Annotated in this window: 52 protein-coding genes and 1 pseudogene (2 of these 53 cut by a window edge); 16 read left to right on the plus strand and 37 right to left on the minus strand. The window is 59.5% G+C overall.

Annotated features, from left to right (window positions below; genetic code table 11):
* The 9 genes from BN3544_RS05195 to BN3544_RS05235 all read right to left on the minus strand — a co-directional run.
* Positions 1–1,079, minus strand: the 5' portion of a protein-coding gene (locus BN3544_RS05195) for a TonB-dependent receptor plug domain-containing protein (protein ID WP_019429594.1). Its footprint begins 1,156 nt before the window's first position; the window shows 1,079 of its 2,235 coding nt (coding positions 1–1,079); it begins with the start codon at positions 1,077–1,079; its stop codon lies beyond the left edge, outside the window.
* 115 nt (positions 1,080–1,194) lie between these two features.
* Positions 1,195–2,646: a DEAD/DEAH box helicase gene (locus BN3544_RS05200; RefSeq protein ID WP_019429593.1), complete on the minus strand. Its 1,452-nt coding sequence runs from the start codon at positions 2,644–2,646 to the stop codon at positions 1,195–1,197.
* A gap of 39 nt (positions 2,647–2,685) precedes the next feature.
* On the minus strand, positions 2,686–3,255 hold the full coding sequence (gene dcd, locus BN3544_RS05205) for a dCTP deaminase (RefSeq protein ID WP_019425458.1): 570 nt from the start codon (positions 3,253–3,255) through the stop codon (positions 2,686–2,688).
* A 102-nt stretch (positions 3,256–3,357) separates the two neighbouring features.
* Positions 3,358–4,467 carry a BMP family ABC transporter substrate-binding protein gene (locus BN3544_RS05210; protein ID WP_019429591.1) on the minus strand — a complete coding sequence of 370 codons (1,110 nt, stop codon included), beginning with the start codon at positions 4,465–4,467 and terminating at the stop codon, positions 3,358–3,360.
* Positions 4,468–4,561: 94 nt separating this feature from the next.
* A complete protein-coding gene (locus BN3544_RS05215) occupies positions 4,562–5,611 on the minus strand; it encodes an adenosine deaminase (RefSeq protein ID WP_026036583.1) in 1,050 nt (349 codons plus the stop codon).
* Positions 5,612–5,895: 284 nt separating this feature from the next.
* Entirely contained in the window at positions 5,896–7,035 is a 1,140-nt protein-coding gene (locus BN3544_RS05220; RefSeq protein WP_019429589.1) for a BMP family ABC transporter substrate-binding protein, read from the minus strand.
* 49 nt (positions 7,036–7,084) lie between these two features.
* Positions 7,085–8,005: an ABC transporter permease gene (locus BN3544_RS05225; protein ID WP_019429588.1), complete on the minus strand. Its 921-nt coding sequence runs from the start codon at positions 8,003–8,005 to the stop codon at positions 7,085–7,087.
* Entirely contained in the window at positions 8,005–9,078 is a 1,074-nt protein-coding gene (locus BN3544_RS05230; protein ID WP_019429587.1) for an ABC transporter permease, read from the minus strand. The genes BN3544_RS05225 and BN3544_RS05230 overlap by 1 nt, the downstream gene beginning before the upstream one ends.
* The gene (locus BN3544_RS05235; protein ID WP_019429586.1) at positions 9,065–10,624 is read right to left on the minus strand and encodes an ABC transporter ATP-binding protein; all 1,560 of its coding nucleotides are present in this window, start codon (positions 10,622–10,624) and stop codon (positions 9,065–9,067) included. Before BN3544_RS05235 ends, BN3544_RS05230 begins: the two co-directional genes overlap by 14 nt.
* Positions 10,625–10,801: 177 nt before the next feature.
* Between BN3544_RS05235 and guaD the strand changes: the two genes are divergently transcribed.
* The gene (guaD, locus tag BN3544_RS05240; protein WP_019429585.1) at positions 10,802–12,157 is read left to right on the plus strand and encodes a guanine deaminase; all 1,356 of its coding nucleotides are present in this window, start codon (positions 10,802–10,804) and stop codon (positions 12,155–12,157) included.
* A gap of 30 nt (positions 12,158–12,187) precedes the next feature.
* Positions 12,188–12,421, plus strand: a complete 234-nt coding sequence (locus BN3544_RS05245; RefSeq protein ID WP_019429584.1) for an oxidoreductase-like domain-containing protein — start codon at positions 12,188–12,190, stop codon at positions 12,419–12,421.
* Here BN3544_RS05245 and BN3544_RS05250 read toward each other — a convergent pair.
* From BN3544_RS05250 to gcl, 8 genes are all read right to left on the minus strand, one after another.
* A complete protein-coding gene (locus tag BN3544_RS05250; protein WP_019429583.1) occupies positions 12,418–12,840 on the minus strand; it encodes an SRPBCC domain-containing protein in 423 nt (140 codons plus the stop codon). The genes BN3544_RS05245 and BN3544_RS05250 overlap by 4 nt on opposite strands.
* Before the next feature lie 42 nt (positions 12,841–12,882).
* On the minus strand, positions 12,883–13,923 hold the full coding sequence (locus tag BN3544_RS05255) for a DMT family transporter (protein ID WP_026036581.1): 1,041 nt from the start codon (positions 13,921–13,923) through the stop codon (positions 12,883–12,885).
* A 10-nt stretch (positions 13,924–13,933) separates the two neighbouring features.
* Entirely contained in the window at positions 13,934–14,272 is a 339-nt protein-coding gene (locus BN3544_RS05260) for a thioredoxin family protein (protein ID WP_026036580.1), read from the minus strand.
* 73 nt (positions 14,273–14,345) lie between these two features.
* Entirely contained in the window at positions 14,346–14,972 is a 627-nt protein-coding gene (locus BN3544_RS05265; RefSeq protein WP_019429580.1) for a Crp/Fnr family transcriptional regulator, read from the minus strand.
* A 265-nt stretch (positions 14,973–15,237) separates the two neighbouring features.
* Positions 15,238–16,584, minus strand: a complete 1,347-nt coding sequence (locus BN3544_RS05270; protein WP_019429579.1) for a glycerate kinase type-2 family protein — start codon at positions 16,582–16,584, stop codon at positions 15,238–15,240.
* Positions 16,581–17,507 (minus strand): 2-hydroxy-3-oxopropionate reductase, encoded by a 927-nt coding sequence (locus tag BN3544_RS05275; protein WP_036074932.1) that lies wholly within the window; start codon positions 17,505–17,507, stop codon positions 16,581–16,583. The genes BN3544_RS05270 and BN3544_RS05275 overlap by 4 nt, the downstream gene beginning before the upstream one ends.
* A gap of 52 nt (positions 17,508–17,559) precedes the next feature.
* Positions 17,560–18,372 (minus strand): hydroxypyruvate isomerase, encoded by an 813-nt coding sequence (hyi, locus tag BN3544_RS05280; RefSeq protein WP_019429577.1) that lies wholly within the window; start codon positions 18,370–18,372, stop codon positions 17,560–17,562.
* 82 nt (positions 18,373–18,454) lie between these two features.
* Entirely contained in the window at positions 18,455–20,245 is a 1,791-nt protein-coding gene (gcl, locus tag BN3544_RS05285; protein ID WP_019429576.1) for a glyoxylate carboligase, read from the minus strand.
* A 124-nt stretch (positions 20,246–20,369) separates the two neighbouring features.
* Here gcl and BN3544_RS05290 point away from each other — a divergent pair, with 124 nt between their 5' ends.
* On the plus strand, positions 20,370–21,278 hold the full coding sequence (locus tag BN3544_RS05290) for a LysR family transcriptional regulator (protein ID WP_019429575.1): 909 nt from the start codon (positions 20,370–20,372) through the stop codon (positions 21,276–21,278).
* Positions 21,279–21,352: 74 nt separating this feature from the next.
* Here the strand turns inward: BN3544_RS05290 and BN3544_RS05295 are convergent, their stop codons facing one another.
* Positions 21,353–22,342 (minus strand): tripartite tricarboxylate transporter substrate-binding protein, encoded by a 990-nt coding sequence (locus tag BN3544_RS05295; RefSeq protein WP_026036578.1) that lies wholly within the window; start codon positions 22,340–22,342, stop codon positions 21,353–21,355.
* An 81-nt stretch (positions 22,343–22,423) separates the two neighbouring features.
* A complete protein-coding gene (locus BN3544_RS05300) occupies positions 22,424–23,488 on the minus strand; it encodes a tartrate dehydrogenase (protein WP_026036577.1) in 1,065 nt (354 codons plus the stop codon).
* 102 nt (positions 23,489–23,590) lie between these two features.
* Between BN3544_RS05300 and BN3544_RS05305 the strand changes: the two genes are divergently transcribed.
* Positions 23,591–24,502: a LysR family transcriptional regulator gene (locus BN3544_RS05305; protein WP_019429572.1), complete on the plus strand. Its 912-nt coding sequence runs from the start codon at positions 23,591–23,593 to the stop codon at positions 24,500–24,502.
* On the opposite strand, the gene BN3544_RS05310 is transcribed toward BN3544_RS05305, so the two are convergent.
* The 9 genes from BN3544_RS05310 to BN3544_RS05350 form a co-directional block, all read right to left on the minus strand.
* Positions 24,483–25,487 carry a transketolase family protein gene (locus tag BN3544_RS05310; RefSeq protein ID WP_019429571.1) on the minus strand — a complete coding sequence of 335 codons (1,005 nt, stop codon included), beginning with the start codon at positions 25,485–25,487 and terminating at the stop codon, positions 24,483–24,485. The genes BN3544_RS05305 and BN3544_RS05310 overlap by 20 nt on opposite strands.
* 11 nt (positions 25,488–25,498) lie before the next feature.
* Positions 25,499–26,332, minus strand: coding sequence for a transketolase (locus tag BN3544_RS05315; RefSeq protein ID WP_019429570.1), 834 nt, complete (start codon positions 26,330–26,332; stop codon positions 25,499–25,501).
* 31 nt (positions 26,333–26,363) lie between these two features.
* A complete protein-coding gene (locus BN3544_RS05320; protein WP_019429569.1) occupies positions 26,364–27,623 on the minus strand; it encodes a TRAP transporter large permease in 1,260 nt (419 codons plus the stop codon).
* Positions 27,624–27,628: 5 nt separating this feature from the next.
* The gene (locus BN3544_RS05325) at positions 27,629–28,162 is read right to left on the minus strand and encodes a TRAP transporter small permease (RefSeq protein WP_019429568.1); all 534 of its coding nucleotides are present in this window, start codon (positions 28,160–28,162) and stop codon (positions 27,629–27,631) included.
* A 125-nt stretch (positions 28,163–28,287) separates the two neighbouring features.
* Positions 28,288–29,277, minus strand: coding sequence for a TRAP transporter substrate-binding protein (locus BN3544_RS05330; protein WP_026036576.1), 990 nt, complete (start codon positions 29,275–29,277; stop codon positions 28,288–28,290).
* Positions 29,278–29,336: 59 nt separating this feature from the next.
* Positions 29,337–30,086 (minus strand): SDR family NAD(P)-dependent oxidoreductase, encoded by a 750-nt coding sequence (locus tag BN3544_RS05335; RefSeq protein WP_019429566.1) that lies wholly within the window; start codon positions 30,084–30,086, stop codon positions 29,337–29,339.
* A 238-nt stretch (positions 30,087–30,324) separates the two neighbouring features.
* Positions 30,325–30,645, minus strand: coding sequence for a putative quinol monooxygenase (locus BN3544_RS05340; protein WP_026036575.1), 321 nt, complete (start codon positions 30,643–30,645; stop codon positions 30,325–30,327).
* A 15-nt stretch (positions 30,646–30,660) separates the two neighbouring features.
* The gene (locus BN3544_RS05345) at positions 30,661–32,010 is read right to left on the minus strand and encodes an NAD(P)H-dependent oxidoreductase (RefSeq protein ID WP_019429564.1); all 1,350 of its coding nucleotides are present in this window, start codon (positions 32,008–32,010) and stop codon (positions 30,661–30,663) included.
* Positions 32,011–32,337: 327 nt separating this feature from the next.
* The gene (locus BN3544_RS05350) at positions 32,338–33,237 is read right to left on the minus strand and encodes a LysR substrate-binding domain-containing protein (RefSeq protein ID WP_026036574.1); all 900 of its coding nucleotides are present in this window, start codon (positions 33,235–33,237) and stop codon (positions 32,338–32,340) included.
* 204 nt (positions 33,238–33,441) lie between these two features.
* Between BN3544_RS05350 and BN3544_RS05355 the strand changes: the two genes are divergently transcribed.
* Complete coding sequence (locus tag BN3544_RS05355) at positions 33,442–34,326, plus strand: LysR substrate-binding domain-containing protein (RefSeq protein ID WP_019429562.1); 885 nt, start codon at positions 33,442–33,444, stop codon at positions 34,324–34,326.
* 203 nt (positions 34,327–34,529) lie between these two features.
* Here BN3544_RS05355 and BN3544_RS05360 read toward each other — a convergent pair whose 3' ends face one another.
* Genes BN3544_RS05360 through acnA form a run of 4 tightly spaced genes read right to left on the minus strand, consistent with a single transcriptional unit; the run spans position 34,530 to position 39,899 of the window.
* On the minus strand, positions 34,530–35,585 hold the full coding sequence (locus tag BN3544_RS05360) for a lactonase family protein (RefSeq protein ID WP_081499369.1): 1,056 nt from the start codon (positions 35,583–35,585) through the stop codon (positions 34,530–34,532).
* Between the two features lie 6 nt (positions 35,586–35,591).
* Complete coding sequence (locus BN3544_RS05365; protein WP_019429560.1) at positions 35,592–36,326, minus strand: ABC transporter substrate-binding protein; 735 nt, start codon at positions 36,324–36,326, stop codon at positions 35,592–35,594.
* Positions 36,323–37,219 (minus strand): GntR family transcriptional regulator, encoded by an 897-nt coding sequence (locus BN3544_RS05370; RefSeq protein ID WP_026036572.1) that lies wholly within the window; start codon positions 37,217–37,219, stop codon positions 36,323–36,325. The genes BN3544_RS05365 and BN3544_RS05370 overlap by 4 nt, the downstream gene beginning before the upstream one ends.
* A 40-nt stretch (positions 37,220–37,259) precedes the next feature.
* Positions 37,260–39,899, minus strand: coding sequence for an aconitate hydratase AcnA (gene acnA / locus BN3544_RS05375; RefSeq protein ID WP_036074929.1), 2,640 nt, complete (start codon positions 39,897–39,899; stop codon positions 37,260–37,262).
* Between the two features lie 74 nt (positions 39,900–39,973).
* On the opposite strand from acnA, the gene BN3544_RS05380 reads away from it, so the two are divergent.
* From BN3544_RS05380 to BN3544_RS05410, 7 genes and pseudogenes are all read left to right on the plus strand, one after another.
* Entirely contained in the window at positions 39,974–40,960 is a 987-nt protein-coding gene (locus tag BN3544_RS05380; RefSeq protein ID WP_026036571.1) for a Bug family tripartite tricarboxylate transporter substrate binding protein, read from the plus strand.
* Positions 40,890–41,954 carry a Bug family tripartite tricarboxylate transporter substrate binding protein gene (locus tag BN3544_RS05385; RefSeq protein WP_231733902.1) on the plus strand — a complete coding sequence of 355 codons (1,065 nt, stop codon included), beginning with the start codon at positions 40,890–40,892 and terminating at the stop codon, positions 41,952–41,954. Before BN3544_RS05380 ends, BN3544_RS05385 begins: the two co-directional genes overlap by 71 nt.
* A gap of 24 nt (positions 41,955–41,978) precedes the next feature.
* Positions 41,979–42,449 carry an acyl-CoA thioesterase gene (locus BN3544_RS05390; RefSeq protein WP_026036569.1) on the plus strand — a complete coding sequence of 157 codons (471 nt, stop codon included), beginning with the start codon at positions 41,979–41,981 and terminating at the stop codon, positions 42,447–42,449.
* A gap of 271 nt (positions 42,450–42,720) precedes the next feature.
* Positions 42,721–44,712 carry a transketolase gene (gene tkt, locus BN3544_RS05395; protein ID WP_019429554.1) on the plus strand — a complete coding sequence of 664 codons (1,992 nt, stop codon included), beginning with the start codon at positions 42,721–42,723 and terminating at the stop codon, positions 44,710–44,712.
* Between the two features lie 109 nt (positions 44,713–44,821).
* Positions 44,822–46,225, plus strand: a complete 1,404-nt coding sequence (locus BN3544_RS05400) for an 8-oxoguanine deaminase (protein ID WP_019429553.1) — start codon at positions 44,822–44,824, stop codon at positions 46,223–46,225.
* Between the two features lie 66 nt (positions 46,226–46,291).
* Positions 46,292–46,630 carry a CidA/LrgA family protein gene (locus tag BN3544_RS05405; RefSeq protein ID WP_019429552.1) on the plus strand — a complete coding sequence of 113 codons (339 nt, stop codon included), beginning with the start codon at positions 46,292–46,294 and terminating at the stop codon, positions 46,628–46,630.
* 4 nt (positions 46,631–46,634) lie between these two features.
* Positions 46,635–47,375 (plus strand): annotated as a pseudogene (locus tag BN3544_RS05410) (LrgB family protein).
* Positions 47,376–47,384: 9 nt separating this feature from the next.
* Here the strand turns inward: BN3544_RS05410 and BN3544_RS05415 are convergent.
* Positions 47,385–48,596, minus strand: a complete 1,212-nt coding sequence (locus BN3544_RS05415; RefSeq protein ID WP_019429549.1) for a urate hydroxylase PuuD — start codon at positions 48,594–48,596, stop codon at positions 47,385–47,387.
* Between the two features lie 179 nt (positions 48,597–48,775).
* Positions 48,776–49,573: a xanthine dehydrogenase accessory protein XdhC gene (gene xdhC, locus BN3544_RS05420; protein ID WP_026036568.1), complete on the minus strand. Its 798-nt coding sequence runs from the start codon at positions 49,571–49,573 to the stop codon at positions 48,776–48,778.
* Positions 49,574–49,680: 107 nt separating this feature from the next.
* On the opposite strand from xdhC, the gene BN3544_RS05425 reads away from it, so the two are divergent.
* Positions 49,681–50,202, plus strand: coding sequence for a hypothetical protein (locus tag BN3544_RS05425; protein WP_019429547.1), 522 nt, complete (start codon positions 49,681–49,683; stop codon positions 50,200–50,202).
* Positions 50,203–50,493: 291 nt separating this feature from the next.
* On the opposite strand, the gene xdhB is transcribed toward BN3544_RS05425, so the two are convergent.
* The 3 genes from xdhB to uraH all read right to left on the minus strand — a co-directional run bounded on the left by xdhB (position 50,494) and on the right by uraH (position 55,001).
* A complete protein-coding gene (gene xdhB, locus BN3544_RS05430) occupies positions 50,494–52,854 on the minus strand; it encodes a xanthine dehydrogenase molybdopterin binding subunit (RefSeq protein ID WP_019429546.1) in 2,361 nt (786 codons plus the stop codon).
* Entirely contained in the window at positions 52,855–54,327 is a 1,473-nt protein-coding gene (gene xdhA / locus BN3544_RS05435) for a xanthine dehydrogenase small subunit (protein ID WP_019429545.1), read from the minus strand.
* A 320-nt stretch (positions 54,328–54,647) separates the two neighbouring features.
* A complete protein-coding gene (uraH, locus tag BN3544_RS05440; RefSeq protein WP_019429544.1) occupies positions 54,648–55,001 on the minus strand; it encodes a hydroxyisourate hydrolase in 354 nt (117 codons plus the stop codon).
* A 169-nt stretch (positions 55,002–55,170) separates the two neighbouring features.
* Between uraH and BN3544_RS05445 the strand changes: the two genes are divergently transcribed.
* The 3 genes in view from BN3544_RS05445 to uraD are tightly spaced (at most 15 nt apart) and all read left to right on the plus strand, a layout consistent with a single transcriptional unit that may run on beyond the window.
* Positions 55,171–55,836 (plus strand): GntR family transcriptional regulator, encoded by a 666-nt coding sequence (locus tag BN3544_RS05445; protein ID WP_026036567.1) that lies wholly within the window; start codon positions 55,171–55,173, stop codon positions 55,834–55,836.
* A 15-nt stretch (positions 55,837–55,851) separates the two neighbouring features.
* A complete protein-coding gene (gene puuE, locus BN3544_RS05450; RefSeq protein WP_019429542.1) occupies positions 55,852–56,802 on the plus strand; it encodes an allantoinase PuuE in 951 nt (316 codons plus the stop codon).
* Between the two features lie 2 nt (positions 56,803–56,804).
* Positions 56,805–57,671 carry the beginning of a 2-oxo-4-hydroxy-4-carboxy-5-ureidoimidazoline decarboxylase gene (uraD, locus tag BN3544_RS05455; protein WP_019429541.1) on the plus strand. The gene runs 909 nt beyond the window's last position, so 867 of the gene's 1,776 nt are visible here — the first part of the coding sequence; it begins with the start codon at positions 56,805–56,807; its stop codon lies beyond the right edge, outside the window.

The following is a 57,671-nucleotide window of genomic DNA, read 5'->3' on the forward strand; positions in this document are numbered from 1 at the left end:
GAATTGGCCAACAGCGCCGTGGTGCTCACGGCAGTCTGGGTGATCTGCTGGTCGTATTTGGACTGCCCTAAACCGAAACGTACTTCCAGACGGTCATCGGCCGACAAGCGCTGGCTCCACTGACCGTTCAAACGGGCGGCGGCGTAGCGGCTTTGGTTGTCGGTCAAGGCGGTGTCGGTGATGGCAGGCGACGTCAACCGCCGGGCATCGATACGGCCTTGGGCTGCGTATTCGGAATAAATCAAAAAAGGCGTCAAGGTCAGGCTTTTGCCCTGCTCGCCTTTCCATTGCAAACGGGCATTGGCGTGCACGCCTTGGCGATGGCCCTCAGATTCAGACATGCGCACCTGATCGACAGGGATAAGAGGAAGCGTCGAGTGGCTCTCGGTCACGCTGTCATCGGCACGTCGGCTGTCCATCGCAGACAGCGTGAACGTCCCGCCCAAGGGCTCGGTTTTGAGGTTGTGCACCCAATTGAGCTGGTTGGAGCCCTGTCCATGCTCTTGGCTGCGGGTGATCTTCAAATCGTCCGGGTTGGCCCTTTGCCCTTCACGCAGCACGATGTTGATCGTGCCTGCAATGGCCCGCGACCCGGTTTCGGCGGTCGGTGCACGCAAAATCTCGATGCGCTCGACCTGCTCTGGCGTCAAAGAATCCACCGAAAAACCCGGCGGCATGCGCTCACCGTCCAGCAAAATTTGTGTGTAGCCGCTGCCCAAGCCCCGCATGCGGATGGCCCCGCCCCGCCCCGGTGCGCCTTGCACCGTCACACCCGGCAAACGTTTGAGAACATCCCCCAAAGTCGCATCGCCTTGTTTCTCAATTTCTTCACGACCAATGACGATTTTGGAGGCCGTAGACTCCCGCCGCACTTCGGTGTCGTTGTTGCGATTGCCGCGAATTTCAACCTGACCGAGATCGGTCACTTCGGGCGTGGTCGATGGGGTTTGCGCCAGGGCAACAGGCACGGCCAGACAAACTGCCGCCGATGCCACAAAGACGCGTGACAGAGGCGTCGCAGGCCCTGTCAGAGGCATGAAAAACGAGGGAAATGAAGGGGTGAAGCTGGTGTCGCGCATGGGCCGATTTTGACAGCCTCAAATGACACCCGTTTGAAGCCCCATGAAAGACCGGGACTGAAACCCGATCAATCAGACAAGCGCTCGCCCGATGGGCATGCCTTGGTCCAGGCTTTTACTCGCCCGACTTGAACAAGGCGGCCACCTTGCGCTTGGGTTTGATGTTGGCCGAAATGGACGAGCGCACGGTTTTGGGGCCGCTGGGCTCCCAGCTCGGCGCAGTTTCTGAAACCGCCGCCTCGTAGGGCTTTTGGAAAAACGGATCGCGGTTGATCGGCGCTGGACGGAAACCCCCACGGCGCTCGTTCGGCGCGTCCAAAGCATCGCGCGGGTCGTGCTCCCGGCGGCGGCCTTCGGGGGCACGCGAACGGGGACGGTCTTCGGCGCGTTCGCCCCACTTTTCAGGCGCAGGACCTGCTGGACGGGTGTCCAACTGCAGGGTTTCCACTTCCAGCTTTTTCTTGATCAGCTTTTCAATGTCGCCCACCAAGCGGGTATCGGACGGACTAACCAGCGTCACTGCCAAGCCTGACGCACCAGCGCGGCCCGTGCGACCAATGCGGTGCACGTAATCTTCGGCGTTGAAAGGCACATCGAAGTTGAACACCGCAGGCACATCCTTGATGTCCAAGCCCCGTGCGGCCACGTCGGTGCACACCAGCAAATCGACTTCGCCTTTTTTGAAGGCTTCCAGAGCTTTCAATCGCTCGTCCTGGCTCTTGTCACCGTGCAAAGCCGCAGTGCGCAGACCTTCACGTTCCAGCGAGCGGGCGAGGCGGCCGCAACCGAGCTTGCTGTTGACAAAAATGAACGCCTGCTTGATGCCCCGGTCGGTCAGCACTTTGCGAATGACGCGGCGCTTGTCATCGTCTTGCGCGGCGTAAAACCGCTGCTCGACGGTGGATGCAGTCTCGTTGGGGCGGGCCACTTCGATGGTGACCGGATTTTGCAGGTAGCTGCCAGCCAGGCGCTTGATTTCGGGCGAGAACGTGGCCGAGAACAGCAAGGTGGTGCGCTGCTTGGGCAAGAAACTCAAAATGCGTTGCAAATCGGGCAAGAAGCCAATGTCCAGCATGCGGTCGGCTTCGTCGAGCACCACATATTCAACTTGGTTCAACACCGCGTTTTTGGCTTCAATGTGGTCCAGCAGACGGCCCGGCGTGGCCACCAGCACCTCAACGCCTTTTTTCAGCTCCAGGGTTTGGGGCTTCATGTCCATGCCGCCAAACACCACAGCGCTGCGCAGCTGGGTGTACTTGGCGTACATCTTGATCTGCTGAGCCACTTGGTCGGCCAGCTCGCGCGTAGGCAGCAAAACCAAAGCACGCACCGGGTGGCGGGCGGGCGATGTGGAGGGGTTTTCGTGTTTGAGCAAGCGCTGCAGCAAAGGCAGCGAAAATGCCGCCGTTTTGCCTGTGCCGGTCTGGGCCGCGCCCATCACGTCCTGGCCCGTCAACACCACTGGAATGGCTTGGGCCTGGATAGGGGTCATGGATTCGTAGCCCATTTCGGCTACGGCTCGTGCCAGCGTGGGCGCCAGCGATAAATTTGAAAAAGAGTCGGTCATTAACCTGCTATTGTCGCATTTTGGCTGGCGCGCCCAAAATCACGTTTTAGGCAAGGTCACGCCCACCTGGCCCTGGTACTTGCCGCCACGGTCTTTGTAGCTGGTTTCACAGACTTCATCGCTCTCGAGAAACAACACTTGGGCGCAGCCCTCGCCTGCATAAATTTTGGCAGGCAGCGGGGTGGTGTTGCTGAACTCCAAGGTCACATAGCCTTCCCACTCGGGCTCAAACGGCGTGACGTTGACGATGATGCCGCAACGGGCATAAGTGCTTTTGCCCAAGCAAATGGTCAGCACATTGCGCGGGATACGGAAGTATTCGACCGTGCGGGCCAAGGCAAAACTGTTGGGCGGGATGATGCAAACATCGCCTTCGATGTCCACAAAGCTGCGTTCATCGAAGTTTTTAGGGTCCACCACTGTGCTGTAAATGTTGGTGAACACTTTGAACTCGGGCGCGCAGCGAATGTCATAGCCGTAGCTGCTGGTGCCATAGCTCACGATTTTCTGACCTGCGGCGTTCTGGCGGATTTGACCGGGCTCGAACGGCTCGATCATGCCGTGCTGCTCGGCCATGCGGCGGATCCATTTGTCGCTCTTGATGCTCATGGTGCGTCCTTTGATGATGGGCTTGATTTTAGTGGCGAACCGGGGGGCCAACCGGGCCATGGTTTGCGCCCACCTACGCCCATGCTCAAGCCCCCATGGGCTTTATCGCGAAACCTTGCCCACCACGCCTTGCACGAGGTAGTTCATGCCCAAAATCTGGGCATCGCTCAGGCTTTGACCGGCAGGCAAAACCACGTTGCCTTCGTTGTCCATGATCGGACCGGCAAAGGGGAACAATTTGCCCGCACCCACGGCCTTTTGTTTGGCGACAATTTCGTCTTGGACTTTTTTCGGCACCTTAGGACCAAAGTCACCGACGCGAATCATGCCGTCCTTGACACCACCCCACACACTGCCCGAAGCCCAAGTGCCTGACATGGCGGCTTTGACCCTGGCCGCGTAGTAATCACCCCACTGGTGCGTCACAGCAATGATCTGCGCATCGGGGCCGATCTTGCGCATGTCGGAGTGGTAGGCCACCGCCATCTTGCCGCGCTCTTGCGCTGCGGCCATCACAGCGGTGGAGCCGGTGTGGAACGCGATCACATCCACCTCTTGGTTGAACAAGGCCATGGCGGCTTCACGCTCTTTGGGTGGATCAAACCAGACATTGAGCCACACCACTTTGACGGTGGCTTTGGGGTTGACCGAACGCATGCCCAAAGTGAACGCGTTGATGCCTTGCAAGACCTCAGGGATCGGGAAACCGGCCACATAACCGGCCACGTTGGTTTGCGTCATGCGCCCAGCCGCGATGCCCGCCAAATAGCGGCCTTCGTAATAGCGGGCGTTGGAGGCCGCCACGTTAGACGCCGTCTTGAAGCCGGTGACCGACTCGAACTTCACATTCGGAAACTCTTTGGCCACCTTGAGCGTGGGTTCCATATAGCCAAAGCTGGGCGTGAAAATGATCTGATTGCCCTGCTGCGCCAGGTCGCGGATCACGCGCTCGGCATCAGCGCCTTCGGGCACATCGGCCACAAAGGTGGTCTTGACCTGATCGCCCAAAGCCTTCTCAACAGCCTTTCGACCCTCGTCGTGTTGCTTGGTCCAGCCCGCCTCGGTGATGGGCGAGACATAGACAAAACCGGCCTTGATGGGCTCGGTGGATTTGGCGGGAGATTTTGCCGAAGTTTGGGCAGGCGTTTGAGCCTGAACGGCGGATAAGAAAAAGCAGGCGGCCACGAGCGTGGCAGCGAGGTTTTTGTACATGGTAGTCCTCTACATGGCCCCGGGGATTGAACAAAACGAAGCCCGCCGGGGCAGCGGGCTTCGAGTTAAGATTTTAGCAATAGCGCCGGCGCATTCAGTCCTGCTCCGAAAACCCTTGAAAGCAGAGTTTGAGTTCATGCATCCAGCGGTGCTTGTCGGCCTCTGGGGCGAAGCTTGCCTCAATGCTATTGGCGGCGAGTTTGTAGGCTTGTTGGGCATTCAGCTGCAAGGCGGCAAAAGTTTGCAGGTAGTTCTCGTTCAAGTAGCCGCCAAAGTAAGCAGGGTCATCCGAGTTGATCGTCACGCACAGGCCCGCCTCCAGCATCTGGCCCAGGTTGTGGTCGGCCAGCTGCTTGAACACGCACAACTTGAGGTTGGACAGCGGGCAAACGGTGAGTGGGGTCTGCTCATCGGCCAGACGTTTCATCAAGGCCGCATCGTGGATGGCTTGCACGCCGTGGTCGATGCGCTCCACTTTCAGAACATCAAGTGCGCTCCAGATGTAGGCGGGTGGCCCTTCCTCACCGGCATGGGCGACGACATGCAGGCCCAGCTCGTGCGCACGCGCAAACACGCGGGCAAACTTCTCGGGCGGGTGGCCCACTTCACTCGAATCGAGACCCACGCCAATAAAGTGCTCACGCCAAGGCAGGGCTTCTTGCAGCGTGGCCAGGGCGTCGTCTTCGGACAAGTGGCGTAAAAAACACAAGATCAAATCGGCGCTGATGTTCAGCTGCGTTTGCGCATCGCGGCAAGCGCGGCTCAGACCGCCAATCACCTTGTCCATGCCCACGCCACGCGCCGTGTGGGTTTGGGGGTCAAAGAACAGTTCGGCACGCACCACATGGTCGGCCTTGGCTTTTTCAAAGTAGGCCCAAGCCATGTCGTAAAAGTCTTGCTCGTGCAGCAGCACACTGGCACCGGCGTAATACAGGTCCAGAAAACTTTGCAAGTTGCTGAAGGCATAAGCGCTGCGCAACGCCTCGACATCGGCGTAGGGCAAGGTCACGCCGTTGCGCTGGGCCAGGGCAAAGATCAGCTCGGGTTCGAGGGAGCCTTCGATGTGGATGTGCAGCTCGGCTTTGGGCATGACCCGCAGCAATTCAGGCAGGCGATGGGGGGCGATGGCGTGGACTTTGAACATGTCAATTTCCCTGTGTGGGTGGTGCACCATGTTAAGCCGGAAATTGGCCCAAAAATGAAGAAGCCGCCTGACTTGCATCAGGCGGCTCAAGTGTCACAGAGGAAAAACGGGAGATGGATTCCCGATCAAGTCGGGAATGACAAGCCCCGTAGATTCCCGATCAAGTCGGGAATGACAAGCCCCGTAGATTCCCGATCAAGTCGGGAATGACAAAGCCCATAGATTCCCGATCGAGTCGGGTATGACAAATCAGCGAAATTCCCGAACAAGTCGGGAATGACGCGTCACTTGCCGGGGATCTTGCCTTCCACGCCCTTGACGTAGAACATCACACCGCCCAAGAACTTGTCGTCAGCGACAGCGTCTTTGGCCAGCACGACTTTGCCAGCTTGGTCGACGATGGGGCCTTTCCAGATGGCAAAGCTGCCGTCCTTCAAGCCCGCCTTGATCTCGTCGATCTTTTTCTTGGTGTCTTCTGGCACGTCAGCGGCCACGCTGACCATGTCGATCGCGCCTTCTTTCACGCCCCACCAGCTTTGGCCGGTGCTCCACTTGCCTTCCAGCGCCTCACCCACGGCCTTGACGTAGTAAGGACCCCAGTTGATCACAGCCGAACCCAGGTGGGCCTTGGGGCCGTAGGCGGTCATGTCGGAATCCCAACCAAAGGCACGCTTGCCCAATTTTTCGGCGGTTTGCAGCACTGCCGACGAGTCGGTGTTTTGCATCAGCACGTCGGCACCGCCATTGATCAGCGATGTAGCGGCTTCTGTTTCTTTCGGTGGGTTGAACCACTCGTTCACCCACACCACTTTGGTCTTGACCTTGGGGTTGACCGACTGGGCACCCAAGGTGAAGCTGTTGATGTTGCGCACCACTTCAGGGATGGCAATCGAGGCGACCACGCCCAAGGTGTTGGTCTTGGTCATCTTGCCAGCGATCACGCCAGCCATGTACGCGCCTTCGTAGGTGCGGCTGTCGTAAGTGCGCATGTTCTCGGCAGTTTTGTAGCCGGTGGCGTGCTCGAACTTGACGTCTTTGGTGTCAGCAGCCACTTTGAGCATGGGCTCCATGTAACCAAAGGTGGTGCCAAAAATCAGCTTGTTGCCTTGGGCCGCCATGTCGCGGATGACGCGCTCGGCATCAGCACTTTCTGGCACTTTTTCGACAAAGCTGGTGACCACTTTGTCGCCGAAAGCTTTTTCGACTTCTTTGCGGCCGTTGTCGTGCGCAAAGGTCCAGCCGCCGTCGCCCACAGGGCCGACATAAGCAAACGCAATCTTAAGGGGCTCTGGCTTGGCGGGCGCTGCAGCGGGGGCTTCGGCCTTGGGCGCTTCTTCTTTTTTGCCACAGCCGACCAGTGCGGCGGCGGCCACAGCGGTCAGGGCCACCATCTTGACGATGGCGCGCTTGGAGATGTCTGTCATGTCAGTTCCTTTTGTTGTTGAACAGGGTTACAGGGGTTGAAAAAAGCAATTATGAACCGGGATAAAAAGGCTTACCCAGCGAGGCAGGCATGTTCACGCGAATCCAAGCAGGGTTGCGCGAGATCAAGGCCAGCACGACGATGGTGGCAATGTAGGGCAGCGCCGTGAGCAACTGGCTGGGCACCTCAACGCCCATGCCCTGCAAATGGAACTGCAGCATCGTCACGCCACCAAACAAATAAGCACCGAGCAAAACCCGTGCCGGACGCCATGTGGCGAAGGTGGTCAGCGCCAGTGCGATCCAACCCTTGCCCGCTACCATGCCCTCGACCCACAGCGGGGTGTAGCTCACCGAGATATAGGCCCCGGCCAGCCCACACAATGCACCCCCTGCCACCACCGCGGCCAAACGAATGCGGCGCACCGGGTAGCCCAAGGCATGGGCCGAAGCGGGCGATTCGCCCACCGCCCGCAGCACCAAACCGGTGCGGCTTCGGTACAAGAACCAAACCAGTGCCAACACCAGCAGCATCGCCACATAAACCAAGGGATGCTGCTTGAACAAGGCAGGTCCGACCAGCGGGATGTCGGCCAAACCGGGAATGGCGTAGTTCGCACGCTCGGGCAATTTTTCTTGCACATAGCCAATGCCCACAAAGGCCGAAAACCCCACACCAAACAAACTCAGGGCCAGCCCCGTAGCGTATTGGTTGGTGCCCAGCCAAATGACCAGCACGCCAAAAATGGCCGCGAGCACCGCGCCCGCGCCCATGCCCGCCGCAAAGCCCAGCCAGTCGTTGCCCGTGTGCACCACGCAAGCAAAGCCCGCAATGGCGGCGCACAGCATCAGGCCTTCGGCGCCCAGATTCACCACTCCGGCTTTTTCATTGATCAGCAAGCCCAAGGCGGCCAAGGCCAATACCGTGCCCGCGTTCAGGGTGGCGGCGATCAGCAATGCATAAGACTCCATCAGACACTTCCCTTCTTCGTTGCCGCCCAGCGCAAACGGTAGGCCACCAAGGTGTCACACGCCAATAGGCAAAACAACAGCAAACCCTGAAACACACCCGTGATCGACTTGGGCAAACCCAGCCGCGACTGTGCCAACTCGCCGCCGATATAAAACATGCTCATCAACACCGCCGACAGCACCATGCCCGCTGGGTGCAAGCGCCCGACAAAGGCCACGATGATGGCGGCAAAACCATAACCCGCAGGCACATACGGCGTGAGCTGTCCGATGGGGCCCGCCACCTCCAGTGCGCCCGCCAAGCCCGCCGCACCGCCCGAAGTCAAGAGCGCGACCCACAGCGCCTTGCGCGAAGAAAAGCCCGCGTAACGCGCCGCATCGGGTGCCAAGCCGCCCACTTGCTGGGCAAAGCCTGCCCGTGTGCGGAACAAAAACACCCACAGCAGCCCCGCCCCCACCAGCGCCAATAACAAGCCCACGCTCACGCGTGAGCCGCTCATCAAGCGCGGGATCTGCGTCACGGCCTCAAAGGTTTTGGACTGCGGAAAGTTGAAACCCGCAGGGTCTTTCCAGGGGCCGTAAACCAGATAACTCAGCACCATGTCGGCCACATAGACCAGCATCAGGCTGACCAAAATTTCGCTGGCATTAAAGCGGTCACGCAGCAGCGCCGTGATGCCCGCCCACAGCATGCCGCCCAGCATGCCCGCCAACAGCACCGCCAACACAATCCAGCGACCCGTGTCTTTGTCGGCCAGCAAGGCCACGCCCCCGGCGCACACCGCACCGATGACAAACTGCCCCTCGGCCCCGATGTTCCACACGTTCGACCTGAAGCACACCGACAAGCCCAGCGCGATTACCAAAAGCGGGGTGGCCTTGACCATCAACTCGCCCATCGCATAGCCGGTTTTGACCGGTTCCCAAAAAAACATCTGCAAACCGCGCACGGGGTCTTTGCCCAGCGCCATGAACAAGGCCACGCCCAGCAACACGGTGAGCACCAGCGCCAGCAAGGGCGAGGCATAAGTCCACAGGCGCGAAGCCTGGGGACGGGGTTCAAGCCGCAGCATGTTGCGCTCCTTGTGGTTGAGACGCGGCAGAGGCGGCCTCGGGCCACAACCCACTCATCCACTCACCAATGCGCTCCACCGTGGCCTCGGTGCGCGCTACAGAGGGCGACAAACGCCCCTTGGCGATCACATGCATTCGGTCTGACAACTCAAACAATTCGTCCAACTCCTCACTCACCACCAACACCGCGCAACCCGCGTCGCGCAACGCCAAAATCTCGGCGCGGATTTGCGCCGCTGCGCCCACGTCCACACCCCAGGTGGGCTGCGACACGATCAACAACTGAGGGGCTGCGCTGATCTCGCGCCCGACAATGAATTTTTGCAAATTGCCGCCCGACAGTGACTGCGCCGGGGCATCTGGCCCGGCCGCCTTGACCTTGAAACGCTCGATGATGCTGCGGGCCTGGTCAGCCAGCGCCCCCATGCGCACCCAGCCGCCTGCACCCAGGGCTTCGCTGCGCGTCAGCAAGAGGTTTTGCGACAAGCTCAGCGATGGCACCGCCCCGCGGCCCAAGCGCTCTTCGGGCACAAAGTGCAGACCCAACTGCCTGCGCGGCACAGGCCCCAAGCCCGCCACCGCCTGGCCCGACAAACACACGCTGTCCGCGGCGCACTGCACGCCCGCACGGGTGTCTTCCCCCGACAAGGCCCACATCAATTCTTTTTGACCATTGCCCGAGACCCCAGCCAGGCCCACCACTTCGCCGGCCCGCACTTGCAAGCTGATGCCCTCCAAGTCCACGCCAAACGGGTCTTGGCGCTTCAGGCTCAGGCCTTTGACCGACAAAACCACTTGGCCCGGTTCACGCGCCACATGCTGCAAAGCCGGTGGCTCGGCACCGATCATCAAGCGGCTCAAGCTGGCGTTGGTTTCTTCGCGCGGGTCGCACACCCCAGTGAGCTTGCCGCCGCGCAGCACAGTGCAAGCGCTGCACAGCGCCCGGATCTCGTGCAGCTTGTGCGAGATGTACAAAATGCTGACGCCCTGGCTGACCAGCTTGTGCAAGACCACGAACAATTTCTCGACCGCCTGCGGCGTCAACACCGAAGTGGGCTCGTCCAAGATCAACAACTTGGGCTCGGTCAACAAGGCGCGGATGATCTCGACCCGCTGCATCTCGCCCACGCTCAAGGTGTGCACCGGGCGGTCGGGCTGCAAGTCCAGGCCATATTCGCTGGCCTTGGCCACGATGCGCTCGGTCACTTCGGCCAAGCTCAGTGATTTGTCCAAGCCCAGCCAGACGTTTTCGGCCACAGTCAGTGTGTCAAACAGGCTGAAGTGCTGGAACACCATGCTGATGCCCAGCTTGCGGGCTTCTTGCGGGTTTCGAATGTTGACCGGCTGGCCGTTGAACACCACCTGACCTTCGTCGGGTTTGACCGAGCCATAAATGATCTTCATCAAAGTGGACTTGCCCGCGCCGTTTTCGCCCAGCACGGCATGGGCTTGGCCGGGCATCACCGTGAGCGACACGTCCTGATTGGCCACCACGCCCGGATAGCGTTTGGTGATGCCTTGCAAAGACAAAAGGGGTGTGGTCATGTCGGGTGCGAATGAGGATCTAAACAGGTCACATGCAAAGCGCGCGCCTAAAGCGTTGGCCCAAGCCTTGCACACAAAGAGATTGCCGCACAATGTACCACCGGGCGATGCCGGTTCTTCCCGGTATTTGCCCCGTATTTGCCACTGCTCTCCTGCAAATTGTTCACCTGCCCGCCCATGCGCCCCGAAAAAACTTTGACCAATCTGCAAGGTTGGCGTGCTGGCCTGCTTTGGTTCACCCAAGCCGAGCAGCCCCAAGCCCGCCACGAAACCGATGGCTTACTCGTCACCGCCCGCGAGGCCGACGGCATCGTTCGCATCCAGGCCCTCGGGCCTTACCGCGAACTGGCGGCGCAATACCCCGATCTGCCCGTAACCCACTGGCCTGGCCTGTGCATCGCGCCCGGCTTTGTCGATCTGCACATCCACTACCCGCAAACCGACGTGATCGGCTCACCCGCCGAGGGCCTGTTGCCCTGGCTGGAGCACTACACCTTTCCGCACGAAAAGCATTTTTCGCAGCCTGCCTACGCCCACGAAGTGACCGCATTTTTCATGGACGAGCTGATGCGCCACGGTGTCACCACCGCCCTGTGCTTTGCCACCGCGCACCCTGAATCGGTCGATGTGTTCATGGCCGAAGCCCAAAAACGCCACCTGCGCATGGTCACTGGCAAGGTGCTGCAAGACCGCCACAGCCCCGACGGCCTGCGCGACACCGACACGGCCTTGAGCCTGCGCCAGACCGAAGACCTGATTCGCCGCTGGCACGGCGTGGACCGCCTGGGCTACGCCATCACGCCGCGCTTTGCGCCCACCAGCACGCCCAAGCAATTGCACGGTGCGGGCGAGATCGCGCAGCAATTCCCCGATGTGTGGATCCAGTCGCATGTGGCCGAAAACCTGGACGAAATCCGCTGGGTGCTCGAACTCTTCCCCGAAGCACGCAGCTACCTCGATGTGTACGACCGCGCAAACCTGCTGCGCCAGCGCTCGGTCTATGCGCACTGCATTTATCTGGACGACACCGACCGCCGCCGCATGGCCGAAGTGGGCGCGACCGCCGCCGTCAGCCCCACCAGCAACCTGTTTTTGGGCAGCGGCTTTTTTAACTACGCCGCCTCCGACGCAGCCGGTCTGCGCTACGGCTTGGCCAGCGATGTGGGTGGCGGCACCAGCTTCAGCCCATTTCACACCATGCACGCGGCCTACACGGTCGCACGGCAAAGTGTGGGGCATCCTGGCATCAGCCTCGCACCTGAACACCTGTGGTGGCAACACACGGCGGGCGCTGCCGCGGCGATGGACCTGAGCGGCCAAGTCGGCAATCTCTTGCCCGGCTGTGAAGCCGACTTCGTGGTGCTGAACCCGAAAGCCACGCCGCTGCTGGCGCGGCGCACCGCACAAACCGAGACCCTGGCCGAATGGCTGTTCGCCATGATCGTGCTGGGCGATGAGCGCTTGATTGCGCACACGGTGGTACAAGGCCAAACCGTCAACATCGCGTCGCAGGTCAGCAGCTTCAGCCCCTGAAAACGTCTAAATCTTGCCCGACAATCAGGCATGACCGAAGGCAACGACCACCCCATCATCGACCCCTACGCCTCCCAACGCGCCGCTGTGCGCCGGGGCATTGCGCAATTTCAAGAGCGCCTGCAGGCTGCGGGCCAGGACTTCAGAGATCCTCCCCCCGAACCCACCTCGTGCTGTGGCCGTGGCTGCAACGGCTGTGTATGGGAAAGCTATGACGCGGCGCTGATGTTTTGGTACGAAGACGCGGGCGCTTTGCTCAATTAAACCCGACCCAACTCCAAGCCCAGTCGCTCCAGGTTCTGCGCATTGGCAGGCTCCAGAATGTGCTTCATGGCCTGCGCAAACGCCGGATCGTCAAAAACCTGTAACCAGTGCACCCGAGTGCCACCAACTTCGGGCTCCAGCGTGATGGTGAGCCTGAACAAAGGCGCACAGGTGTGGTCAATCACCACCTGCCGGTCGGCTTCGATGTGGAAGAACACCGACTCATTCGCGTACCGCGTGCCGTCCGGCCCGATCATGTCAAACACCCAGCGCCCGCCAGCGCGAAAATCAAAGACCTCAAACTGGTTGGTAAAGCCACTCGGCCCCCACCAGCGGGCCAGCCGCTCGGGGTTTTGGATGGCATCAAAAATAGCCTGCGTGGTGCAGGCGAAATGTCGACTGTTTTCGAAGGTGTTCACGATGGCGTCCTTTTATCTGCGGCAGCACTTGCCCTGGTGCGCTCAGTGCCCGTGCCGATGGTGAATATCCGGGAAATGCAGGTGCTTGTGCATCAAGGCTTGGTGAGCATGCCCATGACTGTGGGGTTCCTCGCCATCCCAAGCAAAGTCATGCGCATGCTGGTGGTGCTCGTCATGTCGGTGCTGGTGCGTGTGTTCCAGCGGTTCGTGGGTGTGTTCATGGTCATGCCGTTCACTCAGGTGCAACCAGACACCCAAACCCATCAAGGCACTGGCCAACCAGAACAAGGGCGATGTGGTTTCGCCCAAAAAAAGCACCGCCACGGCCGCGCCCATGAACGGCGCAGTTGAAAAATAAGCCCCTGTGCGTGCCGCGCCCAAACCCCGCAAGGCCATCACAAACCACACCAAGCTGACGCCATACCCCAGCAATCCGACCACTATGATGCCCAGCAAGGTAGACGAGTCGGGCCAGCTCAAACCGAGTGCCAAAGCAATGGCGGTGTTCACACCGCCTGCAATCAAGCCCTTGGTGCTGGCAATGAAGAGCGCATCCGATGCCGACACTTTGCGCGTCAGATTGTTGTCGATGGCCCAACACAAACACGCCAAAGCAATGGCCGCAGGGCCCAACCCGTCAGAAGCGGCCATCTGCCCCGTGGGCCAGGACAACACCACACCACCGGCCACGATGGCCAGCATGCCCAAAACCACCCGTCGATCTGCGTTTTCCTTGAAAACCAGCCAGGCCAGCACCGCCGTCAAAACAGCCTCGAGGTTCAACAACAAAGAGGCCACCGAGCCGCTGGTCTGGGTCAAACCGAACATCAACGCCACCGGCCCGAGCACCCCGCCAAACAAAATCGCAGCTGCAAGCCATGGCCATTCGTAGGGCGACAGCCCAGAAGCTGGCCAACCTCGTTCACGCCATAAGCGCATCAGCGCCAAACCCAGGCCACTGCCCAGATACAGCAAGCCCCCCAGCAAAAGGGGCTGCACCTCGCCGACCAGCCACTTGGCCAAAGGCGTGCTGACTCCAAACAAGGCGGCAGCACCCAGCGCCACACCCACGCTCCGGTTCATCAACATCGTGTTAATTCCGTGAGGCTTCAGACCCCAAGGCGGTCAGCACGTCCTGCACAGCCGTAGGGCGCACCACGCGGGCCACCTCCCGGCCCTCACGCAAAACGAGCAATGTCGGCCACAGCTTGACGCGAAAAGAACGCCCCAGCGCACGGCCCGGCCCGTCTTCTACTTTGAGGTGTTGCCACTGTGGCTGCTGTGCCAGTGCCTGCGCTACCGCGGGCTGTGCGGCGCGGCAGTGGCCGCACCAGTCGGTACCAAATTCGAGCAAGGTCAGGCCGTGCAAGGCGTCCACACCGGCGCGGCTGAGGGCTTCGATTTCGCTGAGGTAAGGGGTGGTTGTGGCCATGACGGGGGTCTACTGAAAAAGAGAAACACCAAATCATAAAGCCGAGCGAGTCAGCCACCACCCACGAAAACGGTCAAACCCCGGCCAGCTCGCGCAGTGCTTGCGGATTGGGCAAGCCCAGCACGCGACCTGCACCACTGATGAGCTGGCGATCGCGCAGGTGGCGAAGCACACGGGAAAAGGTTTCTGGAGCCATGCCCAACTGGGCTGCGATCGTGCGTTTGCGCTCGGTCAGTTTGACAGCCAACCCTCCGACCAGTTCATCGGGCTTGGCATGTCGCAAGAGCCATTCTGCGCATCGCGCATCAGCGTCCTTGGCCAATCGGCTCACGGCCATTTCAGTTTGCTGGCGCTGCGAACGCGCCATGTCTAGGAGCAGGTTTTGCGAGGCCTCGGGCATTGCATGCACCTCAGCCCAAAAATCTGGTGCGTTCACGAATTGCAAACGAACCTCTGTTTCAGCCACCGCATCGACCGCGTGGGGCAAGCCCAGCAAGCCTGAAGCGGCTTCTAGCCAAAATGGCCCTTCGACCACACCCAACTGGTGCGCCATGTCGCCATCGGTCATCACACCCACCATCACTTTGCCTTGCAACACATGCACGATGCGATCAGCTGCATCGCCACGGTGCAGCAAGACGGTGCCTGCTGCCTGGGTAGCAAAGGGCTGGGACAAAGGGGTCAAAGTGGTATCCAACATGATGAGACCGAATGTGCCAGAGCAGGCGGTCTGTGGCTTTGACACAAATCAATAACGCACTCGCAGAACGGGCAACGCCCGGGACTTCCTGCACTTGATCAATTGTCCAAGCCTTCGCCAAAATGGATACCCGCGTGCGCGGGCATGACAAACGGGGCATCTTGAGATACACCCGACCTGACCGTGCGGTCGAGACAAAAGGGGGCCCATTGTCACACCCGACCTGATCAGGGGTCCATGCCTTCGGTGCATGGCGGCAACAGCATCAAACCACCAAAATCGCCCGGAAATCGTTCACGTTGGTGTGCGTGGGGCCCGTGATGACCAGATCACCCAAGGGTTCAAAAAAGCCATAGGCGTCATTGCGCTGCAGGTGTTCGTCGACCTTGTGGCCAAGTGCCAACGCGCGGGCCAAAGTATCAGGGCTCACTTGCGCCCCGGCGTTGTCTTCAATACCGTCAATGCCATCGGTGTCGGCAGCCAATGCCCACACACCGGGCTGACCCTGCAAGGCTTGGGCCAAGCCCATGCAAAACTCGCCCGCCCGGCCACCTCGTGCGCGTGGGCTGCCTGCAGGCTGGGGTTTGATGGTCACCGTGGTTTCGCCACCACTCAAGATCACGCAAGGCTTGATGAATGGCCCCTGACCTTTGGCCGCTGCACGCGCCAAAGCGGCGTGCACCTTGCCGACCTCGCGCGATTCGCCCTCGATTTCGTCGCTCAGGATGTAGGCATGAAGGCCCTCTGCCCGGGCCGCCTCGGCGGCTGCCTCCAGCGACTGCTGGGGCGTGGCGATCATGTTGACCACATGGCCTGCAAACACAGGCGAGCCGGGTTTGGGCGTTTCCCATGCGCCCGATTGCAGGGACTGAAAAACCTCGGGCGGCACAGCAATCGCATAGCGCTGCAAGATGGCCAGCGCGTCTGCGCAGGTGCTGGCATCGGGCACAGTGGGGCCACTGGCGATGATTGAAGGATCGTCCCCCGGCACATCGCTGATGGTGAGTGTGACCACCCGCGCTGGCGCGCAGGCTGCGGCCAGACGCCCGCCTTTGATGCGCGACAGGTGTTTGCGCAGGCAGTTCATCTCTGAAATATTGGCCCCGCTGGCCAGCAACTGGCGGTTGATGTCTTGCTTGACTTGCAGGCTGATGCCGTCTGCGGGCAAGGTCAACAAAGACGAGCCGCCGCCCGAAATCAGACACAACACCAAGTCATCGGCCGTCAGGCCTTGGGTCAGTGCCAGAATCCGCTCGGCCGCTTGAAGGCCAGCCGCATCGGGCACCGGATGCGCAGCCTCTACGACCTCGATGCGGTCAGGCAAACCTGCCGGGCGCGGTGGCGTATGGCCGTAACGCGTGACCACCAGCCCAGACAGCGGCGCGTCTTGGGGCCACAAAGCCTCGACAGCCTGGGCCATAGCCCCGCCGGCTTTGCCAGCGCCCAACACCAACGTGCGCCCTTTGGGCGGTGGTGGTAAGTGGGCAGCGGTGTTGTGCAGGGGCAAGGCGCGTTGCACCCCCACGTCGTAGAGGTGGCGCAACAAAAGCAAGGGCGAAAGTTTGTCAACGCCTGGAGCAGCGCCCGGTGTCAAAGGTGTCGGTGCATTCATGCCTGAATGGTAACGTCTCCGGGTGCAATATCATGCCCGGCCATGATCTCCAGACTGCGGCACAACGCCGAATGGTCCAAGCCGGCTAGGCCATGCCCGGCGCACACCTGCATGAGTTGCGCCGCGCTGGCCGTGTGCGGCAAAGACAGCCCCATCTCGCGGGCGCCTTGCAGGGCCAGGGCCAGATCTTTTTGGTGTAGGGCGATGCGAAAGCCGGGGTTGAAAGTGCGTTGGACCATGCGTTCGCCGTGCACCTCCAAAATCCGGCTGGCGGCAAAGCCACCCATCAGGGCCTGCCGCACCTTGGCAGGATCGGCCCCGGCCTTGCTGGCAAACAAAAGCGCCTCGGCCACCGCTTCGATGTTAAGCGCGACGATGATCTGGTTGGCCACCTTGGTGGTCTGGCCGTCGCCATGCCCGCCCACATGGGTGATGTTTTTGCCCAGGGTTTCAAACAGGGGCCGGGCACGCTCAAAGCTGTGCGGCAGCCCACCCACCATGATGGTCAGGCTGGCAGCCCGGGCCCCGACCTCGCCGCCCGAGACCGGACCGTCCAGGTGCTCAGCGCCCAGGGCGTGGATGCGCTCGGCCATTTTCTGCGTCGCCATGGGGCTGATCGAACTCATGTCGATCACCAGCTTGGGCAAGCCATCGCTGCCCAGCGGGGCACCCTCGAGCCCGGCGGCCACACCACGCTCGCCAAAGAGCACCTCCTGCACATCGGGCGTGTCGGGCAACATGGTGATGATCACATCGGCCCGCTTGGCCACCTCTTTGGCGCTGGTGCAGACGGTGGCGCCACCCTCCACCAGGTCTTGGGGCAGCTTGCTGCGCGTCTGCACAAACATCATGTGCCCGGCTTTGAGCAAGTTCAGGGCCATGGGCGCACCCATGATGCCCAGGCCAATGAAGCCGATTTTCATGCCACTTTTTGTCATCTTGTTTCCTTGCTGGATGGGGGTCTGTTCAACAGGCTCACACGGCACAAGCGGGTTCGCTCGCATTCAGCGCGTACACCCAGCCCAGGCCGGCTTCCGTGCCGCCCGGCTGGGCGTTGCGGGGTTTGTATTCGCAGCCCACCCAGCCGGTGTAGCCGATCGCATCGAGCCACTGGAACAGATGCGGGTAATTGATTTCGCCGGTGCCCGGCTCGTGTCGCCCGGGGTTGTCCGCGATCTGCACATGGGCGATGCGGGGCAACTTTTTTTGCAAAGTGGCCGACAACTCGCCTTCCATGCGTTGCGCGTGATAGATGTCGTATTGCAGGTACAGGTTGTCCGAGCCCACCTCGTCCATGATCTGCAAGGCCTGCGCCGTGCGGTTGACAAAAAAGCCAGGGATGTCGAAGGTGTTGATCGGCTCCATCAAGAGGCGCACGCCTTTGCGGCCTAGCGTGGCCGCAGCTTGGCGCAAATTGTTCACCAGCGTGGCCTGGGCCTGGTCAGGGTCCACACCTATCGGCAAGACGCCCGCCAGGCAGTTGAGCTGCGGCGTGCCCAGCACCCGGGCATAGTCCAGCGCCAGGTTGAGGCCTTCGCAAAACTCCACCACCCGATCGGGGTGGCACGCGATGCCGCGCTCGCCCGCCCCCCAGTGGCCCGCAGGCAGGTTGTGCAGCACCAGTTTCAAGCCACTGTCCTGGAGGGCCTTGGCCACCTCTTCGGCAGGGTGGTCGTAGGGGAACAAAAACTCCACCCCCTCAAAACCGGCGCGGGCCGCACGGTCAAAACGGTCAAGAAAAGGCAGTTCGGTGAAAAGCATCGACAAGTTGGCTGAAAAACGGGGCACGGAAAATCTCCTGAAAAAATCAAAACGGCTGCCGCAGCATCCATGGGCGCGGGAGGATCAAGGCACGCTAATCAGGCACTGCTCATTCGAGCAATCCCGCCAGCTCCAGGCCCTTCAAACCTTCGGGGTGGCGGCAGTCCACCGCTTCGAATTCGTTGATGCGGTCGATCTCGGTGCCCATGGCCACGTTGGTCACTTTTTCCAGAATCACCTCCACCACCACTGGCACTCGGAACTGCCTGGCCATGGCCTGGGCCTGCACCAGCGCATCGCCGATTTTTTCGGGGTCGGTCACGCGCAAGGCCTTGCAGCCCAGACCCTGCACCACCGCATGGTGGTCCACGCCATAACCTTGCAGCGCGGGGTCGTCCACGTTCTGGTTGTTGAAGGCCAGCTGCACGCAGTAGTCCATGTCGAACTGGCGCTGCGCCTGCCGAATCAGGCCCAAGTAGCTGTTGTTCACCAGCACATGCACATAGGGCAGGCCAAACTGCGCACCCACGGCCAGCTCTTCGATCAGGAACTGGAAGTCGTAGTCACCCGACAGGCCCACCACCGTGCGGGTGGGGTCCGAGGCCACCACGCCCAGCGCCGCCGGAATCGTCCAGCCCAAAGGCCCGGCCTGACCGCAGTTGATCCACTGGCGTGGCCCGAACACGTTCAGAAACTGCGCCCCGGCGATCTGCGACAGACCAATGGTGCTGACGTACACCGCCTCTCGCCCAAAGGCCTTGTTCATCTCTTCGTACACCCGCATCGGCTTGATCGGGGTCTCGGTGTAGTGGGTCTTGCGCAGCATCAGGCGCTTGCGCTCGGCACAGCGCTCGGCCCAGTCGCTGTAGTCGCGCAAGGTGCCCGCCGCACGCCGCTCACGCGCCACCTGCACAAACAATTGCAGCGCCGCCTTGGCGTCCGAGACAATGCCGTAATCGGGCATGAACACACGGCCAATCTGGGTGGGCTCGATGTCCACATGTACAAAGCGACGGCCCTGGGTATAGACATCAACCGAGCCGGTGTGGCGGTTGGCCCAGCGGTTGCCGATGCCCAGCACAAAGTCGCTGGCCAGCATCGTGGCGTTGCCATAACGGTGACTGGTCTGCAGGCCGCACATGCCCACCATCAAGGGATGGTCATCGGGAATGCTGCCCCAGCCCATCAGCGTTGGGATGACCGGCACGCCCGTGATCTCGGCCAGCTCCACCAGCAAGTCGCTGGCGTCGGCGTTGATGATGCCGCCACCGGCCACGATCAAGGGCTTTTCGGCGCTCATCAACATGTCCAGCGCTTTGTGGATCTGGGCCAGGCTGGCGGCGGGTTTGTACACCGGCAACGGCGTGTACGTGTCGATGTCGAATTCGATCTCGGCCAACTGCACATCGATTGGCAAATCGATCAGCACCGGGCCGGGGCGGCCCGAGCGCATCAGATGAAAGGCTTGCTGGAAAGTCCATGGCACCTGGGCCGCCTCGCGCACCGTCACCGCCCACTTGGTCACCGGCTTGGCAATGCTCTCGATGTCCACCGCCTGAAAGTCTTCCTTGTACAAACGCGCCCGGGGAGCCTGACCGGTGATGCACAGGATCGGGATGCTGTCGGCCATGGCCGAATACAGGCCCGTGATCATGTCAGTCCCGGCCGGCCCCGAGGTGCCAATGCACACGCCGATCTGGCCGGCCCGGGCGCGGGTGTAACCCTCGGCCATGTGCGAGGCCCCCTCGACGTGCCTAGCCAGCACATGGGCGATCTGCCCGCGCTTGCGCAGCGCGGCATACAGCGGGTTGATGGCGGCCCCCGGCACACCAAAGGCCTGGGATATGCCTTCTTTTTCCATCACGCAAAGTGCGGCTTCGACAGCAGTCATGCGGGTCATCGGGTTTCCTTTTGCAAAGTTGAATCAAACTGGGCTTGATGCTATTGATCGACAATGCGTTTGGGAATTGCATTGCAGATACTTTCATTCGATACTCCGCGTATTGGATTAACCGGAGTTCGCGATGGACCGCTTCAAGGAAATCGACGCTTTTGTGCGGGTGATGGCCCACGGCAGCCTGGCCGCTGCGGCCCTGGCCGAGGGCGTGACGCCGGTCATGATGGGGCGGCGCCTAAATGCGCTGGAGCAACGCTTGGGCACGCAACTGGTGATCCGCACCACCCGCCGACTGACGCTGACCGACCAGGGCGCCAGTTATCTGGACGAGTGCCGCCAGCTGCTGGCCCGCTGGGATGAGGCCGAAAAAGCCGTGTCCTCACAGCACCAGCGTGCCAGCGGCCACCTGATCGTCTCGGCCCCAGCGGCGTTCGGACGCCTGCATGTGGCACCGCACGCGAGCGCCTTCCTCAAGGCCAATCCGCAGGTGCAAATTTCATTCAACCTGACCGACCGCGTAGTTGATCTGGTGCGGGAGGGCTATGACTTGGGCCTGCGCATCGGTGGGCAGATTGACCCGAACTTTGTGGCCATCCACCTGGCCACCAACCAGCGCGTGGTGTGCGGCACCCCGTCCTATTTCAAAAAACGCGGCAAACCCCGTACCCTGGAAGACCTGCGCCAACACAACTGCTTGGCCTTCAACCTGCAAGGCGGGCAACAGCGCGGCTGGTACTTCCAGAAAGACGGCAAAACCGTAACCGTGAAGGTGGAAGGCAACTTGGACTGCAACGATGGCGAACTGCTGCACCGTTGGGTCAGCGAAGGTCTGGGCCTGGGCTGGCGCTCCACCTGGGAGATTCAAAAACAGCTCCAAAGCGGCGAGCTGGTCACCGTGCTGGACGAGTTTGCCCTGCCCGCCTACGACATCCTCGCGGTGTACCCGCAACAACGGCATCTGCCCGCCAAGGTGCGTTTTTTCATCGAGCACCTGAAGAAAACATATTCCCAACCGGGCTATTGGCTCCAAGGCTGAAACGGCGGCCCGCTTGCCAGCACGGCGGCGAAGGCTGCGGCGTGGCAGGCACCACGCCGCATGACCCTACAAGATCAATCGGCGTACACACCCGCCGACTTGATGACCGGCGCCCACTTGGCCACTTCGGACATGACAAAGGCTTTGTGCCCGGCCGGTTCGTTGCGTGCGTCGTTGATGACCGAGGCACCACCAGCGTCTTGCTTGCGGATGAACTCCGGGTCTTTGACCGCCACCTTGAGGGCATCGTTGAGCTTTTTCAGCACCGCTGCTGGCGTGCCCTTAGGCGCATACAGGCCTTGCCAAATCGTGACGGTGAAGTCCTTGAGCCCGGCTTCCTGCATGGTCGGCATGTCTTTCAGGACAGGCGAACTCAAGCGCGCGGACGTGGTGACCGCGAAGGACTTGACCTTCTTGCCTTCGATCTGAGGGATCGTGGTCGTGGTCTGGTCACACATCAGGTCCACCTGACCGCCGATCAGATCGGTCATGGCCGGGGCCGTGCCTTTGTAGGGCACCGAGGTCATGTCCACCTTGAGGGTGGACTGGAACAGCATGCCGCACAGATGCGATGCCGAGCCGGGGCCTGCATTGGCGATGTTGATCTTGCCCTTGTTGGCGTTGATCCAGCTCACCAACTCGGTCATGTTGTTGGCAGGCAGGCTGGGGCGGCCGATCAGGTTCATCGGGTTCTCACTCACCAAACCCAGGTACTCAAAGTCTCTTTCGACGTTGTAGGGCAAGTTGCGGAAAAAAGTGGGCAAGGTCGCTTGTGCAATGTGCGTGAATAAGAGCGTGTAACCCTCGGCAGAGGCCTTGGCCACTTTGTTCGCCCCAATCGAGCCCGAAGCCCCGGCCGAGTTGTCGATCACGATGCTGTGGCCGCCCATGGCCTTGCTCATGGCCTGGGCCAGATCGCGTGCGGCTTTGTCGGTGGGGCCGCCTGCGGCATAGGGCAACACGAAGGTGATGGGTTTGCTGGGCGAGGGGTAGTCTTGTGCAAACACATTCGCAGAGAAGATCAATGCACAAGCGAAGGAAATCGGCAAAAGTTGGAAGCGCATGGTCAAACCTTTCAAAGATTAAGAGATCAACATTCATTCATCAGGAAAAGGACAGACTGCATCCAGCCCCGCATCATGACTTCAAGCCAGGGCTTTGCATACCGCCTGGGTGACATCGGCCGTCAGGGCTTTCCCGCCCAGGTCGCCGGTGTGCAAGGCCGGATTGGCCGTCACGCTTTCGATGACCGCCATCAGGCGCTGGGCCGCGGCCGGCTCGCCAATGTGCTCCAGCAGCATGACCACCGACCAGAAGGTGCCCACCGGGTTGGCCAGGCCTTTGCCCATGATGTCGAAGGCCGAGCCGTGGATGGGCTCGAACATGCTGGGGTAACGGCGCTCGGGGTCGAGGTTGCCCGTGGGCGCAATGCCCAGACTGCCCGCCAAGGCCGCCGCCAAATCGCTCAGGATGTCGGCATGCAAGTTGGTGGCGACGATGGTGTCGAGCGTGGCCGGGCGATTCACCATGCGGGCAGTGGCGGCATCGACCAATTCTTTGTCACACTTCACATCGGGGAACTCTTTAGACACTTGTAGCGCAATCTCGTCCCACATCACCATGGCGTGGCGCTGGGCGTTGCTCTTGGTCACCACCGTCAGCAGTTTGCGGGGGCGCGATTGCGCCAGCTTGAAGGCGTAGCGCAGGATGCGCTCGACCCCGGCGCGAGTCATGATGGACACATCGGTGGCCGCCTCGATCGGGTGGCCCTGGTGCACGCGGCCACCCACGCCGGAGTATTCGCCTTCGGAGTTCTCGCGCACGATGACCCAGTCCAGATCCTTGGGCGTGCAGCGCTTGAGCGGCGCATCGATGCCCGGCAGGATGCGCGTGGGCCGCACATTGGCGTACTGGTCAAAGCCCTGGCAAATCTTCAGGCGCAGGCCCCACAGCGTGATGTGGTCAGGGATGTCCGGGTCACCGGCCGAGCCAAACAAAATCGCGTCCTTGTTGCGCAAGGCGTCCAGGCCATCGGCAGGCATCATCACGCCGTGCTGACGGTAATAGTCACCACCCCAGCCAAAGTTTTCAAACTCGAATGCGAAAGTGCCACAGGCTTGCGCCAGGGCCTGCATGACTTGCTGGCCTGCAGGGATGACTTCTTTGCCAATGCCGTCTCCGGGGATGGTGGCGATGCGGTAGGTTTTCATGGTGAAGCTGCTTTGGATGTGAATTACGATGGTCATATTGTGTCGCCGACCATTCTCAACAAACATCCTAGAATTCAATCTATTGTTAACTTGAGATCAACAATGGAACCACGCCTGCAAGCCGCCGATCTGGGCTTTTTTTCTGCCCTGGCCATGGCCGGGAGCCTGAGCGCTGCCGCACGCGAGATGCGCATCACCACCGCAGCAGTCAGCAAACGCCTGTCGCAGATGGAGTCGCGCCTGAGCGTGCCGCTGGTCAACCGCACCACCCGCCGCATGAGCCTCACGGTGGAAGGCGAAACCATGCTGCGCCACGCCCGCAGCATCCTGGCCGAGATGGCCGATCTGGAGCAGCAACTGGGCGCCAGCCGCTCCACGCCCAGCGGCCTGCTGCGCATCAACGCCACGCTGGGCTTTGGGCGCAGCCACATCGGCCCGCTGATCAGCCGCTTTGTCCGGCAATACCCGCAGGTGGACGCACAGCTGCAGTTGTCGGTGGACCCACCCTCGCTGACCGACGATGCGTTTGACGTGTGCATCCGCTTTGGTCCGCCGCCTGACACCCGCGTCATTGCGCGCAAGATCGCCGACAACCAGCGCCTGCTGTGCGCCTCGCCCGCCTACATCCAGGCGCACGGCGAACCGACGCATTCGGTCGACCTGGCCCGACACAACTTCATCAGCATCCGCCAAGGGGGCGAGGCCTATGGCGTGATCAAGCTCACGCGCGGCAGGCAAGGCAAAACTGAGACCATCAAGACACGCGGCAACCTGACCACCAACGACGGCAGCATCGCGGTGCAATGGGCGCTCGATGGTCATGGCATCTTGCTGCGGGCCGAATGGGACATTCGCGACCACCTGGCCCAAGGCCAGCTGGTGCAAGTGCTGCGGCAGTACCACACGTCCGACGCCGACATCTATGCGGTCTACCCCGCGCAGCACAAATCGGCGGCGCGGGTACGGGCGTTTGTGGACTTTGTGGCCGAGGCGTTTAAGCCAGCCAGGCCTTGATTCGGTCGTTCATTTTTTCAGCTGATATGCCGTAGCGGTCGTGCAGCGTGGGCAAAGCGCCCGCGTCCAGGAAGGCATCGGGCAGCGCCAGCATGCGGAACTTGGCCGGCACCACACCTTCGCGCATCAGCAAGCTGGCCACAGCTTCACCCAAGCCACCCACGATGGAATGGTTTTCGGCCACGACAACCAGACGGCCCGGCTTGCGCACTTCGGCCAGGATCGTCGCTTCGTCCAGCGGCTTGATGGTCGGGCAGTGCAGCACGGCCACACTGACTTTGTCGGCATCCAGCTGCTTGGCTACTTCGAGCGTGCGCATGGTCATGAAGCCGCTGGAGATCACCAGCACATCGGTTCCTTCGCGCAGCATCTTGGCCTTGCCCAATTCAAACTTGTAATCGTATTCATCAAGCACCAGCGGCACATTGCCGCGCAGCAGGCGCATGTAGACCGGGCCTGGGTGCTCGGCAATTTGCGGCACGGCCTGTTCGATGTCAAGTGCGTCGCAAGGGTCAACTATCGTCAGCCCAGGAATGGCGCGCATCATCGCCAAATCTTCGGTGGCCTGGTGGCTGGGGCCATAGCCGGTGGTCAGGCCCGGAAGAGCGCAGCAGATCTTCACGTTCAGGTTTTCTTCGGCAATGACTTGGTGAATAAAGTCATATGCGCGGCGCGTGCCAAACACCGCATAGGTGGTGGCAAACGGAACCAAGCCTTCTTTGGCCATGCCCCCGGCTGCAGCCATGAGCAACTGCTCGGCCATGCCCATCTGGAAAAAGCGCTCGGGATAAGCCTGCGCAAACAAGTGCATGTCGGTGTACTTGCCCAGGTCGGCGGTCATGCCCACTATCTCGGGACGGTTGGCAGCGTATTCGACCAAAGCTTTGCCAAAGGGTGCGGCCTGCACGCGCTGCCCTTCAGACGCGATCGAGGCGATCATGGCCGAGGTGGTCAGGCGGGGTTTCTTTTCTGTGACGGCGTTCATCTTGGGTGTCCTCAGTTGTGGGATGCGTCCAGCACTTGCAGGGCTTGTTGCCACTCAGGCGGATCGACGCGGATGAAGTGGTTTTTTTCGCGCGTTTCCAGAAAAGGCACACCCTTGCCCATGAGCGTGTCGCACAGGATCACACGGGGCTTGGCCTCGGTCAACTGGCGAGCCGTGTCAAACGCGCGCAGCACGGCGGGCATGTGGTTGCCGTCCACACGCTGCACATGCCAGCCAAAAGAAGCCCACTTGTCGGCCAACGGTTCAAAGCCCAGCACCTTGGATGAAGGGCCGTCGGCCTGCTGGTTGTTGATGTCCACGATGCAGATCAGGTTACCCAAGCCGTGGTGGGCGGCAGCCATGGCGCCCTCCCAGGTCGAGCCTTCGTCCAACTCGCCGTCCGACATGGAGTTGTAGACAAAGGCCGGGTTGTTTTTGTGGCGCAAAGCCAGCGCCATGCCCACCGCAATCGGCAAGCCTTGGCCGAGCGAGCCACCCGAAATTTCCATGCCCGGCGTGTAGCTGGCCATGCCTGACATGGGCAGACGGCTGTCATCGCTGCCGTAGGTTTCGAGTTCTTCTTCGCTGATGATTTTGGCTTCGATCAGCGCGGCATAAAACGCGATGGCGTAGTGGCCATGCGACAGCAAAAAACGGTCACGACCGTCCCATGCGGGATCATCAGCGCGAAAGTTCAGCGCATGGCCATAAGCCACGGCCAGCACATCGGCATAGCCCAGCGCCTGGCCAATGTAACCCTGACCTTGCACTTCACCCATGCGCAGGGCGAATCGGCGAATGCGATAGGCGCACTGGGCAAGAGAGGACAGTCGGTCGTTCGTCATAGACATGAAATCTCCAAGTCATTCAATAGCGTCATTTCAAAATGACAGCGGGAACATATGAAACCAGCAGCAAGACACCAAAAGCGACTATGTAAAACGGCACCATGGCGCGTACGGTTTCGCCCACTTTGACTTTGGCCAAGGAACTGGCAATGAACAACGTGGTGCCCACAGGCGGGGTGTACAGGCCAATGGCCAGGTTGACCACCATCATGATGCCCAGTTGCACCGTGTCCATGCCGATAGATTGAGCCAAAGGCAAGAAGACCGGGGTCAACAGAAGCACAGCCGCAGGCAAGTCAATAAACATGCCCAAGAACAGCATCATGGCGTTCATCAGAGCGATCACCATCCATTTTGTTGACACGTTTTGCTGCACCCATTGCACGATGTGCTGCGGCATCTGGTCAAAGGTCAGCAACCAGCCAATAGCTGCTGAGGCCATGATGACCATCAACACAACACCGGTCGCCAACCCTGCTTCAATGACAGCGTGGTGGAGGCGTTTGATGGACAAATCGCGGTAAATCACCAGCGACACCAATCCCGCGAACAGGGTCGACAACACCGCCACCTCGGTGGGCGTGGCAATGCCGAAGCGCAAGAACACGATGATCAAAATAGGCAAGGCGATGGCCGGGATGGAATACACCAAGTTTCGGCGAAACTCGGCACGGTCGGCTGGTGCGCTTTCGCGCGGCAAGTTGTCACGCTTGCCCACATACCAACAAGCCGTCATGAAGCCACCGCACAGCAGCAGACCCGGCAAGATGCCTGCGTAAAACAAGGCCCCAATCGATTCGTTGGCGCTCATCGCATACAAGATCATGGGAATTGAGGGCGGGATGATGATGTCGATCGTGGCCGCCGACGCCAGCGAAGCTGCCGAGAACGGCATGGGATAGCCCAGCCTGCGGTGCCAGGGCATGACCAATGAGCCAATGGCCGACGCATCGGCCACCGCTGAGCCAGACACACCGCCGAACAATGTGGACGACAGCACGCTCACCTGAGCAGGCCCACCGTGCCAACGCCCCACCAAAACCGTCAAGGTGCCGACGATGGCCTGGCCAAGTTTGCCACCCATCATGAGCGAGCCCGTCAGCATGAAAAACGGAATAGCGATCAAGGGAAAGCTTTGCACCTGGGCCACCATTTGCTGCACCAGCAGGTCAAAGGGGACGCGGTCGCTGCTGACCGCAGCGGCCATAGCGGCCACCAAAATGGCGTGGGCGATGGGCATGGCCAGCGTGGCCGCACCCAAAAACACAAACAAAATCAGAAAGGTCATGGTGTTTATCCTTGAGCAGATTGAGCACCCGGCTCTGAGTCGTCACGTGCCACTTGCACACCCCGCAAGGCCCTGAAAGCGGACAACACCGCTAAGAGCGCCAACATGACCATGCCAGCAAGAACACAGCCATAAGTCACCGATGTAGGAATCTGGAGAATCGGGGTGCGTTCGTCGTGAACAATTTCCAACATGTTCCAGGTTGCCCGCACCAACACGGCGTACAACACGGCAACCGTGCTCCAAGAAAAGATCTCAATGCCACGTTTCGTCGAAGCTTTGACCGATTCGACGAGGAACACTGTAGCAATGTGCGCACCTTTTTCGGCTGCCAGCACCACGCCAGACATCACCAACCAGGGAAACAACAGCTCGGGGATCTCGTTAGCCCACTGCAAGCTGGTGCCACTGGCGTATCGCAGCATGGTGTTAGCCGTCAGGATCAAGAAAATCAAGACCATCGTCATCCACAGCACCGAGCTGCAGATGACCACGACCGCGCGCTCAAGCGCGTTGCGCTTGACAATGACTGGTGTCATGAATGAATCTCCTCAACGGACTGCCTCGGCGTTTGATGCCGGGCGGCGCGTGAACATGGCAAAAGTGGGGTTGTATATGTCGCTAATGCGGCGTGTCGTACACGCCGCAAGTGCTTCAGCAAAGGTTATTTGGCGCGCGCAGCGGCCACGACTTTTTTCACAAACGGACCAATGGGGCCGGCTTCCCATTTGGCGACCACAGGGGCAGTGGCTTTTTCGAAGGGGCCTTGGTCCACTTTGTCAATTTGGACACCTTTGGCCTTGAGTTCTGCAAACATCTTATCGTCAGACTCTTGTGCCAGCTTGCGCTGCAGTGCTGTGGCCTCATCGGCGGCTTCCTGCACGATTTTCTTGTCGGCATCCGACAGTCTGTCCCACGAACGTTTGCCAATCAGGAACGGGGTCATCTCGTACTTGTGGCCGGTCAGGGAGATGTACTTTTGCACCTCATAGAGCTTGCCCGCTTGCACGTTGACCAATGGGTTTTCTTGTCCGTCCACCACGCCTTGTTGCAAAGCCACATACAGCTCGGACCACTTGATCTGCTGGGCTTCAGCGCCCACGCTTTGCATGATGTCTACGGTTACCGAATCAGGCGGCGTGCGCATCTTCAGGCCCTTCAAATCATCAGGCTTCAGAAGAGGCCGTTTGTTGTTGCTCATGTGGCGAATGCCGTTGTCCCAGTAACCCAGAACAACCAGCCCTTTTTCGGCCGATTTTTGGGCCAGCTCTTTACCAGCGGGGCCATCCATCACCTTCCAGGCCTGGGCCTGGCTTGCAAACAAGAAGGGCATGCCAAACGCGGCGTACTCGGGCACGGCGTTGGCCAGTGCGCCCTGAGAGTTGGCCGACATGTCCAGGGCACCCGTCCGCAGGGCCGTGACCATGGCGGCATCATCGCCCAATTGCGAGGCAGGGGCCACGGTCACTTCGATGCGGCCATTGCTCTTGGCCTTGGCCACCTCGGCAAACTTGACTGATGCCGTATGGCGCGGGTTGTCGGTTGCGGTGCCATGACCCAAAGTGAGCTTGACAGACTGAGCCTGTGCCGCCGAAGTGGCCACAAGCAAAGACGCGACCAACAGGCTGCGACGGAAAGAATTTAATTTTTTCATGATGTCTCCTTGGTTGAAATAAACCACGGCCCTGCCGTTGGTAGTGGGTGAAACTGAAATCAGTGAATCAGCATGCCGCCGTTGACATCCAGCGTCACACCGGTGCAGTACTTGGACAAGTCGCTGGCCAAAAACACCACGCAGCCGGCCACGTCGTTGGGCTCGCCAATGCGGGCCAGTGGAATGCCGTCCAGAATGCCTTGGCGCTTGTCTTCGGGAATCTTGCCTTTGTTGATATCGGTGGCAATCAGGCCCGGGGTCACGCAGTTCACGCGAATGTTGCTGCCGCCGTATTCACGCGCCATGGCACGCGCCAAGCCCAACACACCCGCTTTGGCAGCCGAGTAATGGGGGCCACCCAAAATACCGCCACCGCGTTGTGCCGACACCGATGAAATGCACACAATAGCGCCACTGTTTTGCGCCACCATGGTGGGCAAAACAGCTTGCGAGGCGTACAAAGTGCCGCGCAAACTGACATCCAGAATCCGGTCGTAGTCACTGCCTGTGATCTCCAAAAACTTGGCTGGCTGGGTGATACCTGCGTTGTTGACCAAGATGTCGATCCGACCAAATTGGGCATTGATCTTGGCCACAGCCGCTTCACAAGAAGCTTTGTCTGTCACATTCGCCACCAGACCCAGGTGACCAGAACCCAAACGCTCTGCAGCCGCTTGGGGGTTGGCACCCTCCAGATCCAGAATCACCACTTTGGCGCCCTGTTCCGCCATCATGGTGGCCGTGGCAAAACCCAAACCATTCAAGCCAGCGCCCCCGGTGATGACCGCAACTTTGTTTTTTAACAGCATGTTTGTCTCCTTTGATTGATGGATGCTGGGTGAGGAATGCCGCGATTCTCTAGCGCTTAGCGCATGAAGACAAACGACATAAACTCACATTGGCATTAATTTTCTTCATGCTGCAACGCAACAAATAACGACGCAAAAGTCGAGATTTCTCTGGGACAGCCTTGCGTGCTTGACCCCATGAGCAGATCAATCCTGTCAGGGGCATCAAGGTGCAGGCATGTTTGAGCCGCCCTCGAAGTCATGGCCGCGCCAGCATTCGCACAGGCTGCTCGGCAGCTACATGGTCCGACAAAATGTTCCTGAACCTTTGCACATGTGGCGTTGCCAAATGGTTCTGGAACGCTTCTTCAGATTTGTAAACCTCGTAGAACAGCACGCCATGGGTGCCTTTCGGGGTGCGCAGCACGTCAAATTGCAGACAGCCGGGTTCGTCCGCCAGAGAGTGCCGAGCATCGTCAGTTGCGTGGGCCAAAAAGGAGTCCATCAACCCCTCTTTGACCACGAATTCAGCAATCACAACAAAGGCGTTTGGTGAATGAAAAGCCTTGGAATTCGTCATGATTCAGACGCCACTTCAGTTGGCTTTACCAAGCATGGTGCGCGTGTATTCCTTGCGGAATTCGACGACATCCAGGTTATCCACGAGCTCGACATCCGAGAAACTCACGGGTGTGTCTTTTGCAACCGGCTTGACCAGTTTCACCTTGTGTGCCAAACCAATCGGCAAAGCATCCAGGGCCAGGCTCTTGGAGGCCGGAATGGCATTGGCCCAAACCGCAAAACCGCCCTCACCGTCCAGCATTTCGCCGGCCTTCAAGTCGGTTTTGGCGGTGGCCACCGCGTCGGCGCGGAACTCTTTGGAGCAACCCGTGGCCTCGCCCCGCAACACGGCCGACAACACGCTCACACTGGTTTCCAGACCGATCAGGTGAAATGGCCGCCACATGGAGGCGTACCAACCCGATTTATCAGTCAACAAACCATACTGTTTGAAGCAGGCACGGGTGTATTCATCAGGGGCCTTGAACGTGACAAACATGCCGTAACGAATGTTGTTCAGCACCTCGCGCCCATCGGGTTCCTGGCTGGCGGCAATGTCGATCAGGCCACTGCGTGCCAGTCGGCCACCATCGGCTGCGGGCTTGAAAACCTGGGCAAGGTCGTGCAGGCCAGCGGGCAAAAATGCCAGGCCCTCATCAGGGCAATCCAGCCCGGTGCCATTGGCGACCGCCGCCATCTCGATGGCCGCTTTGGTGCCGTCGGTGAACGAGTTGTACATCTGCGCGTTGAAATCACCGGCCTTGACCTCGGCCTCGGTCCAGCCGAAGTAGCCCCATACGGTGTCTGGCGTGGAATAGCGGTACCGGGGCTCAAAGTTCATGCCCTTGCCAGCGGCCGTCAGCTCAAAACCACAAGATCTAACCCAGTCAATCAGCTCGCACATGAAGGCGGGCTGGTCTCCATACGCCATCGAATAAACCACGCCTTTGGCTTTGGCTCGGGCAGCCAGTAAAGGGCCGCACATCACATCAGCCTCGACGTTGACCATGACGACATGTTTTCCGTGGTCAATGGCCAGCAAAGCATGACGCACACCAACGATCGGGTGTCCTGTCGCTTCGATGATGCACTCGATTCCGTCAAATTCGGCCAAGGCTGCCGCGTTGTCCACGATGCAGGTCTTGCCCGTTTTGTAGGCATCCCCCAGCGTTTTGGCGCTGTATTGATCTTCTTCCCAACCCACGCGCTTGAGCGACTCTCGCGCTTTGGCCACATTCAAATCGGCAACGCCTACGACGTGGTAGCCCTTAATGTGCCTGGCCTGCGCCAGCATCATGGAGCCGAATTTCCCGGCACCAATAATGCCGACACGTACGGGGCCCGCTTCTGCTGCGCGCTTTTGGAGCAATGTTGCCAAGTTCATGGAGAGTAGTTTCCTTTTACAGTTAATGATTGCCTAAAACAAAATCGGAAAATATTTTTGTAAAATATCGCAATTAACAATTTTATTTATCATTAATTGACTGATATTTAATTTAAATATTTACAACAATCAAGAACATTGAAATAAATCAATATTTACTCAACCGCCAATTCGCTAGAAACAATATTAAGAGTCTCTCTTTCACCTGTCCATTGACTTAAATTCTTCTTATGTTTAGAAAAACTTAAGCGTTTTCTACCTGCTGCAAATTTGCCTTCAGTGATTTTGAGCAAAAAGTCTGCGTCAAACGACCCAAACGATGGGAATTTAGGGCAGCACAGACTCGTTCTGCCAAGTTGTGCGCTCTTGCCGCAACCATTCCAAGAACAATTGGACTTTCGCTTTGCGCAAATGGTCAAAGGGGCAAACCACCCACTGCGTGGTGAGCTTGAATTGTGGCGGGTTGCGTACAGGGCAAACCAGCGAACCCTCTTGTAATTCACGCCACATCATCAAGTTACTCTCCAATGCCACGCCCAAACCGTCTGCCGCTGCATCGATGGCCATGTGGCTGCGGTCAAAAAGCAGGCGGGTCCATTCGGCAGATGGCAAAACCCCCACAGACGCAAACCACTGTGGCCACTGCAGCTGAGCCTTCACCGAATAAATCAGTCGGTGCTGCTGCAACTCTGCCGCTTCCATGCTTTGAGGCAAGGCATAGGCGGGCGCGCACACCGGCAAGTAGATTTCCTCGGCTAACCCTTCCACAAAAACGCCCGGCCATTGCCCTTCCCCATGGCGAATCTCCACATCAACGGCTTCCCGGCTGAAGTCGGTCGGCTCGGTTGTGGCATTCAGGCGAACTTCGACATCCGGGTTGGCGTCCAGAAAACGATGCAAACGAGGCAGTAACCACTTGCTGCCCAGCGTGGGCGTGGTGCGCACGGTCAGTGCGGCGCGAGAGCGAAAGCCTCGAATCCGTTGGGTCGCCTCGGTGATGCGCTGCACATCCTCAGCAATCATCTCGAAATAGCGTTCACCTGCTTCTGTCAGGGCGACACCTCGTCCGGCTTTTTTGAGCAAGGTGGTACCCAGGTGCAGTTCAAGTGCATGAATTTGCTGACTGACGGCCGAGGGCGTGACGTACAGTTCTGCCGCCGCCTTCGTCAAACTACAGCAACGCGCCACCACGTCGAATACAGCAATTGCGCGAAGAGGCAGTGTCATGTCGTGGCCAATGGTTATAAGAGCGCGAAAGCATATCGCGTTATTGACGTGGTCAAAAGCACGCACCAAATTGACTGACTGGACAGCGCAATCCGACTGCGCTGCACATTCCACAGATCAACAAGAACAGGAGCCAATTTAGACTGCGATATGCTTTGCCCGGTCAACCAGCAAAGAACGACGATTTAACTCTATTTAAGTGACATGATTCCACCACTCGGCGCCCTGCAAGCCTTTGAAACCATTGCCCGCCGCAAAAGCTTTTCACTGGCAGCCGAAGAACTCCACCTGACCCCATCGGCTGTCAGTCACCAAGTGGCCAAGCTGGAAAGTTTGCTGAGCGTGCGCCTGTTTGAACGTTCCGCACGAGGTGTGGAGCTGACCCCGGCGGGCCATCAATACCTGCAACGCGTGGCCAGCGCTTTGGGCGCTATCAACACCGCCACCGAAGATTTGCGACACGGCGTGCAAGACACGCTGTATGTGCACAGCAGCCCCAGTTTTGCCAGTCTGTGGCTGATGCCACGCATCGCCCGATTCACAGAATTGCACCCCCACATTTCACTGATGCTGTCGGCCTCGCATGTGCATTCAGACTTTCAGCTGGGCCAGATGGACATCGACATTCGCTACGGCATGCCCAATTGGCCCAACCTCGAAGTCGAGCCGGTTTTTACCGAACACATCCTGCCGCTGGCCAGCCCCGAATTCATCCGCACCCACGCACTGCACGAGCCGCAAGACTTGCTGCGTGTGCCACTCATCCAATCCAGCGTGAGCGTGGTGCAGTGGCCCGAATGGTTTGCCCGGTTTGGCGGCGACCTGCGCCCAGAGCGCATGGGCCTGCGCTTTGACCGCGCCATGATGAGTCTTGACGCTGCTGTCCAAAAACTCGGCGTGGCCCTGGAAAGCACCAGCATCGGCCAGTCCTTGATCGCCAGCGGCAAACTGCAACCGGTCTTTGCAGAAGACTTGTGCTTGCAGGTGCGGGCGCACTTCATGGTCTACCCGGCCAGGCATGCTTCGCGGCCAGAGGTGAAGAGTTTTGTGGAATGGTTGCGCGATGAGACAGGGGAGTCAACACGCTGAGGCGGCTTGGAAACTGGCGACTTGTGATAATGCGCCAAAAACGCGCACCGCAAGAGCGGATTCTTCTAACAAAGCAAGTCTCGATCTGTGTTCGCTAAGCATCGATTTAAGCTGGGAGCAGACGGTCAGTGAAATCTTAATGGGTGACAGCAGCCGACCTATATAGGTCTATCCCTTGCCAAAAGTCAGGTCGCTAAGCGTTCTCAATCCGAAAAAACCATGCAAACGGGACTCCCACTCGCATACTGAAGATCAGTAGGGCTCAACTGTCCCGAATCTGAGTCCACCGCAAACACAACAATCGAATCGCTTTCTTCGTTCAAGGCATAAAGCCAACGCCCATCCTTCGACAGGACAAAGAATCGTGGGGTTTTCCCTGTTGAAGGCTGGCTTTGAATCAAGGTCAATCGGCCATTGCCCACATCGATTCTGAAAACACCAATCGTGTCTTCCCCTCTGTTGGAAACATACAAAGTTCGACCAACGCGATCAACTTCAATCTCAGCAGATCGACTATTGCCTACAAAGGTATCAGCCAAACCAGTGATGATTTGGAAGGGGCTCAGTTCACCACTGCTCACATCAAAACGGCAGGCCGTCACAGTAGAGTCCAGCTCATTGGCAATATAGGCCCATGGCTTGACAGGGTGAAACGCAATGTGCCTGGGACCGGAAGCCTCACGACCCATGGTCGCAGGAAACTGCCCTGGGCGCAGTTGTCCATCTTCAAACCGAAATACGAAGGTCTTGTCCAAACCTTTGTCAGGCACCACCACGTATTTCCCACTCGGATCAAATGGATTGAAGTGTGGCTTGGCAAAGGGTTGCTCTTTGCGGTGCGGACCGGGTTCGCCTTCGATCTTCACAAGTTGTGTCAGTGTGCCCAACGATCCATCAGCTTCGATGGGCAACACAGCCAAGCTGCTGGTGATGTGGTTGGACACCACCACAAAACGTTCCGTCGGGTCCAGCGCCAAGTGCACCGGATTCTTGCCTTGCGTGCTCTGACGGTTGAAAAAATTGATCCGCCCCGTGCTCCGATCGACCACGAACGAACTGATCTCCTCGCCATCACCATGCACGGCGTATAGCCGATCACCTGCCTTATTCAGCGCGAGAAACGACGGGTTGACCAGTTCCCCCTGTACCTGCACCAGTTCAAGCGCTCCACTTTTAGGATTACAGCGGTACACACTGATGCCATCACCCCGAGCATTGCGCTCACGGGTGGTTCTTGAACCAACATAGGCAAACACCATCACACCTCAGGCTGCAGGCGCGACAGACGCACCCTGGATGCCATGACGCTGCAGTGCATCTGTCACAAAACCGCTGGCCTTCATGTCTTCGACGAACTGCGCCAAATACGCTGCCGCTTCGAGACCGCGTGCCTTGGGTGTGCCCATGGCCTGCTGGATCACCATGAATCGACCAGGCAATATGCGGTGCCCCGCAAAGCGGGCCTGATCGGCTTCAAGTTGCTGCTTGACGCCTGCGGCCACTTCGAGTTTTTGCTCTACAAACACATCGACCACAGTTGGCGATGTGGGCGCACGCACGATTTCGGCCTGTTTCAGCTCACGGGTCAGGAACAGGTCATAGGCACTGCCTTTGCCCACCGTGACGCGGATGCCGGAGCAGTCCACATCTTCATTGGCTCGAATGCTGGATGTCTCAGGCACCATGTAAGCGCCTTCAATCAGCACATATGGCGCAGTGAACGCGATGCCCTCGCCACGCAACGGGTCGATGGCAAAGAAACCGATGTCGGCTTGCTCACCCCGGACGGCTTCGACCGATTTGCCTGCGGCATCAAACACCACCAGCTCGATGCCCACCCCCAACTGTTTCGCCAAAGCATTGGCCAGGTCAATCGACACGCCAAATGGCTCGCCCGTTTGCGGGTTTTTATTCGCCAGGATCGGGTTGCCCAGATTGATGGAGGCGCGCAGTTTGCCGGTGGGTGCAAAGGCTTGCAGGATGTCGGGAGTCGCAGTCATGGCTTGAGGAGTTTTCTGATTTTCTGGTGGTTCTTGAGGGTGCGCGAGAGGTGCTCTCGCATGGTGTCGGCAGCCTCTTCGTTGCGACCGGCTTCGAGCAGATCGAGCAAGTGCAGGTGCTGCTGGCAGTGTTCCTTGTAGCGCTGGCGGTCTTGCATGGAACGGTAAGACATCAAGCGACGCACCCGGTTCACACGTCGAATGGTGTCGATGAAAAACGGGTTGCCAGAGGCCTCGATCAGCGATTCATGAAAACGCACGCCACGTTCGTGCAACTGATCGGGCGTATCGGTTTCAATGCCGCCATCGAGCAAATGGTATTCCGCAGCACGGCATTTTTCGATGACTTTGGGGTCTAGTCGGTAGCCTGGCTCCATCAAGGCCGCCGGTTCAAGCGCCATGCGCAGGCGGTAAGACTGCAACAAACTGTCCGGCGTGGTCAACATGTCCGAAAACGTCCAGCCATACCCCGCCTTTTTTTGCGCCCATCCTTCTTGTGCAATCCGATGCAGCACGGATTGGAGCTGAGAAGTTGTCAGCTCATAGCGGGTCTTGAGAAGCACCTCGGAAACCGTTTCGGGCAATTCCCCTTTGAGCAGATCATCTGCCATGGCGAAATAAGCCCGTGTGATGGCATCCGACTCGGCCAGACCCAATTTTTTGCGCATAGCTGGGTTGGCGACATCAACGGACTTGACCAGAAAATAGCCCCTATTTTTTTCACGGCGCAAGACACCCTTGTCGTGCAAAAAGGCCAAGGCGTCGTTGATGGGGGTGCGCGATACCTGCAACTGGTCTGCCAGCCATTGCGCTGGCAAATGGTCACCGATGGCCAGACCTTCCTGACGGACCAGGTCGAGCAAGCGGGCAGAGGTGTTTTTGTCTGGACTCATAAGTCCAGCATTCTGCACGGCAAGCAAGGGCAAGTGCATGTTAGGCGTGTGCTAGTTCGACAGAATGCGCCCGAAGGGTTTGCTGCAAGATGAGCGGAATGACCCCGCCCGCGCGCAAGAGGTCCACTTCGAGCTGCGTCTCCACCGCCGCCATCACTTCAAAAGTGTCCATCTGCCCACCTTGACGCCGCAGCTGAACCCGCACCTTGCAGCGAGGCGACAGGCTCTGTGCATCGGCCTGCACATCCAACTGGTCGCCCGGCCGGATCTGCAGTGTTTGCGGGCTCACGCCTTCAGGCAAGCGCAGCGGCAAGATGCCCATACCAATTAGGTTGGACCGGTGGATACGTTCAAAGCTTACTGCCAGAACTGCACGAATTCCCAGCAGTCGCTGGCCTTTGGCCGCCCAGTCACGTGACGAGCCCATGCCATAACGTTCGCCAGCCACCAGCACCACCGATTGACCGGCCTCGCGGTAGCGCTCAGCCACGTCCCAGATGGGCTGCACATCGCCCGATGGCACATGCAAGGTATGGGCTACCGGCATGCCTGGTTTCAACAGGTTGACCAGCGTCTTATTGTGGAAAGCTGCACGGATCATGACCTCCCAGTTGCCACGGCGTGAGGCAAACACGTTCAGATCGCTCCGGTCATCACCGCGCTCCACCAAGAAATCTGCTACCAAGGAGTCGGTCGGGATCGCACTGGCTGGAGAAATGTGATCGGTGGTCACGTCATCACCCACCACCAGCAAGGGGTAGGCCGTGTAATGCCCCAGCTGACTGCCCGCGTCCACGGCGGCAAATGGTGGCCGACGCAAGATGGTGGACTTCTCGTCCCAAGGAAAGCGCGCCGATGTGGGTGCTTCCAGTGCTTGCCACAGTGGGTTGTCGGTCGCGATGGCGAAATCACGTTGGAAGTCGTCCGGTTGCAAACCGCGCGCCAAGTACTCTGCAATCTCTTCGTGTGTGGGCCAGAGGTCTTTCAAATATACGGGCTTGCCGCTCGCATCGGTCTGAACCGGTTCGGTCGCCAGGTTTTTAGCCGCATCACCTGCCAAGCCAAAGGCGATGACCAATGGCGGCGACATGATGAAACTCAACTCGATGTCCGGATGAACCCGACCCGGGAAATTGCGGTTGCCCGACAAAATGGCCACGGCCTTGCATTGGCTCGCATTTTGAGCGTGCACGATGGACGCCGTCAAAGGGCCAGAGTTGCCAATGCAGGTGGTGCAGCCAAAACCCACAATGCCAAAACCCACAGCCTCCAGATCACCCAGCAAACCGGCGCGTTGCAAATACGAGGCTGCAGCCGGTGATCCGGGGCCCAGCGAGGTCTTGACCCAGTGCGGCACCTTCAGACCCAGCACTCTCGCCTTGCGTGCCAACAGGCCTGCGGCGATCAATAAGGCAGGGTCGGATGTGTTGGTGCAACTGGTGATGGCCGCAATGGCCACCGGGTGAATGGGCATGTCTTGGCCCTGCGCTGCGGACTGAAAGCCCACCTTGGCCAGCGCCTCGGCTGTTTGCGAATAATCCAGCAAATCCTGCGGTCGCTGGGGTCCAGCCACATGCATCCCGATCTGCGCCAGATCGATCTCGATGCTTTGGGTGTAGCGCGGTTGTGCATCGGGGTTGAACCACAGGCCGGTGTGGCGCATGTACGTTTCGACACGCTCAATGTCCTGTGGCGTGCGACCCGTTGAGCGCAAATAGTCAAGCGTTGCCTGGTCCACCGGAAAGTAGCCGGTGGTCGCACCGTATTCGGGTGCCATGTTGGCCACCACAGCGCGTTCACCGGCACTCAAGCAGGAGACGCCGGGGCCAAAAAACTCGACGAACTCCCCAGTTACCCCCACTTGGCGCAGGCGCTGCGTCACGGTCAAGGCCAGATCGGTGGCCAGCACGCCGGGCGAAAGCCGACCCACCAAACGCACCCCCACCACATCCGGTAAGCGCAGCATGGTCGGCATGCCGAACATCACGGTCTGAGCTTCGAGTCCGCCAACCCCCCAGCCCAGCACGCCAATGCCGTTGACCATGGGCGTGTGGCTGTCGGTGCCGATCATCATGTCGGGCACCAGCCAGCTCTTGCCCTCGCGCTGCTCGGTGGTCACCACCTTGGCCAATTGCTCCAGGTTGATGGTGTGCATGATCCCTGTGCCCGGTGGGTTGATACGAACACCTTTGAGCACCTGGGAGGCCCAACGCAAGAATTGGTACCGCTCGGCGTTGCGACGAATTTCATGTTGCAGGTTTTCGGTGGAAGCGCCCACCTTGGCATAGGCCTCGACGGCCAATGAATGGTCGACCGACACATCCACTTGCAATCCGGGATTGAGTACGGTTGGGTCGACACCTGCTTCGGCCAGTGCATCGCGCATAGCGGCCACATCGACCAGTGCAGGCGTGCTGGTGGTGTCGTGCATCAACACACGACCTGGCTGAAAAGCAATTTCATCTTCGCTGCTGCCCGTTTGCAACCACGTCAAGATCGCTTTGACAGATTGCTCACGCTCTGCGCCTTGTGTGTTGCGAATCACGTTTTCCATCAGCAGGCGCAAAACCACGGGCAATCGGTCCAATTGCGCGCCACAAACCGCACGCAAATTCACCACGGCATGGGTTTGCCCTTGAAGATGAAGCAAATCAGGCGAAAAAGTACAGGTGTTTTCCATGATTTGCATTTTGCACTTTTCTGCGATAAAGTGCAATCATGAATTCGCAACAACCTTTGCTTTTGGAGACAACCATGCAAAAACCTCGCCGTCAAATCATCCTCACCGGCCTAATGGCCGCAGCCTTGGGTGCGGCTCCCGCCGTCATGGCCCAGGATTACCCCAGCAAGACAATTACCATCGTGGTGCCTTTTTCAGCCGGCGGTGGCGTGGACACTGTGGCCCGCTTGCTCGCGGAAAAGCTGCGCGTCACGCTCAAGCAAAACGTGATCGTGGACAACAAGGCCGGTGGCAGCGGCATGATTGGTGCGCTGGCTGTGGTCAAAGCCTCGCCAGACGGTCACACTTTGCTGTTGGGCTCTGCGGGCGAAACGGCCATCAACAGCTTTGTCTACAAAAGCAAGATGCAATACCAGCCGTCGAAAGACCTGGCACCTGTGACGTTGGTGACTCGCATCCCCAACGTGTTGGTGGCGGCACCCAACTTCCCAGTCAAAAACGTGGAAGAGCTGGTGACCTATGCAAAAAAGAACCCCGGCAAGGTCTCATATTCGTCAAGCGGTGTGGGCAATCCTCAGCACCTGAATGGTGAATTGCTGGAAGAGCTGGCTGGCATTCACATGGTGCATGTGCCTTACAAAGGTGCTTCGGGGCAACTGGTCGATGTGGTCTCGGGCAATGTGGAGTTGACCTTCGTGAGCTATGCAGCAGCAAGGGGGTTCATCAAGGACGGGAAGGTCAAGGCATTGGGCGTGACATCGGCCAAACGCGCTCCTTTTGACGCCAACATTCCGGCCATTGCCGAATACAAACCCCTGGCCAAGTACCAATTGGAAAACTGGTTTGGTCTGTTTGCTCCTGGCGCGACACCCGAGCCCATCCTGCAAAAGATCAATGCCGCAGTGGCACAAGCCCTCAAGGAACCAGACTTGGCCAAGCGGCTGCAAGACCAGGGCGGTGAACCCGCACCCATGAGCGTGCAGCAGTTCCGTGATTTCATCAAAACCGAATCGCTGCAATTCCAACGCATTGTCGAGACCGCCAAGATCACCGCCGAGTAAGGAAACCGCCATGACGCTGAATCGACGCCAAACACTCGTAGCCTGTTTAGCTGCCCTCACCGCTCTGAGCGGTCATGCCCAGAAAACCGGGGATGACTACCCCCAAAAACAAATCGCTCTGGTTGTTTCGTACAGTCCGGGCGGCAATGTAGATTTACGTGCCCGAACGCTCGGCACATCGGTTTCCAAAATGCTGGGCGTGCCTATTGTGGTCGAGAACAAACCCGGAGCCAACGGCAACATCGGTCATGAATACGTCGCTAAAGCCACGCCCGACGGTCACACCTTGGTCTTGGCCACCATGGGACCAATGGCGATCAGCTCCTATGTTTACCCCAAGCTAGGCTTTGATCCCGAAGAATCGTTTATACCCATCGTCATCATTGAAAAAGCACCGATGGTGTTGGTGACGCGCACTGACAAACCATTTCAGAACCTCAAGGACCTCGTGAGCTTTGGTCAAAAGAATCCGGACAAATTGTCATTTGGAAATGCCGGTGCAGGCAGTGCTCATCACCTGAGCGCGGAATTGTTCATGCAAAGTACGGGCATCAAAGGCCTGTCAGTCCCCTACAAAGGTGGCAGTCAAGCCGCCACGGCCTTGTTGGCAGGAGACATCGACCTGATGTTCGAGCAAACCTATGCGGCCTTGCCGTCGATTGCCACAGGTAAAGTGCGCGCCTTGGCAGTCACCTCTGAAAAACGGCTGCCGAGCCTGCCCAATGTGCCCACCATGGGCGAACTGGGCTATCCCAAAGTAGTGGTGCACAACTGGCTGGGCTTAGCAGCACCCAAAGGAACACCCGCAGCTGTGATCAACAAGCTCAATGATGCTTTTAACAAAGCCTTGGCTCAGCCAGAGATCAAGGACAAGATCGCCGGTCCCGGCAACATCGTAGGCAGTGGCAGCCCCGAGGAATTCAAAAGTTTCATCCTGGATGAACGCCGCAGGTGGGCGCCGATCGTAAAGTCTTTGAACATCAAGCCTGAGTAAATCTGGCATTGCCGAAAGACAGTGATGGAACTTCCTGCACATCAACTGACCATGAGCGTCTTGATGACACCAGACACCGCCAATTTTTCAGGAAATGTACACGGCGGGACCATCCTTAAGTTGTTGGATCAGGTGGCCTATGCGTGTGCCAGCAGGTATGCCGGGGCCTATGTTGTCACGCTCAGCGTGGACCAAGTGATGTTCAGGCAGCCAGTCCATGTGGGTGAGCTTGTGACATTTCTGGCCTCGGTGAACCACACGGGCACATCGTCGATGGAAATTGGCATCAAGGTCATAGCCGAAAACATCAGGACGCAGCAGAAGCGCCATGTCAACAGCTGTTTTTTCACAATGGTCGCTGTGGATGACGAGCGCAAGCCTCAGAGCGTTCCACAGATCCGTCCATTTTCACCGGAAGAAAAACGACGATTTTTAGCAGCCGAAACCCGCAAGACCATGCGACGTGAAATGGAAAAGCGGTTTTCAGAAATTTGATGGCCACTGACTGCTCCCGGCCAATTACAGACCTGCACGGCCAAGGGCTGCTTGGCCGCTATCGCTGCATTTAAGCCTCTCGGACGATGGGCATCAAGCACCGCTGCGCATCAAAATCAGCCAACAGCCCTCCTCGCCTACTTGAATCACTTTCATCTGATCCTGAATATTCATCGCTTGCCTTCATGTATGCAGGCCGCAAAAATCACGGCCAAACCATTCTATATACAGGAGACAGGCGCAGGTTCCGGCTGGAGCCTTCGCTCACCCCATGAGCGCCCACCCACAACAAGCCTTGGCCCACGCCATCCGTTTCCTCTCGATCGACGCCATCGTCAAAGCACAAGAGGGCCATCAAGGCGTGCCACTGGGCATGGCCGAAATTGCCACCGCGCTGTACACCCGCCACCTCAAGTTCAACCCACAAGACGCCAGTTGGTTTGACCGCGACCGCGTGGTGCTGTCCAACGGGCACGGCTCCATGCTCTTGTATGCGCTGCTGCACCTGACGGGCTACCCGGCGTTTCCGATCGAAGAAATTCAGCGCTTTCGTGAGCTGGGCTCGCACTGCGAGGGCCACCCCGAACGCAACCCAGCCATCGGCATCGAAGTGACCACCGGCCCACTGGGTCAGGGCATCGCCAACGCCTTGGGCATGGCCGTGGCCGAGGCGTATCTGAATGCCCGCTTTGGCAACGATCTGGTCAATCATTTCACCTACGCCTTTGTGGGTGATGGCTGCCTGCAAGAAGGCGTGGGCCAAGAGATGATTTCGCTGGCTGGTCACTTGCAATTGGGCAAGTTGGTGCTGCTTTGGGACGACAACCTGATCACCGACGACGGCAGTACCGCCTTGTCGATCAGCGAAGACGTGGCCCAGCGCTTTCGCGTGGCGGGCTGGCATGTGGTCGAAGTCGATGGGCATGACACCGAGGCCGTGTCTGCCGCACTGAATGCAGCACGCACCGACCCGCGCCCGTCCATGCTGGCATGCCGCACCGTGATCGCCAAAGGTATTGCACGCCTGCAAGGCCAGCGCGGCGGACACAGTGGCCGTTTGTTTGCCGAAGACGCCCAGGCTGCACGCGAGTTGTTGGGCTGGCCACATGGCCAGTTTGAAGTACCTGCCGATGTGCAGCAGGCCTGGCGTGCAGCGGGCCAACGCAGCCAAGGCGAACACGCTGCATGGCAAGCCCGTGTGGCCGCCCTGCCCGCCGCCGAGCGCGCCGAGTTTGAACGCGTGATGAAGGGTGAACTGCCTGCCAACTGGCAGCAGGTGTTGCTGGACTACAAACTGCAAGCGCTCAAAGCACCACCGGCACCCAGCGGCATTTTCATCTCCGCCGAAATCAATGACCTGCTGACCCCGCTGCTCCCCGAGCGCATGGTGGGTTGCGCCGACCTCGAAGCGCCCACCAGCCACAAGCGGGGCTTGACCGCTTTCAACGCGCAAAACCGCGCAGGTTCGTATGTGCACTGCGGCGTGCGAGAGCATGTGATGGGCTCCATGGCCAACGGCATGGCCGCGCATGGTGGCGTGCTGCCGCTGTCGGTGACCTATCTGGCGTTTGCCGATTACCAGCGCCCGGCCATGCGCATGGCGGCGCTCATGGGCCTGCCGGTCAAATTCGTCTTCAGCCACGACTCGATTGGCATCGGCAAAAACGGCCCCACGCACCAGCCGGTCGAAATTCTGGCCTCACTGCGGGCCATGCCCAATATGTGGGTGATGCGCCCGGCCGACGCGGTGGAAGCCGCTGAATGCTGGGAAGCCGCACTGGCCCGCACCAGCGGTCCGGTCAGCTTGGTGTTTGCACGCCAGTCGCTGCCACTTGTGCGACACATGCACACACCGGGCAACCTCGCCCGTCGCGGAGGCTATGTGCTGCACGAAGCCGCTTGTGGACCGCGACAAGTCAGTCTGTTGGCCACCGGCTCGGAAGTGTTGCTGGCTGTGCAAGCGCGTGAACAGCTCGAAGCCGCCGGCATCGCCACAGCGGTGGTGTCCCTGCCTTGCTGGGAATTGTTCAACGCACAAGATGCGGCATACCGGCATAGCGTCTTGGGGGACGGCGAAACGGGCGTGCGTGTGGGCATCGAAGCCGCCGTGCGTCAAGGCTGGGACGCTTATCTGGGCATCGACGGTGGGTTTGTGGGCATGACCGGCTTTGGTGCCAGTGGCCCGGCAGATGCGCTTTACAAGCGCTTCAACATCACGCCCGAGGCCGTGGTGGCCGAGGCCAAGCGCCTGCTTAAAATCTAAACCCTGCACAGCCCGAGACGCGCGGCAACGTGGTGCTCGCCCTATCCGTCCCTGCACGGGTCTGGGGATTCGGCCGCGACTTGTTTCACACCTAGCCCAGGACAAGTCCATGACCACCTTGCTGATCCACCGCGCCCGCTGCATCGCCACGCAAGACGATGCCAACACCGAACTCAAAGACGCTTCGCTGCTGATCCGCGATGGCCGCATCGAACGCACCATCCCCGCCAGCGAGAACACCGACGAACTGCTCACACAAGTCGACGAGGTGATCAACGCCCGCTGCCATGTGGTGGTGCCGGGCCTGGTCAACACGCACCACCACATGTACCAGTCGCTCACGCGGGCAATCCCGGCGGTGCAAAACGCCGAGCTGTTCAGTTGGCTCCAAGGCCTGTACCCGATTTGGGTGGGTCTGACACCCGAGATGGTGCGCGTATCGACCCAAGTGGCCATGGCCGAATTGCTGCTCAGTGGCTGCACCACCAGCTCTGACCACCTCTACATCTACCCCAACGGCGTGCGGCTGGACGACAGCATCGAAGCGGCGCACACCATGGGCATGCGCTTCACGGCCACGCGCGGCAGCATGAGCGTGGGCGAGTCGCAGGGCGGCCTGCCGCCCGACAGCGTGGTCGAGCAAGAACCCGCCATCCTCAAAGAAACCCAGCGCCTGATCGAGACTTGGCATGACGCCAGCTTTGGATCGATGACGCATGTGGCCGTGGCCCCCTGCTCGCCCTTCAGCGTGAGCCAAGACCTGATGCGCGAATCAGCCAAGCTGGCCCGAGCCCACGGCGTTCGTCTGCACACCCACCTGGCCGAGAACGACCACGACATCGCGTACACCAGAGAGAAATTCAACTGCACGCCCGCGCAATATGCAGAAGACTTGGGCTGGGTGGGTCATGACGTGTGGCACGCCCATGGCGTCAAGCTCGACGACGAAGGTACTTACCTCTTTGCCAAAACCCGCACCGGCATTGCCCACTGCCCGTGCAGCAACATGCGCTTGGCCAGCGGCATCTTGCCCTTGCGCAAAATGCTGGATGCAGGCGTGCCCATCGGTTTGGGCGTGGACGGCAGCGCCAGCAACGATGCAGCGAACCTGCTCAACGAAGCCCGTCAGGCCATGCTGCTGGCGCGTGTGGGTCGGGCTTTGGAACCCTTTGGTTGTGACCACGGCCCCGCCGAGATGACGCCCCGCGACGCCCTGCGCTTGGCCACACGCGGCGGCGCACAGGTGCTGGGCCGCGCGCACGAGCTGGGGCAAATCAAGGCGGGCTATTGCGCCGACATCGCCATGTTTCGCACCGACACGCTGAGCATGGCTGGCGCTGCGGTGCACGACCCGGTGGGCGCGCTCTTGCTGTGCGCCAGCGACAACGCCGACTACACCCTCGTCAACGGCCGCGTGGTGGTGCGGCAAGGCCAGATCACCACCGTGGACATGGGGCCACTGATCGAGCGGCACAACCAATTGGCTTTGCAGTTGGCGTTGGGCTCGACTTAACTCCCCACATCGACATCACAAGTGTTTTGACCCGTCACTTGGCCAGGCCTTGTCTACACTGCACCCATGATCCAAGGCCTCGTTCAACTCTTCATCTTCCAGGCACTCGGCGAACTGGTGTCCAAGTTCGCCTTGCCCTTCATTCCCGGTCCGGTGCTCGGCTTGGTGTTGTTGCTGGCATTTTTGGTTTTGCGCGGCCGGGTGCCCTCGTCGATGGACGCGGTGGGCAGCAGCATCTTGCAGCACTTGGGGTTGTTGTTCATTCCCGCATCGGTGGGTGTGGTGCTTTACTTGCCCGTTTTGCAGGCCAATGCGTGGGCCATCAGTGCAGCGCTGGTGCTGAGCGTGGTGGCGACGGTGGCGGTGACAGCCGGTTTGCTCAAAGTTTTGGCCAAGAAGGACTGACGCCATGAACAACCCTCTGCGCTCCGACCTGCCCGCCATCTCCGAGATTTGGGTCTATCTGTCTGGCAGCCCGCTGCTGGCCTTGGTGTTGACGCTCAGCGCGTATTTGCTGGGCCTGACTCTGTACGAGCGCAGCCAGCGCAACCCGCTGGCCAACCCGGTCTTGATTGCGGTGGTGGTGGTTTGCTTGAGTATCAGCGTGCTCGACATGCCTTATGCCAAGTATTTTGAGGGTGCGCAGTTTGTGCACTTCTTATTGGGCACCGCCACGGTGTCGCTGGCCATTCCGATCTACAAAGGGTTTGCTTCACTCAAGGGACGCATGAGTGTGTTGCTGCTGTCGTTGGTGGTGGGCGGCATCACCTCGGTGCTGACTGCCGTGGGCATGGCGCGTTGGCTGGGTGTCGACGAATCGCTGGTGCGCGGCCTGGTGGCCAAGTCGGTCACCGCGCCCATAGCGATGGGCATTGCCGAACGGGTGCAAGCCTCGCCGACCTTGACCGCCATCTTTGCTGTGAGCACCGGCATTTTGGGCGCAGTGCTGGGCCGCTATGTACTGGACGCCTTGCGCGTGACGGCCTGATGGCAACGCGGCTTTGCCTTGGGTGTGGCCGCACACGGCATCGGCACCTCACGCGCCTTCAGTGTGAACGCCGAAGCCGGGGCTTATGCCAGCTTGGGCATGGGTTTGCACGGCATTGTGGGCGCTGTGCTGATCCCACAAGCGGTGGGGTGGTGGTTCTGAACTTGCCGTTCAATCTACTTTGGCACCCGCCAAGAACCAGCGACCGATCAGAGCGCGCTCTTCGGCGGTGATGCCCGTGGTGTTGTTCATGGGCATTTGCTGGGTCACCACGACTTGCTGGTAGACGTTTTGCGCGTGTTGCGTGACCAGCGCAGGGCTGTCCAGGCGCACGTTTTTCATCTGCACCTGTTCGCCATGGCACAGGGCGCAGCGTTGGGCCAAAATGGTTTGCACCTGGGCAAAACTGACCGGCGCTGCGGGGGCGGCTGACACCACGGGGGCTGCGGGCCTGAGCGCGACGATCACGCCCAAAATGAGCACAACACCCACGGCGGCAAACGGCCACGGGTTGGCGGCACGGCCCAAGTGATAACCGTGGCGCTGCACAAAGAACTGGCGAATCAAAGCACCCGCAAACATCATCACAAACAGCAACACCCAGCGGTGCTCGTGCGTGTACAAAAAGCTGTAGTGGTTGCTCAGCATCGCAAAGATCACAGGCAGCGTGAAATAGGTGTTGTGCACGCTGCGCTGCTTGCCGCGCTTGCCGTGAATGGCCAAGGCATTGGCATCGTATTTTTCGCCACTGGTCATGGCGGCCACGACTTTGCGCTGGCCGGGAATGATCCAGAAGAAAACGTTGGCGCTCATGGATGTGGCGATCATCGCGCCCACCAGCAAGAAGGCCGCACGCCCGGCAAATAACTGGCACGACAGCCAAGCCGCAAACGAGATGACCACGATCATCAATCCGGCCACGATCAGCTCGCCATTTTTACGAAAGCCAAACAGTCGGCACACGGTGTCGTAGACAAACCAGAAGGCCACTAAAAAGCCCAACGCCGCAGACCCGGCCATGACGGGCGTCCAGTCCATCAGCGATTTGTCGATCAGGAAAGTGCCTGCGTTCCAGAGGTACAACACCGTGAACAGCGCAAAGCCACTCAGCCAGGTGGAATAACTTTCCCAATAAAACCAGTGGAGCTTGGTGTGGATGACCTTGGGGGCCACCATGTACTTTTGCGGGTTGTAAAAACCACCGCCGTGCACCGCCCACATCGCGCCCCCAACGCCTTTTTCAAGGAGGTCGGGCGAATTGGGTTTTTGCAGGTTGTTGTCCAGAAAGACAAAGTAAAACGAGGAGCCAATCCAGGCGATGGCGGTGATGACGTGCACCCAGCGCAGCAACAGATTGGCCCATTCCAGCAGATACGTTTCCATGAAGGATCTCCAACCAGCTCACCACCGCGGGCCCTGTGAGCGGTCATTCGGTCGCGAACATGAACAAACCGGGGTCTGTTCCTGCGCCGCTGCGACCAGTGCACCGAAGTGTATACAGTTTATCCGCGTGAATCCAGCCTTGTCCTCCGCTCGCGCCTAGGGAAAACCAGAATCACGCCTCAAAGCGTTTGCAAGAGTTGTGCCGCCACAGCCACGGCAATGACTTCAGGCTCTTTGCCCACGACGCCTGGCACGCCAATCGGGCAAGTGATGTGCGCGATCTCTTCGGCTGTAAAACCCCGATCCTCCAGGCGATGCCGGAAGGTGGCCCATTTGGTCTTGCTGCCGATCAAGCCCACAAAAGGCAAATCGGCCTGCTCGCGTTGGCGTTTGAGGCAAGCGATGACGATGTCCAGGTCTTCGGCGTGGCTGAAGCTCATGATCAGCACGCGGCTGCCGGGCAACAAGTCGGTCACAGCCGCCTGCACCGGGTTGGAATGTTCACAGTCCACAACATCGGGCACATCGGACGGAAAGATCTCGTCACGGCTGTCCACCCAGCGGATGGCAAAGGGCAAAGGCACCAGGGCATTGACCAGCGCTTTGCCCACATGACCACCACCAAACAGCGCCAAAGGTGTGCTCGGCGGCATGAGAATAACGCGCAGCCTGGGCAGGTCAGCTGCACTCACGGGCTCAAAACCCAGTGCCAGCGCACCGCCGCAGCATTGCCCCAAACTGGGGCCCAGCACCTGATGCAAAGTGGTTTGGGTGGATTGGCCTGCCAGCAACAGCCGGGCATGGGCCAGGGCCTGGAACTCCAGGTGGCCACCACCAATCGTGCCCTGCTCTCCTTGCGCAAACACCAGCATGCGGGTGCCCGCAGTTCTGGGAACGGAGCCTTGGGTCGACAGTACCGTAACCACCACCGCGTTTTCAGTGCTTAGCCGCTTGAGGGCTTTCTCAATCCAGTTCAATCTCGTTGTCCATTCAATTAGGAGGGCCTGAAAGTTGTTTGCCTATGGGGCAAGGTCGATGCCACAATCATGGCCACCACGGAGTATGCCAAGGACAAGGGCTTGCCATGAACCAACATCTGCGCCAGATTCAAAAAGCACTCACCAGAACACTGCTGGGCTTGGGTGCTGCCGCTTTGGGGTTTTTAAGTGGGTGCAGCACGCCGCCGCCACCCGAAGTCGTCAAACCGCCTGCGCCACTACCGGTAGCCAAGGTCCCTGAAGTCATCATCGTTCCAGCAGGTCCGACCTCGCTCGCTCGCACCAGCAGAGATTACCGCAAGGACGCAGCAGGCCATTTGTACGGCATGCAAGCACACCGCATTTACAAAGGCCGCATGCCTCCCATGCTGGAAGCAGTGGGCGTGCTGAATGTGGACATCGACAAAAAAGGCGCCGTCAAAGCCGTCCACTGGATGCGTGCCCCCAAGCATGTGCCCCAAGTCATGGCTGAAATCGAGCGCATGGTCAAAGCCGCAGCGCCTTACCCCGTGCCTCTGCACCTGAGCCAAGTCACTTACACAGACACTTGGCTGTGGCACAAGAGCGGAAAATTTCAACTGGACACCTTGACCGAAGGCCAAGACTGATCGGTCAGCTCAGTCGTGTGATGGCATCTCAGGCTGAACAGCCGTGAGAGCAGGCTGAGAAAGCGCTGCCTGCTGCGTCTGAGCCAATGGGCTGCTGGCTTCTGATCGCGTTGGAAAGCACATCTTCTGGCCATCCCATTTTTGACCGCACCAGCAAACGCCCTCGTCGTTGATGATGCAAGTGCCGGTGCCGCAGCACCTTGGATCGTCTGACATGTGCCCACTCCTGAAACGTGTTTGGTCTTGGGCCGCAGGATGCCTGAAAAACTTTCAGGCATCCTGCCAAGCAGATCAAAGGCCCGCAGTGGCCTTGGCTTTTTCACACGCCATCAAGATGCGCTCGGGCGTGGCAGGTGCGTCCATGTACACCACCGCTTTGTGGTTAGCGCTGGCGGCCACCGCATCGCGCAAGGCGAAGAAGGCCGACAGGCCCAACATCAAAGGCGGCTCACCCGTGGCCTTGCTGTTGAAAGGCGTGGGCTTCAGGTTGGCGTTGTCGAACAAGGACACCTTGAAGTGCTCAGGGATGTCGCCCGCCACCGGGATCTTGTACGTGCTGGGGCCGTGTGTGAGCAACTTGCCCTTTTTGTCCCAAATGCACTCTTCCATGGTGAGCCAGCCCATGCCTTGCACATAAGCGCCTTCGATCTGGCCTTTGTCCAATGCGGGGTTGATGCTGCGGCCCACGTCTTGCACGATGTCCACGGCTTTCAGCCACCACTCGCCTGTGCGGGTGTCGATTTCCACTTCGCTCACCGCCGCGCCGTAGCAGTAGTAATAGAAGGCACGACCGTTCAAGGTGGTGAAGTCGTATTTGATTTCGGGCGTCATGTAAAAGCCCGTCACGCTCAGGCCCACGCGGTCGAGCCAAGCTTGCTTGGTCACGTCGGCCCACTTGACGGATTTGCCGCCGCCGTGCAGCTCATTGTTGGCAAAGCTCACGTCTTCGGCTTGGCAGCCCAACATGCGCGCGGCCACAGGCTTGAGGCGTTCGCGCATTTGCGTTGTGGCGTTCATGATGGCCGCGCCATTGATGTCGGCACCGCTGGATGCGGAGGTGGCTGACGCGTTGGGTACTTTCTGCGAGTCGGTGGCGGTGATGCGCACATGGTCTACGCTGATGCCCAGACCATCGGCACACACCTGAGCCATCTTGGTGTTGAGGCCCTGGCCCATTTCGGTACCACCGTGGTTGCAACTGACCGAGCCGTCCATGTAGACCACCAGCAATGCGCCGCCCTGGTTCAGGTGCGTGGCGGTGAAGCTGATGCCGAACTTCAGGGGCACCAAGGCCAAGCCGCGCTTGCGGGTTTTGCTCTTGGCGTTGAAGGCCTGCACTTGAGCACGGCGCTCGGCGTAATTCGATTCACGCTCGACCTGCGCAATCACCTTGTCGCCCACCCAGTCTTCGATGAGCTGGTTGTATTGGGTGGTCATGGTGTCGGGGCTGCCGCTGATGGCCGGGTCTGTGTACAGGTTGAGCTTGCGCACTTCCAAAGGGTCTTTGCCCAAAGTCATGGCAATTTCGTCCATCACCGTCTCGATGCCAAACATGCCCTGTGGGCCACCGAAACCACGGAAGGCGGTGGCGCTTTGCGTGTTGGTTTTGCAGCGGTGGCTGATCAGCTTGAGCGCGGGGATGTGGTAACTGTTGTCGATGTGCAAACAAGCGCGGTCATTCACCGGGCCCGAATAGTCGGTGCTGTAGCCGCAGCGGGACATGAGCGTGATGTCAGCGCCCAGCACGCGGCCGTTGTCGTCAAAGCCCACTTCGTAGTCGATGCGGAAATCGTGGCGCTTGCCCGTGATGGTCATGTCGTCATCGCGGTTCACGCGCAGCTTGACGGGCTTGCCCAACTTGTGTGCGGCCAGTGCGGCGCTCTGGCTGAAAATGCTGGCGTTGCCCTCTTTGCCACCAAAGCCACCGCCCATGCGGCGGCAAATCACTTCCACGTCGTTGGTGTGCAGGTTCAGGGCGTGCGCGGCTTCGCGTTGGTTGCCATCGGGGTGCTGGGTCGACACATACAGCGTGAGCTGGCCGTCTTCTTTGGGCACCGCGTAAGTGATCTGGCCTTCGAGGTAAAACTGCTCTTGCTGACCGGTGCGGGTCGTGCCCTTGATCTTGTGCGGGGCATTGGCAATGGCCGTGGCCGCGTCGCCACGGGTGATGCCTTTGGGCGGCATGATGAAGCTGCCCGCGGCCATCGCCTCTTCTACCGTCAGGATCGGCGTGAGTTCTTTGACCAGCACCTTGGCTTTGTGCGCGGCTTCGCGGGCATAGAGCATGTTGCGCGCCACCACCACGGCCACGGCCTGGCCAATGAACTCGACCTTGCCTGCGGCGAGGAAGGGATCATCGTGCACGATGGGGCCGCAGTTGTTTTCACCGGGAATGTCTTTGGCGGTGTACACCGCGACCACGCCGTGTTCCTTGAGAATGGCTGCGCGGTCGATGCCGTCGCCGATCAACTCGCCATGCGCCACGGGCGACAGGATGAGGGCGGCATACAAGGTGCCTGCGTGCTCAGGGATGTCGTCGATGTAGGTGGCTGTGCCTGTCACGTGCAGGTGCGCAGACTCGTGAACGATGTCGGTGCCTTGCTGAACGCCCGATGCGGGCAACAGGTTTTTAAGTGCGGTAGGAGCGTTCATTCAAGCCACCTCTTTCTGTTCTTCAATGAATTCCAAAGCCAAATTACGCGCCACCAAAGCGCGGTAAGCCCACGTGGCACGCAAGCCGTCGCGTGCGGTAAAGCTGGCGGCAATCGCGGCGTCCAGATCAGCCGCCTTCACATCGGCGGGCGCTTGGCCTTCGAGCACGGCTTCGAGTTGGGGCGCACGGGCCGGGAAGGGGCTCAGGCCGTTGTAGGCCAGCTTGACGCCAGACAGCTTACCGCCTTGTAGCGTGTAGCTGATGGCCGCGCAAGTGGCCGAAATGTCTTGCTCAAAACGCTTGCTCACCTTGTGGGCGCGGAACACTTGCCCCGCCACAGGCTTGGCCAACTCCACTGCTTCGATGAACTCGCCCGCTTCGAGCACGCTTTTCTTCATGCCGGTGTAGAAGTTTTCCAGCAACACGTTGCGGGTTTTGTCGCCACGGCGCAGCACCAAATTGGCACCCAGCGCCAGCAAACAAGGCATGGAATCGCCAATCGGCGAGCCGTTGGCAATGTTGCCCGCCAAGGTGGCGGTCGATCGGATGGGGGGCGAACCAAAGCGGCGCAAAACTTCGGCAAAGTCGGGGTAGGCCTTGGCGATCAGCGTCTCGACCTGCGTCAGCGACACTGCGGCACCGATGCGCCAGACCTTGTCGGTCTCGGCCACTTGGCGCAGGGCTTTGACGTTGCCCAAATACATGATGTGGTCGGGGCGTGCGTACTGCTTGTTGACCTGCAAACCGATTTCGGTGCTGCCCGCCAAGAGTGTGGTGGTGGGGTGTTTGACCAGGTAGTCGGCCACTTCTTCGAGGGTGGCCGGCGACACAAACTCGTTTCCTTTTTTGGTGCGCACCACGGGCTGCACGATGATGTCACCGTCCAGGCTCAAGGTCGGCACGCTGGCGCGTTGGATCTCTTTGAGCAAGGGCACATCGGCGCTGTCGTCCAGCTTCAAGGCGTCTGGCTTGGCGCAGGCCTTGGTGGCCGACTCGATGATCGGCTTGTAGCCAGTGCAGCGGCACAGGTTGCCGCTGAGCGAATCGGTGATCTGCTGGCGATTGGGCATGGGCAAAACCTGCACCAGGTTCACCAAACTCATCACGATGCCGGGCGTGCAGAAACCGCACTGCGAGCCGTGGCACTTGACCATTTCTGCCTGCACCGGGTGCAGCGTGCCGTCGGGTTTTTTCAGGCTCTCGACGGTCTTGACCGATTTGCCGTCCAGCGAAGGCAGCAACTGGATACAGGCATTGGTGGCGACATAGTCCACGCCTGTGCCTGCCGCGTTGAGTTCGCCCACCATGACCACGCAAGCGCCGCAATCGCCTTCGGCGCAGCCCTCTTTGGTGCCGGTGCGGTGCATTTGCTCGCGCAAATAGTCCAGAACGGTGGTGGTGCGGCGCTCGCCTTGGGCTTCGACGATCTGGCCGTCGAGCACAAAGCGCACAGTGTTGGTGACTTGGGTCATGGTTCGGGGGTCTAAATAAACGGTAGAGGCCAGATTTTAAAGAACCGGGGCCAGTGTGGCGGGCTTTTTTCGATGAAGTTGACAGATTCATCGAATGAATCGGGGTCAGATCCCAATTGAATCGGGGTCAGATCCCTAATGAATCGGGCACAGATCCCAATTAACACCGTCCTCCCGAGCCGATAGGGGGTCCATGCCCTAAGCACCGTCACCCCCGACGTGATCGGGGGTCCATGCCTTTGACTGTGATGGATACCCGGTCAAGCCGGGCATGACGGATTAATCGGGGTCAGATTAATCGGGGTCAGATCCCAATTAATTCAGGAGCCTCGATAGGTCGAGTAGCTCCATGGGCTGGCCAGCAGCGGCACATGGTAGTGCTGGTCTTCGTGGGCCACGCCAAAATCCAGCGCCACACGGTTCAGGAAGTTGGGTTCGGGCAGTTCAACGCCTTTGGATTTGAAGTAGTCGCTCACATTGAAGACCAGGCGATAGGTGCCTTTGCGCAGGCTAGCGTGGTCGTACAGCATACCGTCAGGGTTGCGACCGTCGCTGTTCAGCGTGAAGCTTTTGACCAAGGTGGCCTGATCGCCTTGGGTGGTGAAAAGGGAAACCTGCATACCGGCGGCGGGGCAGCCGTGCATCGTGTCCAGAACGTGTGTGCTCAATCCCATGGCCTTACTCGCTTGTTTTGAATGGGGTCAAAAAGGTGGTTTTTGCAAGGCTTTAAAAGGCCCGCCAAACCGGTCGACTGAAGTGTATACAATTTTGCTTTTAATGGCTATCATTTCTGCCGCAGACATCAAAACACCTGGGTCATTTCCCGAAAAGGCACCACGAGACATGGAAACCTCCACCACGCACCACATTGTCGAATCGCTGACCCGCGCCATCGTGGAGCACCGCTTGCTGCCCGGCTCCAAGTTGGCAGAGCAAAAGCTGGCCGACCACTTTGGCGTCTCGCGAACTTTGGTCAGACAAGCGTTGTTTCAACTGTCGCAAAACAGGTTGATCAAGCTCGAACCGGCCCGTGGCGCATTTGTGGCGGCGCCTTCGGTCGAAGAGGCGCAGCAGGTGTTTGCCGTGCGCCGCATGCTCGAAGCCGAAATGACCCGCGCTTTTGTCCAGCAAGTCACGCCGGAACAAATCGTGGCCCTGAAGGAACACATCAAGCAAGAACGCGAAGCCGTGACACAAGGCGACATCACGGGCCGCACCGAGTTGTTGGGCGACTTTCATGTGCGCATGGCCGAGTTGATGCACAACGATGTGCTGGCCCAGGTGCTGGGCGAGCTGATCTCGCGCTGCGCCTTGATCACATTGATGTACCAGTCACGCAACGAGGCCGAACACTCCACCGACGAACATGCGGCCATCGTGGGCGCACTCGAAGCCCGTAACGCTGACCTGGCCGTGCGCTTGATGCACGAACACCTGCTGCATGTCGAGGAAAGCCTGACCTTCGACCGCAAAGTACCGACGCACGACATTTCTTTGGCCCTGGCCTGAAACCACAAAACGACCATGAGCACCTACGACTCGACCCTCCCCTACCCACGCGACCTCAAAGGCTATGGCCGCCATGTGCCGCACGCACAATGGCCGGGCGGCGCACGCGTGGCGGTGCAGTTTGTCTTGAACTACGAAGAAGGCGGTGAAAATTCGGTTCTGCATGGCGATGCGGGCTCTGAGCAGTTTTTGTCCGAGATGTTCAACCCTGCATCCTTCCCAGAGCGGCACATCAGCATGGAAGGCATTTACGAATACGGCTCGCGGGCGGGCGTGTGGCGCATCCTGCGCGAGTTCGAAAAACGTGGCCTGCCGCTCACGGTGTTTGGCGTGGCCACTGCATTGCAAAAGCACGACGACGTGACCGCCGCCTTCAAAGAGCTGGGCTACGACATCGCCTGCCACGGCCTCAAGTGGATCCACTACCAGCACATCGACGAAGCCACCGAACGCGCCCACATGGCCGAGGCCATGGCCATTTTGCAAAAACTCACAGGCGAGCGGCCACTGGGCTGGTACACCGGGCGCGACAGCCCCAACACACGCCGCTTGGTGGCCGATTTTGGTGGCTTTGAATACGACAGCGACTACTACGGCGACGACCTGCCCTTCTGGATGAAAGTGCGCAAAAGCGACGGCAGCGATGCGCCGCAGCTGATCGTGCCCTACACCCTGGACTGCAACGACATGCGCTTCGCGCTGCCACAGGGTTATTCGCATGCCGATCCCTTCTTTCAATACATGAAAGACACCTTTGACGCGCTTTACGCCGAGGGCGACCCGAACGGCGACAACGCGCCCAAGATGATGAGCATCGGCATGCACTGCCGCTTGCTGGGACGCCCCGGACGCATCACCGCACTGCAACGCTTTTTGGACCACATCCAGTCGCATGACAAAGTGTGGGTAGCGCGGCGCATCGACATCGCACGGCACTGGAACGCCACACACCCCTACAAGGATTGACCATGCCCATCACGTTGGAACAACTCAATAACGCCAGCCGTGAAGAGGCGGCGCAAATGCTCGACGGCCTGTATGAGCACTCGCCCTGGATCGCCGAGCAGGCGCTGAACGAGCGCCCCTTCACATCGCTGGCGCATCTGAAACACGCCATGTGCGAAGTCTTGACCCACGCTGGGCGCGAGGCGCAACTTGGTCTCATCCGTGCCCACCCGGAACTGGCGGGCAAGGCCATGGTCAGTAAAACGCTCACGGCAGAATCCACGAACGAACAAACCAAGGCGGGCCTGACCGACTGCACGCCCCAAGAGTTCGCCCAAATCCAACAGCTCAACGCCGACTACAACGCCAAGTTTGGCTGGCCCTTCATCTTGGCGGTGCGCGGCCCACGGGGCGTGGGTTACAACAAACGGCAGATCATCGACGCGTTTGAGCGCCGCCTGCACGGCCACCCCGACTTTGAATTGCAAGAGTGCCTGCGCAACATCCACCGCATCGTTGAAATTCGCCTGAACGACAAGTTTGACTTCGAGCCCACGCTGGGCCATCAGGTATGGGACTGGCAGGAAATGCTTGCGCAACACTCGGACCCCGGCTTTGCCGAGCTGGGCCAACTCACCGTCACTTACTTGACCGATGCGCACCGGGCGTGTGCCCAGCGCATCACGCAAAACATGCGCGACTGCGGCTTTGACGAGGTACACACCGACGCTGTGGGCAACGTGGTGGGCCGTTACCACCCCGCCACATCAGGCGGCAAATACCTGTTGACCGGCAGCCACTACGACACCGTGCGCAACGGCGGCAAATATGACGGCCGCTTGGGCATCTTTGTGCCCATGGCCTGTGTGCAGCAGCTGCACCAGCAGGGG

The sequence above is a fragment of the Limnohabitans sp. Rim47 genome, assembly GCF_001517545.1.
Lineage (GTDB): Bacteria > Pseudomonadota > Gammaproteobacteria > Burkholderiales > Burkholderiaceae_C > Limnohabitans_A.

Coding starts and splice junctions, on each gene's coding strand:
- BN3544_RS05220 (WP_019429589.1), bottom strand. CDS start 7,035: ATGACAGACATCTCCAAGCGCGCCATCGTCAAGATGGTGGCCCTGACC.
- BN3544_RS05365 (WP_019429560.1), bottom strand. CDS start 36,326: ATGACTGCGACTCCCGACATCCTGCAAGCCTTTGCACCCACCGGCAAA.
- BN3544_RS05405 (WP_019429552.1), top strand. CDS start 46,292: ATGATCCAAGGCCTCGTTCAACTCTTCATCTTCCAGGCACTCGGCGAA.
- BN3544_RS05370 (WP_026036572.1), bottom strand. CDS start 37,219: ATGAGTCCAGACAAAAACACCTCTGCCCGCTTGCTCGACCTGGTCCGT.
- dcd (WP_019425458.1), bottom strand. CDS start 3,255: ATGAGCATCAAGAGCGACAAATGGATCCGCCGCATGGCCGAGCAGCAC.
- BN3544_RS05445 (WP_026036567.1), top strand. CDS start 55,171: ATGGAAACCTCCACCACGCACCACATTGTCGAATCGCTGACCCGCGCC.
- BN3544_RS05305 (WP_019429572.1), top strand. CDS start 23,591: ATGGAACCACGCCTGCAAGCCGCCGATCTGGGCTTTTTTTCTGCCCTG.
- puuE (WP_019429542.1), top strand. CDS start 55,852: ATGAGCACCTACGACTCGACCCTCCCCTACCCACGCGACCTCAAAGGC.
- BN3544_RS05270 (WP_019429579.1), bottom strand. CDS start 16,584: ATGAATGCACCGACACCTTTGACACCGGGCGCTGCTCCAGGCGTTGAC.
- BN3544_RS05255 (WP_026036581.1), bottom strand. CDS start 13,923: ATGAACCGGAGCGTGGGTGTGGCGCTGGGTGCTGCCGCCTTGTTTGGA.
- BN3544_RS05200 (WP_019429593.1), bottom strand. CDS start 2,646: ATGACCGACTCTTTTTCAAATTTATCGCTGGCGCCCACGCTGGCACGA.
- BN3544_RS05350 (WP_026036574.1), bottom strand. CDS start 33,237: ATGACACTGCCTCTTCGCGCAATTGCTGTATTCGACGTGGTGGCGCGT.
- BN3544_RS05380 (WP_026036571.1), top strand. CDS start 39,974: ATGCAAAAACCTCGCCGTCAAATCATCCTCACCGGCCTAATGGCCGCA.
- BN3544_RS05415 (WP_019429549.1), bottom strand. CDS start 48,596: ATGGAAACGTATCTGCTGGAATGGGCCAATCTGTTGCTGCGCTGGGTG.
- BN3544_RS05340 (WP_026036575.1), bottom strand. CDS start 30,645: ATGACGAATTCCAAGGCTTTTCATTCACCAAACGCCTTTGTTGTGATT.
- BN3544_RS05225 (WP_019429588.1), bottom strand. CDS start 8,005: ATGGAGTCTTATGCATTGCTGATCGCCGCCACCCTGAACGCGGGCACG.
- BN3544_RS05215 (WP_026036583.1), bottom strand. CDS start 5,611: ATGTTCAAAGTCCACGCCATCGCCCCCCATCGCCTGCCTGAATTGCTG.
- BN3544_RS05345 (WP_019429564.1), bottom strand. CDS start 32,010: ATGAACTTGGCAACATTGCTCCAAAAGCGCGCAGCAGAAGCGGGCCCC.
- BN3544_RS05400 (WP_019429553.1), top strand. CDS start 44,822: ATGACCACCTTGCTGATCCACCGCGCCCGCTGCATCGCCACGCAAGAC.
- BN3544_RS05295 (WP_026036578.1), bottom strand. CDS start 22,342: ATGCGCTTCCAACTTTTGCCGATTTCCTTCGCTTGTGCATTGATCTTC.
- BN3544_RS05355 (WP_019429562.1), top strand. CDS start 33,442: ATGATTCCACCACTCGGCGCCCTGCAAGCCTTTGAAACCATTGCCCGC.
- BN3544_RS05290 (WP_019429575.1), top strand. CDS start 20,370: ATGGACCGCTTCAAGGAAATCGACGCTTTTGTGCGGGTGATGGCCCAC.
- xdhA (WP_019429545.1), bottom strand. CDS start 54,327: ATGACCCAAGTCACCAACACTGTGCGCTTTGTGCTCGACGGCCAGATC.
- BN3544_RS05275 (WP_036074932.1), bottom strand. CDS start 17,507: ATGAAAATCGGCTTCATTGGCCTGGGCATCATGGGTGCGCCCATGGCC.
- BN3544_RS05245 (WP_019429584.1), top strand. CDS start 12,188: ATGACCGAAGGCAACGACCACCCCATCATCGACCCCTACGCCTCCCAA.
- BN3544_RS05230 (WP_019429587.1), bottom strand. CDS start 9,078: ATGCTGCGGCTTGAACCCCGTCCCCAGGCTTCGCGCCTGTGGACTTAT.
- BN3544_RS05315 (WP_019429570.1), bottom strand. CDS start 26,332: ATGACGAACGACCGACTGTCCTCTCTTGCCCAGTGCGCCTATCGCATT.
- BN3544_RS05360 (WP_081499369.1), bottom strand. CDS start 35,585: ATGGTGTTTGCCTATGTTGGTTCAAGAACCACCCGTGAGCGCAATGCT.
- BN3544_RS05330 (WP_026036576.1), bottom strand. CDS start 29,277: ATGAAAAAATTAAATTCTTTCCGTCGCAGCCTGTTGGTCGCGTCTTTG.
- BN3544_RS05265 (WP_019429580.1), bottom strand. CDS start 14,972: ATGTTGGATACCACTTTGACCCCTTTGTCCCAGCCCTTTGCTACCCAG.
- BN3544_RS05210 (WP_019429591.1), bottom strand. CDS start 4,467: ATGTACAAAAACCTCGCTGCCACGCTCGTGGCCGCCTGCTTTTTCTTA.
- acnA (WP_036074929.1), bottom strand. CDS start 39,899: ATGGAAAACACCTGTACTTTTTCGCCTGATTTGCTTCATCTTCAAGGG.
- BN3544_RS05335 (WP_019429566.1), bottom strand. CDS start 30,086: ATGCTGTTAAAAAACAAAGTTGCGGTCATCACCGGGGGCGCTGGCTTG.
- BN3544_RS05310 (WP_019429571.1), bottom strand. CDS start 25,487: ATGAACGCCGTCACAGAAAAGAAACCCCGCCTGACCACCTCGGCCATG.
- BN3544_RS05300 (WP_026036577.1), bottom strand. CDS start 23,488: ATGAAAACCTACCGCATCGCCACCATCCCCGGAGACGGCATTGGCAAA.
- gcl (WP_019429576.1), bottom strand. CDS start 20,245: ATGACCCGCATGACTGCTGTCGAAGCCGCACTTTGCGTGATGGAAAAA.
- guaD (WP_019429585.1), top strand. CDS start 10,802: ATGCGCCCCGAAAAAACTTTGACCAATCTGCAAGGTTGGCGTGCTGGC.
- BN3544_RS05235 (WP_019429586.1), bottom strand. CDS start 10,624: ATGACCACACCCCTTTTGTCTTTGCAAGGCATCACCAAACGCTATCCG.
- BN3544_RS05390 (WP_026036569.1), top strand. CDS start 41,979: ATGGAACTTCCTGCACATCAACTGACCATGAGCGTCTTGATGACACCA.
- xdhB (WP_019429546.1), bottom strand. CDS start 52,854: ATGAACGCTCCTACCGCACTTAAAAACCTGTTGCCCGCATCGGGCGTT.
- BN3544_RS05425 (WP_019429547.1), top strand. CDS start 49,681: ATGAACCAACATCTGCGCCAGATTCAAAAAGCACTCACCAGAACACTG.
- BN3544_RS05260 (WP_026036580.1), bottom strand. CDS start 14,272: ATGGCCACAACCACCCCTTACCTCAGCGAAATCGAAGCCCTCAGCCGC.
- BN3544_RS05325 (WP_019429568.1), bottom strand. CDS start 28,162: ATGACACCAGTCATTGTCAAGCGCAACGCGCTTGAGCGCGCGGTCGTG.
- BN3544_RS05320 (WP_019429569.1), bottom strand. CDS start 27,623: ATGACCTTTCTGATTTTGTTTGTGTTTTTGGGTGCGGCCACGCTGGCC.
- uraH (WP_019429544.1), bottom strand. CDS start 55,001: ATGGGATTGAGCACACACGTTCTGGACACGATGCACGGCTGCCCCGCC.
- tkt (WP_019429554.1), top strand. CDS start 42,721: ATGAGCGCCCACCCACAACAAGCCTTGGCCCACGCCATCCGTTTCCTC.